The sequence below is a fragment of the Micromonospora tulbaghiae genome (assembly GCF_900091605.1).
GTDB lineage: Bacteria > Actinomycetota > Actinomycetes > Mycobacteriales > Micromonosporaceae > Micromonospora > Micromonospora tulbaghiae.
Window position 1 is genome coordinate 347,414 of sequence record NZ_FMCQ01000003.1, and the last position, 56,869, is coordinate 404,282.

At 73.3% G+C, this 56,869-nt stretch carries 50 protein-coding genes (2 of these 50 cut by a window edge); 34 read left to right on the forward strand and 16 right to left on the reverse strand.

Annotation, left to right across the window (positions count from 1 at the left end; all coding sequences use genetic code 11):
• On the forward strand, positions 1–459 hold the 3' portion of the coding sequence (locus GA0070562_RS10560) for an alpha/beta hydrolase (RefSeq protein WP_091419232.1). Its footprint begins 1,035 nt before the window's first position; the window shows 459 of its 1,494 coding nt (coding positions 1,036–1,494); the start codon falls outside the window, past its left edge; the stop codon is at positions 457–459.
• 10 nt (positions 460–469) lie between these two features.
• On the opposite strand, the gene GA0070562_RS10565 is transcribed toward GA0070562_RS10560, so the two are convergent.
• Positions 470–952, reverse strand: a complete 483-nt coding sequence (locus GA0070562_RS10565) for a DUF6232 family protein (protein ID WP_091419234.1) — start codon at positions 950–952, stop codon at positions 470–472.
• Positions 953–1,011: 59 nt separating this feature from the next.
• Between GA0070562_RS10565 and GA0070562_RS10570 the strand changes: the two genes are divergently transcribed.
• On the forward strand, positions 1,012–1,440 hold the full coding sequence (locus tag GA0070562_RS10570) for a nuclear transport factor 2 family protein (protein WP_091419237.1): 429 nt from the start codon (positions 1,012–1,014) through the stop codon (positions 1,438–1,440).
• Here the strand turns inward: GA0070562_RS10570 and GA0070562_RS10575 are convergent.
• On the reverse strand, positions 1,386–1,949 hold the full coding sequence (locus tag GA0070562_RS10575) for a DUF6232 family protein (RefSeq protein ID WP_091419239.1): 564 nt from the start codon (positions 1,947–1,949) through the stop codon (positions 1,386–1,388). The two genes, GA0070562_RS10570 and GA0070562_RS10575, sit on opposite strands and share 55 nt — an antisense overlap.
• 132 nt (positions 1,950–2,081) lie before the next feature.
• Between GA0070562_RS10575 and GA0070562_RS10580 the strand changes: the two genes are divergently transcribed.
• Together GA0070562_RS10580 and GA0070562_RS10585 are read left to right on the forward strand one after the other, a co-directional pair.
• Positions 2,082–2,855: an enoyl-CoA hydratase/isomerase family protein gene (locus GA0070562_RS10580; protein WP_091419241.1), complete on the forward strand. Its 774-nt coding sequence runs from the start codon at positions 2,082–2,084 to the stop codon at positions 2,853–2,855.
• 70 nt (positions 2,856–2,925) lie between these two features.
• Positions 2,926–4,548, forward strand: a complete 1,623-nt coding sequence (locus tag GA0070562_RS10585; protein WP_091419244.1) for an acetolactate synthase — start codon at positions 2,926–2,928, stop codon at positions 4,546–4,548.
• 54 nt (positions 4,549–4,602) lie between these two features.
• Here GA0070562_RS10585 and GA0070562_RS10590 read toward each other — a convergent pair whose 3' ends face one another.
• Genes GA0070562_RS10590 through GA0070562_RS10600 form a run of 3 tightly spaced genes read right to left on the reverse strand, consistent with a single transcriptional unit; the run spans position 4,603 to position 5,710 of the window.
• Complete coding sequence (locus tag GA0070562_RS10590) at positions 4,603–5,001, reverse strand: PLD nuclease N-terminal domain-containing protein (protein WP_091419247.1); 399 nt, start codon at positions 4,999–5,001, stop codon at positions 4,603–4,605.
• A 26-nt stretch (positions 5,002–5,027) separates the two neighbouring features.
• Positions 5,028–5,327, reverse strand: coding sequence for a DUF202 domain-containing protein (locus GA0070562_RS10595; protein ID WP_091419249.1), 300 nt, complete (start codon positions 5,325–5,327; stop codon positions 5,028–5,030).
• Positions 5,324–5,710: a YidH family protein gene (locus GA0070562_RS10600; RefSeq protein ID WP_091419252.1), complete on the reverse strand. Its 387-nt coding sequence runs from the start codon at positions 5,708–5,710 to the stop codon at positions 5,324–5,326. Before GA0070562_RS10600 ends, GA0070562_RS10595 begins: the two co-directional genes overlap by 4 nt.
• 41 nt (positions 5,711–5,751) lie before the next feature.
• Here GA0070562_RS10600 and GA0070562_RS10605 point away from each other — a divergent pair, with 41 nt between their 5' ends.
• The 4 genes from GA0070562_RS10605 (at position 5,752) to GA0070562_RS10620 (ending at position 8,885) form a co-directional block, all read left to right on the forward strand.
• The gene (locus GA0070562_RS10605) at positions 5,752–6,549 is read left to right on the forward strand and encodes a GNAT family N-acetyltransferase (RefSeq protein WP_091419255.1); all 798 of its coding nucleotides are present in this window, start codon (positions 5,752–5,754) and stop codon (positions 6,547–6,549) included.
• 2 nt (positions 6,550–6,551) lie between these two features.
• Positions 6,552–6,956 (forward strand): hypothetical protein, encoded by a 405-nt coding sequence (locus GA0070562_RS10610; RefSeq protein WP_091419257.1) that lies wholly within the window; start codon positions 6,552–6,554, stop codon positions 6,954–6,956.
• A gap of 177 nt (positions 6,957–7,133) precedes the next feature.
• On the forward strand, positions 7,134–7,913 hold the full coding sequence (locus GA0070562_RS10615) for an electron transfer flavoprotein subunit beta/FixA family protein (RefSeq protein WP_091419259.1): 780 nt from the start codon (positions 7,134–7,136) through the stop codon (positions 7,911–7,913).
• A 12-nt stretch (positions 7,914–7,925) separates the two neighbouring features.
• Positions 7,926–8,885 carry an electron transfer flavoprotein subunit alpha/FixB family protein gene (locus tag GA0070562_RS10620; protein ID WP_013474293.1) on the forward strand — a complete coding sequence of 320 codons (960 nt, stop codon included), beginning with the start codon at positions 7,926–7,928 and terminating at the stop codon, positions 8,883–8,885.
• Positions 8,886–8,982: 97 nt separating this feature from the next.
• Here the strand turns inward: GA0070562_RS10620 and GA0070562_RS10625 are convergent, their stop codons facing one another.
• Both GA0070562_RS10625 and GA0070562_RS10630 read right to left on the reverse strand, forming a co-directional pair.
• A complete protein-coding gene (locus tag GA0070562_RS10625) occupies positions 8,983–9,756 on the reverse strand; it encodes an anti-sigma factor domain-containing protein (protein ID WP_091419262.1) in 774 nt (257 codons plus the stop codon).
• Positions 9,710–10,315, reverse strand: a complete 606-nt coding sequence (locus tag GA0070562_RS10630; RefSeq protein WP_091419265.1) for an RNA polymerase sigma factor — start codon at positions 10,313–10,315, stop codon at positions 9,710–9,712. Before GA0070562_RS10630 ends, GA0070562_RS10625 begins: the two co-directional genes overlap by 47 nt.
• A gap of 240 nt (positions 10,316–10,555) precedes the next feature.
• On the opposite strand from GA0070562_RS10630, the gene GA0070562_RS10635 reads away from it, so the two are divergent.
• From GA0070562_RS10635 to GA0070562_RS10665, 7 genes are all read left to right on the forward strand, one after another.
• A complete protein-coding gene (locus tag GA0070562_RS10635) occupies positions 10,556–11,389 on the forward strand; it encodes a DUF4397 domain-containing protein (RefSeq protein ID WP_091419268.1) in 834 nt (277 codons plus the stop codon).
• Positions 11,386–12,051: a class F sortase gene (locus GA0070562_RS10640; RefSeq protein ID WP_091419271.1), complete on the forward strand. Its 666-nt coding sequence runs from the start codon at positions 11,386–11,388 to the stop codon at positions 12,049–12,051. Before GA0070562_RS10635 ends, GA0070562_RS10640 begins: the two co-directional genes overlap by 4 nt.
• 97 nt (positions 12,052–12,148) lie before the next feature.
• A complete protein-coding gene (locus GA0070562_RS10645) occupies positions 12,149–13,324 on the forward strand; it encodes a cysteine desulfurase family protein (RefSeq protein ID WP_091419274.1) in 1,176 nt (391 codons plus the stop codon).
• Between the two features lie 37 nt (positions 13,325–13,361).
• Positions 13,362–14,438: a tRNA 2-thiouridine(34) synthase MnmA gene (gene mnmA, locus GA0070562_RS10650; RefSeq protein WP_091419277.1), complete on the forward strand. Its 1,077-nt coding sequence runs from the start codon at positions 13,362–13,364 to the stop codon at positions 14,436–14,438.
• Between the two features lie 30 nt (positions 14,439–14,468).
• Positions 14,469–15,473, forward strand: coding sequence for a methionine synthase (locus GA0070562_RS10655; protein WP_091419279.1), 1,005 nt, complete (start codon positions 14,469–14,471; stop codon positions 15,471–15,473).
• 35 nt (positions 15,474–15,508) lie between these two features.
• Positions 15,509–15,877 (forward strand): VOC family protein, encoded by a 369-nt coding sequence (locus GA0070562_RS10660; RefSeq protein ID WP_175438695.1) that lies wholly within the window; start codon positions 15,509–15,511, stop codon positions 15,875–15,877.
• 26 nt (positions 15,878–15,903) lie between these two features.
• Positions 15,904–16,941 (forward strand): ADP-ribosylglycohydrolase family protein, encoded by a 1,038-nt coding sequence (locus tag GA0070562_RS10665; RefSeq protein ID WP_091419285.1) that lies wholly within the window; start codon positions 15,904–15,906, stop codon positions 16,939–16,941.
• Between the two features lie 66 nt (positions 16,942–17,007).
• Here GA0070562_RS10665 and GA0070562_RS10670 read toward each other — a convergent pair whose 3' ends face one another.
• The gene (locus GA0070562_RS10670; RefSeq protein ID WP_091419287.1) at positions 17,008–17,643 is read right to left on the reverse strand and encodes a type II toxin-antitoxin system PemK/MazF family toxin; all 636 of its coding nucleotides are present in this window, start codon (positions 17,641–17,643) and stop codon (positions 17,008–17,010) included.
• Between the two features lie 182 nt (positions 17,644–17,825).
• Here GA0070562_RS10670 and ligA point away from each other — a divergent pair, with 182 nt between their 5' ends.
• The 7 genes from ligA to GA0070562_RS10705 all read left to right on the forward strand — a co-directional run bounded on the left by ligA (position 17,826) and on the right by GA0070562_RS10705 (position 30,041).
• A complete protein-coding gene (gene ligA / locus GA0070562_RS10675) occupies positions 17,826–19,979 on the forward strand; it encodes an NAD-dependent DNA ligase LigA (protein WP_091419290.1) in 2,154 nt (717 codons plus the stop codon).
• 151 nt (positions 19,980–20,130) lie between these two features.
• The gene (locus GA0070562_RS10680) at positions 20,131–22,704 is read left to right on the forward strand and encodes a putative bifunctional diguanylate cyclase/phosphodiesterase (RefSeq protein ID WP_091419292.1); all 2,574 of its coding nucleotides are present in this window, start codon (positions 20,131–20,133) and stop codon (positions 22,702–22,704) included.
• A 105-nt stretch (positions 22,705–22,809) separates the two neighbouring features.
• Positions 22,810–23,115, forward strand: coding sequence for an Asp-tRNA(Asn)/Glu-tRNA(Gln) amidotransferase subunit GatC (gatC, locus tag GA0070562_RS10685; RefSeq protein WP_013284468.1), 306 nt, complete (start codon positions 22,810–22,812; stop codon positions 23,113–23,115).
• Positions 23,112–24,587 (forward strand): Asp-tRNA(Asn)/Glu-tRNA(Gln) amidotransferase subunit GatA, encoded by a 1,476-nt coding sequence (gatA, locus tag GA0070562_RS10690; protein ID WP_091419295.1) that lies wholly within the window; start codon positions 23,112–23,114, stop codon positions 24,585–24,587. Before gatC ends, gatA begins: the two co-directional genes overlap by 4 nt.
• Before the next feature lie 254 nt (positions 24,588–24,841).
• Complete coding sequence (locus GA0070562_RS10695) at positions 24,842–25,996, forward strand: putative Ig domain-containing protein (RefSeq protein ID WP_254663774.1); 1,155 nt, start codon at positions 24,842–24,844, stop codon at positions 25,994–25,996.
• A 97-nt stretch (positions 25,997–26,093) separates the two neighbouring features.
• Positions 26,094–27,587: an Asp-tRNA(Asn)/Glu-tRNA(Gln) amidotransferase subunit GatB gene (gatB, locus tag GA0070562_RS10700; protein WP_091419301.1), complete on the forward strand. Its 1,494-nt coding sequence runs from the start codon at positions 26,094–26,096 to the stop codon at positions 27,585–27,587.
• A 96-nt stretch (positions 27,588–27,683) separates the two neighbouring features.
• The gene (locus tag GA0070562_RS10705) at positions 27,684–30,041 is read left to right on the forward strand and encodes a transketolase-like TK C-terminal-containing protein (RefSeq protein ID WP_091419304.1); all 2,358 of its coding nucleotides are present in this window, start codon (positions 27,684–27,686) and stop codon (positions 30,039–30,041) included.
• A 403-nt stretch (positions 30,042–30,444) separates the two neighbouring features.
• Here GA0070562_RS10705 and GA0070562_RS10710 read toward each other — a convergent pair whose 3' ends face one another.
• The 3 genes from GA0070562_RS10710 to GA0070562_RS10720 all read right to left on the reverse strand — a co-directional run bounded on the left by GA0070562_RS10710 (position 30,445) and on the right by GA0070562_RS10720 (position 35,179).
• Entirely contained in the window at positions 30,445–32,058 is a 1,614-nt protein-coding gene (locus tag GA0070562_RS10710) for a metallophosphoesterase family protein (RefSeq protein WP_091419306.1), read from the reverse strand.
• 53 nt (positions 32,059–32,111) lie between these two features.
• Positions 32,112–33,287, reverse strand: coding sequence for a PQQ-dependent sugar dehydrogenase (locus tag GA0070562_RS10715; RefSeq protein WP_091419309.1), 1,176 nt, complete (start codon positions 33,285–33,287; stop codon positions 32,112–32,114).
• Between the two features lie 86 nt (positions 33,288–33,373).
• Positions 33,374–35,179, reverse strand: a complete 1,806-nt coding sequence (locus tag GA0070562_RS10720) for a SpoIIE family protein phosphatase (RefSeq protein ID WP_091420212.1) — start codon at positions 35,177–35,179, stop codon at positions 33,374–33,376.
• A gap of 145 nt (positions 35,180–35,324) precedes the next feature.
• Between GA0070562_RS10720 and GA0070562_RS10725 the strand changes: the two genes are divergently transcribed.
• Positions 35,325–36,251, forward strand: coding sequence for a 2-hydroxyacid dehydrogenase (locus tag GA0070562_RS10725; protein WP_091419313.1), 927 nt, complete (start codon positions 35,325–35,327; stop codon positions 36,249–36,251).
• Here the strand turns inward: GA0070562_RS10725 and GA0070562_RS10730 are convergent.
• Entirely contained in the window at positions 36,245–36,643 is a 399-nt protein-coding gene (locus GA0070562_RS10730) for a PH domain-containing protein (protein WP_151499656.1), read from the reverse strand. The two genes, GA0070562_RS10725 and GA0070562_RS10730, sit on opposite strands and share 7 nt — an antisense overlap.
• 841 nt (positions 36,644–37,484) lie before the next feature.
• Here GA0070562_RS10730 and GA0070562_RS10735 point away from each other — a divergent pair.
• On the forward strand, positions 37,485–39,680 hold the full coding sequence (locus GA0070562_RS10735) for an EAL domain-containing protein (protein WP_091419318.1): 2,196 nt from the start codon (positions 37,485–37,487) through the stop codon (positions 39,678–39,680).
• Positions 39,681–39,691: 11 nt separating this feature from the next.
• Here the strand turns inward: GA0070562_RS10735 and GA0070562_RS10740 are convergent, their stop codons facing one another.
• Positions 39,692–40,717 (reverse strand): LacI family DNA-binding transcriptional regulator, encoded by a 1,026-nt coding sequence (locus GA0070562_RS10740; RefSeq protein ID WP_091419321.1) that lies wholly within the window; start codon positions 40,715–40,717, stop codon positions 39,692–39,694.
• A gap of 349 nt (positions 40,718–41,066) precedes the next feature.
• Between GA0070562_RS10740 and GA0070562_RS10745 the strand changes: the two genes are divergently transcribed.
• The 6 genes from GA0070562_RS10745 to GA0070562_RS10770 all read left to right on the forward strand — a co-directional run bounded on the left by GA0070562_RS10745 (position 41,067) and on the right by GA0070562_RS10770 (position 48,836).
• A complete protein-coding gene (locus GA0070562_RS10745; protein ID WP_091419323.1) occupies positions 41,067–42,350 on the forward strand; it encodes an ABC transporter substrate-binding protein in 1,284 nt (427 codons plus the stop codon).
• A 70-nt stretch (positions 42,351–42,420) separates the two neighbouring features.
• Positions 42,421–43,428 (forward strand): carbohydrate ABC transporter permease, encoded by a 1,008-nt coding sequence (locus GA0070562_RS10750; RefSeq protein WP_091419325.1) that lies wholly within the window; start codon positions 42,421–42,423, stop codon positions 43,426–43,428.
• Positions 43,425–44,285 (forward strand): carbohydrate ABC transporter permease, encoded by an 861-nt coding sequence (locus GA0070562_RS10755; RefSeq protein WP_091419328.1) that lies wholly within the window; start codon positions 43,425–43,427, stop codon positions 44,283–44,285. Before GA0070562_RS10750 ends, GA0070562_RS10755 begins: the two co-directional genes overlap by 4 nt.
• The gene (locus GA0070562_RS10760; protein ID WP_091419331.1) at positions 44,282–46,729 is read left to right on the forward strand and encodes a glycoside hydrolase family 2 protein; all 2,448 of its coding nucleotides are present in this window, start codon (positions 44,282–44,284) and stop codon (positions 46,727–46,729) included. Before GA0070562_RS10755 ends, GA0070562_RS10760 begins: the two co-directional genes overlap by 4 nt.
• A gap of 77 nt (positions 46,730–46,806) precedes the next feature.
• A complete protein-coding gene (locus tag GA0070562_RS10765) occupies positions 46,807–47,145 on the forward strand; it encodes an ArsR/SmtB family transcription factor (protein ID WP_091419334.1) in 339 nt (112 codons plus the stop codon).
• A complete protein-coding gene (locus tag GA0070562_RS10770) occupies positions 47,142–48,836 on the forward strand; it encodes a SulP family inorganic anion transporter (RefSeq protein ID WP_091419337.1) in 1,695 nt (564 codons plus the stop codon). Before GA0070562_RS10765 ends, GA0070562_RS10770 begins: the two co-directional genes overlap by 4 nt.
• Here the strand turns inward: GA0070562_RS10770 and GA0070562_RS10775 are convergent.
• A complete protein-coding gene (locus tag GA0070562_RS10775) occupies positions 48,833–49,507 on the reverse strand; it encodes a DUF4386 domain-containing protein (protein ID WP_091419340.1) in 675 nt (224 codons plus the stop codon). The genes GA0070562_RS10770 and GA0070562_RS10775 overlap by 4 nt on opposite strands.
• An 86-nt stretch (positions 49,508–49,593) precedes the next feature.
• Here GA0070562_RS10775 and GA0070562_RS10780 point away from each other — a divergent pair, with 86 nt between their 5' ends.
• The 3 genes from GA0070562_RS10780 (at position 49,594) to GA0070562_RS30225 (ending at position 52,269) form a co-directional block, all read left to right on the forward strand.
• Positions 49,594–50,298 carry a TetR/AcrR family transcriptional regulator C-terminal domain-containing protein gene (locus GA0070562_RS10780; protein ID WP_091419343.1) on the forward strand — a complete coding sequence of 235 codons (705 nt, stop codon included), beginning with the start codon at positions 49,594–49,596 and terminating at the stop codon, positions 50,296–50,298.
• A 241-nt stretch (positions 50,299–50,539) separates the two neighbouring features.
• Positions 50,540–51,934 (forward strand): stress response protein, encoded by a 1,395-nt coding sequence (locus tag GA0070562_RS10785; RefSeq protein ID WP_091419345.1) that lies wholly within the window; start codon positions 50,540–50,542, stop codon positions 51,932–51,934.
• 161 nt (positions 51,935–52,095) lie between these two features.
• A complete protein-coding gene (locus GA0070562_RS30225; protein WP_175438697.1) occupies positions 52,096–52,269 on the forward strand; it encodes a hypothetical protein in 174 nt (57 codons plus the stop codon).
• Between the two features lie 94 nt (positions 52,270–52,363).
• On the opposite strand, the gene GA0070562_RS10790 is transcribed toward GA0070562_RS30225, so the two are convergent.
• The gene (locus GA0070562_RS10790; protein WP_225853218.1) at positions 52,364–53,086 is read right to left on the reverse strand and encodes a hypothetical protein; all 723 of its coding nucleotides are present in this window, start codon (positions 53,084–53,086) and stop codon (positions 52,364–52,366) included.
• A gap of 61 nt (positions 53,087–53,147) precedes the next feature.
• Positions 53,148–54,995, reverse strand: coding sequence for a dihydroxy-acid dehydratase (ilvD, locus tag GA0070562_RS10795; protein WP_091419348.1), 1,848 nt, complete (start codon positions 54,993–54,995; stop codon positions 53,148–53,150).
• 110 nt (positions 54,996–55,105) lie between these two features.
• On the opposite strand from ilvD, the gene GA0070562_RS10800 reads away from it, so the two are divergent.
• A protein-coding gene (locus tag GA0070562_RS10800) for a putative bifunctional diguanylate cyclase/phosphodiesterase (protein WP_091419351.1) crosses the window boundary here: on the forward strand, positions 55,106–56,869 show its 5' portion. The gene runs 684 nt beyond the window's last position; the window shows 1,764 of its 2,448 coding nt (coding positions 1–1,764); the start codon lies at positions 55,106–55,108; its stop codon lies beyond the right edge, outside the window.

A 56,869-nucleotide genomic window follows, 5' to 3' on the forward strand; every position in this document is an offset into this window, starting at 1 on the left:
CCCTTCGCGCGAACCACGCGGCCACCGGCGACCGCGAGCGGCGTCCGGCCCGCGGTGGTCGCTGCCGTGCTCCTCGGGTACGCCGTGCTCGCCGTCGCGCTGCCCCTGCACCTCGGGTTCACCTCGACCGTGCCGGTCGGAGCCCGGTGGTGGCTGCTGCCCCTGGTGACGTTCTGCTGCCTGGTCTTCCTGCTCGGCGCCGAGCGGCTCGCGGACGGCCCCGGCGTCCGCTACGCGGCCACCGGCGGGATCGCCGTGCTGGTGCTGGCCGTCGCGGCGGTGCTCGGCCTGGCGCCCGGGTTCGTGCTGCTCGTGGTGCCGCTGTTCGCGGCGCTGGTGGCCTGGCAGGCGGCGTGGGCGCTGGTGCTGCGCCGTCGGGGCGCGCCGTGGTGGCTGGCGCCGTCGGTCGGGGCGGTGCTGCTGGCCTGGCCGATGGCGACCACGCTGCCGCTGGCCTGACCGACGCCGCTCATCGGCGGTCCGTCTGCTGCTCCACGGCACGTTGCACGGCCCGGTAGATCTGCCCGAACCGCAGCGCGTCCGGCGTGCGGACCAGCATCGTCTCCCGGCCGTGGTGCTGCACCCACAGCTCGTGCACCCGGTTGCCGCGCTCGTAGGAGCGGTCCAGCCAGCCGAGCGGCACCTCCAGGAACGGCGTGAGCGCCAGCCCGGCCACCACGAACGCGGCCAGGGTGATCAGGGCGAGCTTCCACTCGCCCCGGTCCTGCGCGGACCAGGCCAGCGAGAGCACGCAGACCACCGCGACCAGTGGCGGCAGCGACAGGAGCAGGACCAGCACCCCGCGTCCCAGTACCCGCCCCCGAACGGCGAGCGTGGTGGTGCCGCGCGCGTGCCAGACGTACGTGACGTCGGCGAGCGCGACGACCTGGCCGCCCGCGTGGATCGCCTCCGAGGTGACCTGTACCGCGTCGTCTCGGTAATAGAGGACCATGAATCAGCCTAACCGCGCGCGTCGATGCCGGCGCGTCCTGCGCCGCTAGGCTGGCGGACATGGCGGACCGGAACGGGGCCGGGATCGGTGACGAGCAGGCGCGCAACGTCGAGGTGGTCAAGCGCTACCTGCGCACCTTCGTCACGAAGGACCTGGCCGAGTTGGCCGAGGTGGTCGACGAGGACGTGGAGGTCTACGGCTCGGGCACTGCGGTACGCGGTCGCCGCTACCCCGAGGCCGCCGTCTCCTCGCCCGGCCTGACCGTGCTCGACCAGGAGATCCGGGAGATCTTCGCGGCCGGGGACCGGGTGGTGGTGTCGATGGCACAGACGTACCGGCGCGACGCGACCGGGGCGACGACTGTGCAGAGCGCCTGCAAGATGTACCGCCTGGCCGGTGGTCGGATCGTGCAGTTCTGGGGCGAGCAGGACACCTACGGCCTGTTGCGCGGGCTCGGCCTGCTGCCGGACGACCCGATCACGTTCTGACGCGCCGCGGAAGGGCCCGGCGCGGTACGACCGGGCCCCGGACGGCCCGGTGCGGACGGCAGGCTCTCCATGGCCCGCTGCACCGCCCGGTAGACCTGGCCGAAGCGCATCGCGTCGCGGGTGTGCAGCAGGCGCACCGGCCGGCCCCGCCATTCGGCCCACATCTCCATCTCCCGGCTGCCCCGGGCGTAGGAGCGGTCCAGGTGTTCGAAGAGGAAGTCCGCGAGCGGCCCGACCGCGAGGCCGACCAGCACCGAGGTCCCGACGACGGCGATGGTGACCACCGCCGAACCCTGGAGCCACACGGCCAGCGCGATGCCCAGCACGGCGGCCACCAGCGGCCCGGCGAGCGCGGCCCCGATCGCGCCGCGTCCGGCGAGCACCCGCCAGGAGCGGTCGCCCCGCCGGTGCCACACGGTGGTCAGCTCGGCCAGCGGGTAGCTGCGCCCGTCCACCCGCACCGCGGTGGAGGTGACCTGGACGGAGCGGTCGTCGTAGTAGGTGATCATGGCCTCACTCCCGGTGGCGGGGCGGCGGCGACTCCGGCGCGGCGACCTGGGAGTCGCCGACACCACACTGTCTACCCCAACGAGGCGAGTCGTAAGGTTGGCACGCGACTTCGACGAGGAAGTGAGGGCAGCGTGGGCGAGTTCGTCAGGCTGGAAGTGAAGGACGGCATCGGCACCATCCGGCTGGAGCGGCCGCCGATGAACGCGCTCAACACGCAGGTGCAGGAGGAGTTGCGCGCCGCCGCGTCGGCGGCCACCGCCGACGCCGAGGTCCGCGCCGTGATCGTGTACGGCGGCGAGAAGGTCTTCGCGGCCGGCGCGGACATCAAGGAGATGGCCGACATGTCCTACGTGGACATGGCGGAGCGCGCTGCCGACCTGTCCAGCGCGCTCGGCGCGATCGCCCGCATCCCCAAGCCGGTCGTCGCCGCGATCACCGGGTACGCGCTCGGCGGCGGGTGCGAGCTGGCGCTGGCCTGCGACTGGCGGATCGTCGCCGAGGACGCCAAGCTCGGCCAGCCGGAGATCAAGCTCGGCATCATCCCGGGCGCCGGCGGCACCCAGCGGCTGGCCCGCCTGGTCGGCCCGGCCCGCGCCAAGGACCTGATCATGACCGGTCGGATGGTCGACGCCGCCGAGGCGCTGCGGATCGGTCTGGCCGACCGCGTGGTCCCGGCCGGCGAGGTCTACGACGCCGCCGTGGCCTACGTGAAGCCGTTCCTGACCGGGCCGGTGCAGGCGCTGCGCGCGGCGAAGGCGGCTGTCGACGGCGGTCTGGACATGGACCTCACCTCCGGCCTGGCCTGGGAGAGCCAGCTCTTCGCGGCGCTGTTCGCCACCGACGACCGGCGCGAGGGCATGGCGGCGTTCGTGGAGAAGCGCAAGCCGGGCTTCACCGGTCGCTGACGCGAGAGCTGTTCACATCCGCGATACCGGCCAGTAGCGTGACCCCGGTCGGTCGACGAAGGGGAATGGCATGACGGAGCGGATCGAGGGCCACGGGGGCGATCTGGCACTCGCGGCACTACGCGCGCACGGCGTACGGGAGATGTTCACGCTGTCCGGCGGGCACGTCTTCCCGCTCTACGACGCCGCGCACAAGGCGGGCTTCCCCCTCTACGACGTGCGGCACGAGCAGTCCGCGGTGTTCGCCGCCGAGGCGGTGGCCAAGCTGCAGCGCCGCCCCGGCCTGGCCGTGCTCACCGCCGGCCCCGGCGTCACCAACGGGATCTCCGGCCTGACCAGCGCGTACTTCAACGCCTCGCCGGTGCTGGTGCTCGGCGGGCGGGCGCCGCAGTTCCGTTGGGGCTCGGGCAGCCTCCAGGAGATGGACCACCTGCCGCTGGTCGCGCCGGTGACCAAGCACGCCGAGACGGTGTTCAGCGCCGACGACATCCCGCGCGCGGTGTCGGCGGCGCTGACCACCGCGCTCACCCCGCACCGCGGCCCGGTGTTCCTGGACTTCCCGCTGGAGGCGGTCTTCTCGGTCGGTGACACCGACCTGCCGGCGGTCACGCCGCCGGCGCCGATCGAGCCGGACCCGGACGAGGTCGCCAAGGCGGCCCGTCTCATCGCGGGCGCGTCCCGGCCGGTGATCATCGCCGGCTCCGACGTGTACGCGGGCGACGCCGTCGAGGCGCTGCGCGCCGCCGCCGAGTCGCTGCGGGTGCCGGTGTTCACCAACGGCATGGGCCGGGGCGCGCTGCCGCCGGAGCACCCGCTCGCCTTCGCCAAGGCCCGCCGGGTCGCGCTCAAGGGCGCCGACGTGGTCGTGGTGATCGGCACCCCGCTGGACTTCCGGCTCTCCTTCGGCGACTTCGGCGACGCCCAGGTGGTGCACGTGGTGGACGCGCCCAGCCAGCGGGCCGGGCACGTGCAGCCGGCCGCCGCGCCGGCCGGTGACCTCCGGCTGATCCTCGGCGGCTTCGCCGACCACAGCGGTGACCGGGCGGACCACGCCGACTGGATCGCCGAGCTGCGTACCGCCGAGGACGCGGCGAAGGCCCGCGACGCCGGGGAGATGGCCGCCGAGACCGACCCGATCCGCCCGGCCCGGATCTACGGCGAGCTGCGCAGGGTGCTCGCCCCGGACGCCATCACCATCGGCGACGGCGGCGACTTCGTGTCGTACGCCGGGCGGTACCTGGAGCCGGCCCAGCCCGGCACCTGGCTCGACCCCGGCCCGTACGGGTGCCTCGGCACCGGCATGGGCTACGCGATGGGCGCCCGGGTCAGCCACCCGGACCGGCAGATCTGTGTGCTGATGGGCGACGGCGCGGCCGGCTTCTCGCTGATGGACGTGGAGTCGCTGGTCCGGCAGAAGCTGCCGGTGGTGATCGTGGTCGGCAACAACGGCATCTGGGGGCTGGAGAAGCACCCGATGCGGGCGATGTACGGCTACGACGTGGCCGCCGACCTCCAGCCCGGCCTGCGCTACGACAAGGTGGTCGAGGCGCTGGGCGGCGGGGGCGAGACGGTGGAGAAGGCCGCCGACCTCGGTCCCGCGCTGGGACGCGCGTTCGACTCGGGCGTGCCGTACCTGGTGAACGTGCTGACCGACCCCGCCGACGCGTACCCCCGGTCGTCGAACCTGGCCTGAACACGGCGCGTGCGGGCCGTCCGCCGGGTGACCGGCGGGCGGCCCGCGGCGCGTTCAGACCTCCGGGCGGTCCCGGTCGTCCGGGCGGCCGCGCAGCTCCTCCTCGCGGCGGCGCAGGTCCTCCTCCCACAGCCGCAGACGTTCCTGGTCCTCGCGGCGGGACCGCTCGTTCAGCGAGGCGAGGAACTCCGGGTCGTCGTCCGGCGCGAGCGGGCGGCGGGCCGGGGCGGCGGGACTGGTGGTGCCGGTGACGCCGACGGTCCCGGCCGGGCGCTCGCGGCCCACCAGGAACCAGGCGATCGAGCCGACCAGCGGGAAGAAGAGAATGATCAGCACCCAGATCATCCGGGGCAGCGCCTTGACCTTCTCCTCGTCGGCGGAGAGGCAGCTGATCAGCGCGCACACGGCGAGGACGATCTGGACCAGGAAGAGCAGCACGTAGAGGCGGGCCATGCCTCATGATGGCTCACCGCCGCACGTCAGTGCACCCCGCCGAGCACGTGCGCCACACCGAGCACTGCAAGTCCGGCCGCACCGAGCGCGGTCAGCGGCACCGACCAGCGGTCGAACCGCCGCGGTCCCGCGCCGGTGGCCCGGTGCCACGTCACCACCAGTACGGCGAGCCAGACCAGGAGCGCCGCCCCGGTCAGCAGCGCGTCGAGGACGCGGCCGGTGAACGCCTGCCGGAGCTGCAGCAGCAGCACGGCGGTGAGCGTGAGCAGCGTCCGCCGCCAGGCCAGCCGCGTGCGCTCGGGTTGCAGGCCGGGATCGCGGGTCACCCCGCGCCGCCCAGCAGCACGGCAGCCACCAGCAGCAGCGCGCCGATCGCGACGATCAGCGCCAGCACGGCCGGGAAGCGGGACGCGGGCAACTCCTCGTCCAGCCGCATGGCCCGTTCGGTGCGCGCCCAGTGGTCGACCGCCCGGATCGATACGGCCGCCCCGAGCAGCAGCAGCGCGATCGCGAGTGCCTCGCGCAGGTGGGCCAGGCGCAGCGGCGGGAGGAACTGCGCGGCGGCCAGCCCGCCCGCCACCAGCGCGAGCCCTGTTCGCAGCCAGGCCAGGAACGTCCGTTCGTTCGCCAGCGAGAAGCGGTAGTCCGGCGGGGTGCCGACCGAACGCAGCTCACGCGGGTCGAACCAGCTCTTGATCGACTCCCACACGCTGCCGATTATCCGCTTTGCCCCGCGCCTAGCCTGGGAGGATGACCGATCTTGACGCGCGGAGCCTGCGCGACGCCTACGACAGCCAGCTTCGTCCGGAGTTGCCCGATCCGGCGCCCGCCGGCGTGACGGTGGAGCGCGACGGTCCGCTGTTCCGCGTGCTCGGCCTGGACCACCGCGGTTTCCTCACCTACCGGACGCTCGACGGCCTGGCCGGCGCCGAACTGGACGCGCTGATCGCCCGGCAGGTCGAGTTCTTCCGGGCCCGGGGCGAGTCGGTCGAGTGGAAGCTCGCCGGTCACGACGAGCCGGCCGACCTGGGCGACCGGCTGCGCGCCGCCGGCTTCGTACCGGAGGACCAGGAGACAGTCGTGGTCGGCCCGGTCGCGCCGCTCGCCGCCGCCGTCCCGGTGCGCCCCGAGGGGGTACGCCTGCGCGAGGTCACCGGCCGGGCCGACCTGGAACGGATCGCGGCGATGGAGGAGGAGGTCTGGCACGACGACCGCAGCCACCTGGTGATCGGCCTGCTCCGGGAGATCGAGGCGGACCCGCAGTCGATCACGATCGTGGTGGCCGAGGCGGGGGAGACGGTGGTCAGCGCGGGTTGGATCCGCTACCAGCGCGGCACCGGCTTCGCCAGCCTCTGGGGCGGCTCGACGCTGCCGCAGTGGCGAAAGAAGGGCATCTACCGGGCGCTCGTGGCGTACCGGGCGCGGCTGGCGCAGCAGCGCGGCAAGACGCTGCTCCAGGTGGACTGCTCGCCGGACAGCCGGCCCATCCTGGAGCGGCTCGGGCTCGTTGCGGTCACCACCTCCACGCCGTACGTCTACACTCCGTGATCATGGAACGGTTGACGGCGGACGAGCGGCTCACCCTGAAGACCGGCGCGTTCGGCGCCGTGTTCCTGGTCTCCAACGCCGTGCCGGGGGTGCTGGCCATGGTGCGCGAGAGCTTCGCCGCCTCCGGCGCGCTCGCCGAGGTGGGGGGCGTGGTCAAGGAGGCGCTGACCACCGGGCCGCTGCCGCAGCTCCCCCGGGACTCGGCCATGGAGATCGAGTCGGTGGTGCTGCCCGCGCTGGGCCGGTCGGTGGAGATCCTGCGCGCCAAGTCGCCGGACGACGTCGAGACGTACCGGTCGGTGGTGCTGGCCGCGGCGGAGCGGGTCGCACAGGCGCACCGGGGGATCGAGCCGGCCGAGGCGGCGGCGATCGAGAAGATCAGGCAGGCGCTGGCCGAGTCGGCGTGACGGTGGTGAGTTGCGTCACTCCGGCCCGCCGGGGTGGCCATGCTACTTGCGGGTAACATTGCGCTCGTGGGGAAGTGCACAGCTGCCCGCGGTTGACCCACGTTGCGTCACGCGGGAGGCTGCGCCCGTGACCGGGCGAGTGATCGCTACACCAAACAGGAGGGTCGTCGAAGCGCGATGAACATCGTCGTACTCGTCAAGCAGGTGCCCGATTCGGGCGCGGACCGCAACCTGCGTTCTGACGACAACACCGTCGACCGCGGTTCGGCGAACAACGTCATCAACGAGATGGACGAGTACGCCATCGAGGAGGCGTTGAAGATCAAGGAGGCGCACGGCGGCGAGGTCACCATCCTGACCATGGGTCCGGACCGGGCGACCGAGTCGATCCGCAAGGCGCTCTCCATGGGCCCGGACAAGGCCGTCCACGTGGTCGACGACGCCCTGCACGGCTCCTGCGCGGTGGCCACCTCGAAGGTGCTCGCCGCCGCCCTCGGTCAGCTCAACGCCGACCTGGTCATCTGCGGCGCCGAGTCGACCGACGGCCGGGTCCAGGTCATGCCGCACATGATCGCCGAGCGGCTGGGCGTGGCCGCCCTGACCGGCGCGCGCAAGCTCACCGTCGACGGTGCCGACCTGACCGTCGAGCGGCAGACCGAGGAGGGCTACGAGGTGGTCACCGCCTCCACCCCGGCCGTGGTCTCCGTCTGGGACACCATCAACGAGCCGCGCTACCCGTCCTTCAAGGGCATCATGGCCGCCAAGAAGAAGCCGGTGCAGACGCTCTCCCTGGGCGACCTGGGCGTGGCCCCGGCCGAGGTGGGCTTCGACGGCGCCACCAGCGCCGTGGTCGAGCACTCCAAGCGCCCGCCGCGCTCCGGCGGCGAGAAGATCACCGACGAGGGCGAGGGCGGCGTGAAGCTGGTCGAGTTCCTCGCCACCGAGAAGTTCGTGTGAGAGGTCACTGACATGTCTGAGGTTCTCGTCGTCGTCGAAGCCACCAAGGAATTCGGCGTCAAGAAGGTCACCCTGGAGATGCTCACCCTCGCCCGCGAGCTGGGCACCCCGAGCGCTGTCGTCCTCGGTGGCGCCGGCGCCGCCGAGGCGCTGAGCGCCAAGCTCGGCGAGTACGGCGCGGAGAAGATCTACGCCGCCGAGGGCGAGGAGATCGACGGCTACCTGGTGGCCCCCAAGGCGACCGTGGTCGCAGAGTTGGTCAAGCGCGTCCAGCCGGCCGCCGTGCTGCTCGCCTCCTCCCAGGAGGGCAAGGAGATCGCCGCCCGCCTGGCGGTCAAGCTGGACAACGGCATCCTGACCGACGTGGTCGGCCTGGCCGCCGACGGCACCGCCACCCAGGTCGCGTTCGCCGGCTCCACCATCGTCAAGTCCAAGGTCACCAAGGGCCTGCCGCTGGTCACCGTCCGGCCGAACTCGCTGAACCCGGCCCCGGCCGCGGCCACCCCGGCCGTCGAGCAGCTCACCGTGTCGGTCACCGACGCGGACAAGCTGGCCAAGGTCGTCGAGCGGGTCGCCGAGCAGAAGGGCTCCCGCCCCGAGCTGACCGAGGCGTCGGTCGTCGTCTCCGGCGGTCGCGGTGTCGGCAACGCCGACAACTTCAAGCTGGTCGAGGAGATGGCCGACCTGCTCGGCGGCGCGGTCGGCGCGTCCCGCGCGGCCGTCGACTCCGGTTACTACCCGCACCAGTTCCAGGTCGGCCAGACCGGCAAGACCGTCTCCCCGCAGCTCTACGTCGCGCTGGGCATCTCCGGCGCGATCCAGCACCGGGCCGGCATGCAGACCTCGAAGACCATCGTCGCGGTGAACAAGGACGCCGAGGCGCCGATCTTCGAGCTGGCCGACTACGGCGTGGTCGGCGACCTGTTCAAGGTCGTCCCGCAGGCCGCCGAGGAGATCCGCAAGCGCAAGTGAGTGTCGCGTGAAAAAGGCCGCCGCCCGGTGCACCGGGCGGCGGCCTTTCTTCGCAGGGAGCTGATCGGCGGGCCGGGGAGCTGAGCCGGCCCGCCGATCAGCCCGTCAGGGTGCCCCTCAGGAGGCTGTCACCGGAGTGATCGGGCTTGTTGTCGTACTGCTCCGCGCTGATGTCCACCACGGTGTAGGTACGCAGGTCGACGTTCGGGGGGATCGGCAGGAGCGCGTCCCCTGATCCGTTGCTCAGCGTGCCCACGGAGAACATCTCCATCGTGTTCGGATCGATCAGCCAGACCTCGTAGTACCCCGGAACGGTCGGGAGATTCGTCACGTGCAGATGCAATCGGTGGTCGCCGAGGACCCGGGCGTCGCCGGAGGCATCCTTCGGCGTCGAACCGAACGCGGCGAGCGGCGCGCTGGCCACCACCGGTGGCTCGGGGTCCGTCTGCTCGCCGCCGCCGACACCGAGCACCGCGGCGGTGCCGGCCACGCCGATCACCGCGGCGGCGGTGGCGGTGACCGCCGTCGTCGCCCACCCCGGCCAGCGCCGGCTCCGCCGCGGACGACGAGTCACGACGGGTACGGCGGCCGGCTCCACCGGATCGGCCGGGCGCGGCAGGCGCCGCTCGGTCAGCGCCGGCAGCTCCTCGGCGGCCCGGATCTCGGCCATGATGCCCTGCCAGATGTGCTCCGGCGGGTCGGGCAGGTCGGCGAGGCCCTGGGTGCCCGCGCCGAGCCCGGCGACGTGCTGGAGCGTCTCCATCTCCTCCCGGCAGTGGTCGCAGGTGTCCAGATGGGTGGCCTCGCCGTCAGCCGCCTCGCTCTCACCGAGCGCCAGAAAGACCAGCCGGTCGTGGTCCAGGTGCTGCACCGTCCACCTCCCATCTGCGTTTCAGGCTCTGCATGCCGCGTCTGATGTGACTCTTGACGGTGCCGAGCGGCACTCCGGTCACCGCCGCGATCTGCTGGTGTGTCAGGTCGTCGTAGAACGCCAGCTCGAGCATCCGGCGTTGTTCGTCGGGGAGCCGGGCCAGCTCGTCGGCGACCACCAGCCGGTCGACCACGGTGTCCGGGTCGGGGCCGGTGGAGACCGGCTCCGGCAGTTGCCGCACCGTCTCGACCACCCGGGTCTCCCGGGCCGCGGCCCGGATCCGGTCGACCACCTTGCGCCGCCCGATCCCGAGCAGCCAGCCGACCAGTGAGCCTTTCGCCGGGTCGAACGTCTCCCGGCCGAGCCAGGCGGCGACGAACGTCGCCTGGGTCACGTCCTCGGCGTCGCTGCGGTTCACGAGCGTCGTGGTGGCCAGGTGCAGCACCGCTCGGCCGAACCGGTCGTACGCCTCTCGCAGGGCCGCCTCGTCGCCGTCGCGGAACCGGGTGGCGAGGTCGTCCTCGCCCGGCGGTTCGGGGCCCTGCCTGGCCGCCGTCACCGGGCGGCTCGCCTTCCGTGGGGCATACCCGACTGTAACTCCCACAGCCCTCGCCCCACTCTCCCGGCGTGTCCGTCACGACCCTCGTCACCTCTCCTTCGTCGCCGGAGGGTCCGGCGGATGCGCCCGGAGACAGGAAAAAGAAATCGGATCCGGGCGCATCCGGGGGCGACGGAGCCGGCGTAACCCGTTCTGCAAGCCAGGCCTGACGAATCAGCATCAACCACCAGGAGGCAGACAATGCAGTACGCGATGTTCCGTCGGGTCGCCGCGGGCGGCGCGGTGGCCGCCCTCACCTTCGCCGGCGTCGGCGCCGCCACCATGAGCCCGGCCTACGCCGCCTCGTCGAAGGTCTCCGTGGTCCACGGCATCCCGGACACCCCGGTTGACGTGTACGTCAACGGCGAGAAGACGCTGAACAACTTCAAGCCCGGCGACGTCGCCGGCCCGCTCACCCTGCCCGAGGGGGAGTACGACATCGCCCTGACCAAGCCCGGCGAGGCGATCGACAAGGCGATCCTGAAGGTGGACGACGCCGCGGTGCCGGGCGGGGCGAACATCAGCCTCGCCGCACACCTGAGCGCCGACGGCGAGCCGCAGATCACCCCGTTCGTCAACGACGTGTCCAAGGTGGGCGCCGGCAAGGCCCGGCTGATCGTCCGGCACACCGCCGCCGCCCCGGCCGTCGACGTGCGGGCCGGCGGCAAGCCGGTCTTCGAGAACCTGACCAACCCGAAGGAGGCCAAGGCGGACGTGGCCGCCGGCTCGGTGAAGGCGGACGTGGTGCTCGCCGGCACCGACACCGTCGCCATCGGCCCGGCCGACCTCAACCTGAAGGAGGGCACCGCCACCATCGTCTACGCGATCGGCTCGGCCGAGGCGAAGAACCTGAACGTGGTCGCCCAGACCATCAACGGCCTGCACTCGGCGCCGGGCGGCGTGCCCAGCGGCACCGGCGGCCAGGCCGGCACCGGCGTGGACACCTGGTGGTACGTGCTGGCCGGGGCCGGCGTGCTGCTCCTGGTCGGCGGCGGGGCGCGGGTGGCGGCAACCGCCCGGGCCGGTCGCCGGTGACGGTGCGCAACCGCGGGGCGCTGGCGGCGATTGCCGCCGGCGCCGCCGCGCTCACCCTGGCGACAGTGGTGGCGTGCGGATCCGGGCCCGCCGAAAACGTCGGCGGCGACGAGGTGACGGCGCTGGCGAGTCCCACGCCCACGCCCGCGCCCTCGGCGACCGGCGGCGGCTCGGTCCCGGTGAACCCGGGCACGCTGCCGGCCGGCAGCGAGATCGTGCCGCCGGTGAAGCTGAGCATCCCGCCGATCCGGGTCACCGCCACCGTCGACCCGGTGGGCGTCAACGAGCGCACCGACGAGTTCGAGGTGCCGCCCAGCGTGGACCAGGTCGGCTGGTACCGATACGGCCCGGGCCTGGAGGCCGGCGCCGGCTCGGTGGTGATCGCCGGGCACGTGGACAGCGCCGAGCAGGGCAAGGGGGCGTTCTTCCGGCTGCGTGAGCTGGGCCAGGGGGACAAGCTCACCGCCACCGGCTCGGACGGTCGCGAGCGCTCCTACCGGGTGGTGGCCCGGGAGGAGTACCGGAAGTCGAAGATCCCGCTGGAGCGGTACTTCGCACGCGACGGCAAACCCCGCCTCACGCTGATCACCTGTGGCGGGCCGTTCGACGCGAAGACCCGCAGCTACCGGGACAACATCGTGATCACGGCCGTTCCCGCGTGATCATGGCGTTCCCGCATGAGCGGGCCGGACCGCCCCGGGTGGGACGGGGCGGTCCGGCCCCCGGCACCGGGTACGCAGGCCGTTAGGCTGAACCGTGATGGCATACCTTGATCACGCGGCGACGACCCCGATGCTGGACGAGGCACTCGAGGCGTACGTCGCTGTCGCCCGCGAGGTCGGCAACGCCTCGTCGCTGCACGCGGCGGGTCGCCGGGCGCGGCGACGGGTGGAGGAGTCCCGGGAGCGGGTGGCCGCCGCGCTCGGCGCCCGCCCCTCCGAGGTGATCTTCACCGGCGGCGGCACGGAGAGCGACAACCTCGCCGTGAAGGGCGTCTTCTGGGCCCGTCGCGCCGCCCGCGCCGACCGGTTCCGGGTGGTCTCCAGCGCGGTCGAGCACCACGCCGTACTGGACGCGGTGGACTGGCTGGTCGAGCACGAGGGCGCGCAGGCCGGCTGGCTTCCGGTCGACGCGGCCGGGCGGCTCGATCCGGCGCGACTGCGCGCCGAGCTGGCCGAGCACGGCGAGCACGTCGCGGTGGTCACCGCCATGTGGGCGAACAACGAGGTGGGCACCGTCCAGCCGGTGGCCGAGCTGGCCGCCGTCGCCGCCGAGCACGGGGTGCCGTTCCACACCGACGCCATCCAGGCGGTCGGGCAGGTGCCCGTCGACTTCGCCGCCAGCGGCGTGTCGGCGCTCACCGTGACCGGGCACAAGCTCGGCGGCCCGGCCGGTGTGGGCGCGCTGCTGCTGGGCCGCGACGTGGCTGCCACCCCACTGCTGCACGGCGGCGGCCAGGAGCGCGACGTACGCTCCGGGACGCTCGACACCGCGGGCATCGTCGCGTTCGCGGTCGCCGTCGAGAGCGCGGTCAAGGGCCAGCAGGAGTACGCCGCCCGCGTCGCCGCGCTCCGCGACGAGCTGGTCGAGCGGGTCCGGCAGGCCGTCCCCGAGGTGATCTTCAACGGCGACCCGGCCGACCGGCTCCCCGGCAACGCGCACTTCTCCTTCCCCGGCTGCGAGGGGGACGCGCTGCTGCTGCTCCTGGACGCCCAGGGCATCGCCTGCTCGACCGGGTCGGCCTGCTCGGCCGGAGTGGCCCAGCCCTCGCACGTGCTGCTGGCGATGGGCGCCGACGACGACCGGGCCCGTTCCTCGCTGCGCTTCACGCTCGGGCACACGAGCACCGACGCGGACGTGGACGCGCTGATCGCCGCGCTGCCGGGCGCGGTGGAGCGGGCCCGCCGCGCGGCCGCCCTACGTACGCCCCGCTGACCCGGATACCCTCGGTGAGGACGAGGGGGGTGGGCCGGTGAGGGTTCTGGCGGCGATGTCGGGCGGAGTGGACTCCGCCGTCGCGGCGGCACGGGCGGTGGAGGCCGGGCACGACGTGACGGGCGTGCACCTGGCCCTGGCCCGTAACCCGCAGACGTACCGCACCGGCGCCCGGGGCTGCTGCACTCTGGAGGACTCCCGGGACGCCCGGCGCGCCGCCGACGTGCTCGGCATCCCGTTCTACGTGTGGGACATGGCCGACCGGTTCCACGACGACGTGGTGGACGACTTCGTCGCCGAGTACGCCGCCGGGCGTACCCCGAATCCCTGCCTGCGCTGCAACGAGAAGATCAAGTTCGCGGCGGTGCTGGACCGGGCCGTGGCCCTGGGCTTCGACGCGGTGGTGACCGGCCACCACGCCCGGCTCGGCGCCGACGGCCTGCTGCGGCGCAGCGTCGACGCGGCCAAGGACCAGTCGTACGTGCTGGCGGTGCTGACCCGCGCGCAGCTCGACCGGTCGATCTTCCCGCTGGGCTACTCGACGAAGGCCGAGGTGCGCGCGGAGGCCGCCCGGCGCGGCCTCGCGGTGGCCGACAAGCCGGACTCGCACGACATCTGCTTCATCGCCGACGGCGACACCCGCGGCTTCCTGGCCGAGCGGCTCGGCGAGGCCCCGGGCCAGGTGGTGGACGCGCTCACCGGCGCGGTGGTGGGCAGCCACAGCGGCGCCTACCAGTACACCGTCGGGCAGCGGCGCGGCCTGCACCTGGACCGTCCGGCGCCGGACGGCCGGCCCCGCTACGTCCTGTCCATCACCCCGACCACGAACACCGTGACGGTCGGCCCGGCCGAGGCGCTGGAGGTCTCCGACGTGCGCGCCACCCGCCCGGTGTGGACCGGCGGGCCACGCCCGGACGGACCGGTCGAGTGTGACGTGCAGCTCCGGGCACACGGCGACGTGGTGCCGGCCGCCGTCGAGGTCGACGCCGACGGACTGCGCGCGTCGCTGCGCCGCCCGGTCCGGGGTGTCGCCGCCGGCCAGGCGATCGTGGCCTACCGGCCGGACCCGGCCGGCGACGTGGTCCTCGGCTCCGCCACCATCACCGCCGCCTGACCGCGGACCGGCAGCGGATAGGCTGCGGCCGTGACTGAGCAGGCATGGCCCTGGCCCATCGGCGCGGCGACCGGCATCGGGTCGCTGCCCGGCACCGACATCGCCGAGGCGCAGCGGATCGTGCTCGGCGAGCTGCCCGCCCTGCCGCACCTGCCCGAGCTGCCCGCCCGGGGCCCGGGCGCGGACCTCGTCGGCCGTACCGCCGGCCTGCTCGTCGAACTGCCGGTCGAGCTGTACGCGGCCCGCTGGCGGATCGCCCCGCGCCCCGGCCGCGACCTGCGCCGCGCCCGCGACCTGATGGAACGCGACCTCGACCAGCTCGCCGAGCAGGCCGAGGAGTACGCCGGGCCGGTCAAGGTCCAGGCCGCCGGCCCGTTCACCCTCGCCGCCGCGCTGGAGCTGCCGATCGGCGGACGGATGCTGCGCGACCCGGGCGCGGTACGCGACCTCGCCGGCTCGCTCGGCGAAGGGTTGCGCCGGCACGTCGAGGCGGTGACCCGGCGGCTGCCCCGCGCCTCGGTGCTGCTCCAGCTCGACGAGCCGTCCCTGCCGGCGGTGCTGGCCGGCCGGGTGCCCACCGAGAGCGGCTTCGGCACCTACCGTCCGGTGGAGACCGAGGTGGCGCGGGCACTGCTGCACGACGTGATCGAGGCGACCGGCGTCCCGGCGCTCGTGCACTGCTGCGCGCCGGACGCGCCGCTGGAGCTGATCCGGTCCGCCGGGGCGGTGGGCGTCGCGCTCGACCTGTCGCTCGTCACCGACCTCGACCCGCTCGGCGAGGCGATCGACGCCGGGTTCGGGCTGCTGGCCGGCGCCGCGCCGACGCTGCCGCCGCCGTCCGGCCGGGCGCCGACGTCGGCCGAGGTCGCCGACCGGGTCCGGCGCGTCTGGGACCAGCTCGGCTTCCCCCGTCGCCGGCTGGCCGAACAGGTGGTGGTCACCCCCGCGTGCGGCCTGGCCGGCGCCACCCCGGCGTACGCCCGCGCGGTGCTCACCGCCTGCCGCGACGCGGGCCGGCGGCTCGCCGAGGACTGACGTTTCCGTCGCACCCGTCGGGCACGATGACCGGCATGATTGGACGACTGCGTTCCACAGTGATCGACTGCCCCGACCCGCACGCGCTCGCCGCCTTCTACTCCGAGCTGCTCGGGCTGCCCCTGGTGGAGGAGGACTCCGACGGCGACGAGTGGGTGGTGCTCGGCGGCCCACCCGGGCACCAGCCGCGGGTGGCCTTCCAGCGGGCGCCCGGCCTGCGCGCCCCCGACTGGCCCGACCCGGCCCGGCCGCAGCAGTTCCACCTCGACGTGACCGTCGACGACATCGAGGCGGCCGAGAAGGCGGCGCTGGCGCTGGGCGCACGGCGGCTGCCGGGTGAGGGGGAGGGCTTCCGGGTCTACGCCGACCCGGTCGGTCACCCGTTCTGCCTCTGCTGGGACTGATCTTCCGCGACTTGCGCGGCGGAGGCATGATCGCCACCGTGACCGCCTCCACCGCCACCGGCCGCGCCGCCGGTTCGCTGTTCGGCCTGGCCTACGGCGACGCCCTGGGCAAGCCGACCGAGTTCCTCACCGTCACCGAGATCGTCCGGCGCTACGGCCCGGCCGGTCCGCGTGAGCTGACCGGCGACCCGGCCCTGGTCACCGACGACACCCAGATGGCGCTGGCCGTGGCGTGGGCGCTGCACGACGCGCCCGCGTACACGGCCGGGGCGGTGGAGCCGCTGCTGCGGCAGCGTTTCGTCGACTGGTCGGTCAGCCCGGAGAACAACCGCGCCCCCGGCATGACGTGCCTGCGGGCCTGCGCCGAGCTGGCCCTGGGTGCCCGCTGGCAGGAGGCCACGGTCGCCGGCTCGAAGGGCTGCGGCGCGAACATGCGGGTCACCCCGGTCGGGCTGCTCGACGTCGACCTGGACACGATGGCCGGGCTGGCCCAGCTCCAGGCCGGTCTGACCCACGGCCACCCGACCGGTCTGGCGGCCAGTGAGCTGACCGCGTACGCGATCCGGCTGCTGCGCGACGGCGCGGCGCTGCCGGAGCTGCCCGGCCTGCTCACCGAGCGGGCCCGGGAGCAGCGCACCGTCTACCGGGACGACTGGCTCGGTGACCTGTGGCAGCGGCCCGGAGAGAGCGGCGCGGCCGAGTTCGCCGCCCGTGGCTGGGACGACTGCCTGCGCGTGCTCGGCCGGCTGGAGGCGGCGCTGGCCCGCCCGGACGACGGCGGCGACCCGTGCCGGTTCACCGGCGAGGGGTGGATCGCCGAGGAGGCGCTCGCCACTGCGCTGCTCTGCGCGCTGCGCCACACCGACGACCCGGTCGGAGCGCTGGCCCGGGGCGCCACCACGGCCGGTGACTCGGACTCCATCGCCGCGCTGGCCGGCGCGTTCGTCGGCGCCGCGTACGGCATGGCCGCCTGGCCCGCCGGGTGGGCCGACCGGATCGAGTACGCCGGTCAGCTCACCGCGCTCGCCGCCGCCTTCGACGGAGGGGCCCAGCCCGCGCGCTGAGGTCCGGACAGCAGCACCGCCTCCGGCTCGCGGGGTGGGCGGAACCGGGTGCCGGCTGCGGAGGGCTCAGCCGGTGAGGTGGTCGAGGCGGCGGATGCCGCGCCACAGGGCCGGGTCACAGGTGCCGGCCCGGTCGGCGAACGCGCCCAGCGGCACCGGGATCGGCTCGCTGACGTCCAGGTAGCTGTCGTGGTCGGCGTCCGGATCCCAGTCCCGCGTCGGGATCGGCAGGTGGTCGTCCCGGTCCGACTTGTCCTGGCTGGTGATCTTCAGCACCTCGGCGTCCCGGCCGTCGACCCGCAGCACCAGACAGGGGCGCACCTTCGAACCGGTTCCGTCGGCGTAGGGCACGTCGGCCCACCAGATCTCCCCGGGCCGGGGCTCGTCCCGGTCGGTCCGGGCGCCCCGCGGCCTCGGCGGCCCGCCGACGCGCTCACCTCGCGACCCGCCGCCGGCCCGGTCACCGCGGCGCCCGCCACCGGGCCGGTCGTCGCCACGTCCGCCGCCGGGCCGGTCGGTGCCGGTCCGGTCGCCGCCCGGTCCGCTGCTCCGGCTGCCACGGCCGGTGCCCGGCCGCCGTCCACCGGCCCGGTCGCGCGTGCCGGCGGCGCGTTCGGCCGACCGGCGCCGCCACTCGTTCCACAGCCAGCCGGCCGCGACGCAGGCCACGATCACCAGCGCCCAGATCACCCCGTCGCGCATCCGTCGCCCGCCTTCCGACCGTTGTCGCCCAGCACCGCCGACGTGATCGTCGCACGGCCGGGCGCCAGCCGCCCGGGTGGCGCGACGGGCACGGTTCGCCCTGCTCGGCGCGGGTGGCCGGACGACTGTCACCCCCGACCGCTACGGTTCTCGGGTAGTACGAACACGGGAGGTCGACAGCGGTGTCCGAAGGCGGCGGCGTGTCCGAAGAAGCGGTTCCCCCAGCGGCCGACGCGGCCCAGGACGCGGCGGCGGGTGCCGAGCCGACCCCGGCGGCCCGGGAGCGGCACGCCACACTCAGCCAGGAGCTGACCGAGCACCAGTACCGGTACTACGTGCTCGACGCGCCGAGCATCACCGACGCGGAGTTCGACAGGCAGCTGCGGGAGCTGGAGGCGCTGGAGGCCGAATACCCGGCGCTGCGCACCCCCGACTCGCCGACCCAGCGGGTCGGCGGCACCTTCTCCACCGACTTCACGCCGGTCGCGCACGCCGAGCGGATGCTCTCGCTCGACAACGCCTTCGCCGACGAGGAGCTGGCCGCCTGGTCCGAGCGGGTCGAGCGCGACGCGGGCGGCCCGGTGCCCTACCTGTGCGAGCTGAAGGTCGACGGGCTCGCCATCAACCTGACCTACGAGAAGGGCCGGCTGGTGCGCGCCGCCACCCGGGGCGACGGCCGCACCGGCGAGGACGTCACCGCCAACGTGCGCAGCATCAAGGGCGTGCCGGCCCGGCTGACCCCGGCCGACGACTTCCCCGACGTGCCGGATCTGATCGAGGTGCGCGGCGAGATCTACTTCCCGGTGGCCGCGTTCGCCGACCTGAACGCGAGCCTGGTCGAGCAGGGCAAGGCGCCCTTCGCCAACCCGCGCAACGCCGCGGCCGGCAGCCTGCGGCAGAAGGACCCCCGGGTGACCGCCTCCCGCCCGCTGCGCCTGGTGGTGCACGGCATCGGCGCGCGTACCGGGTTCCGGCCGACCGCCCAGTCCGAGTCGTACGCCGCGCTCAAGGCGTGGGGGCTGCCCACCAGCGACCGGTGGCGGGTGGTGGACGACCTGGCCGGGGTCGCGGAATACATCGCCTACTACGGCAAGCACCGGCACGACGTCGAGCACGAGATCGACGGTGTGGTGGTCAAGGTCGACCCGGTCTCCATCCAGGGCCGCCTCGGCTCGACCAGCCGGGCGCCCCGCTGGGCGATCGCCTTCAAATACCCGCCGGAGGAGGTCAACACCAAGCTGCTCGACATCGACGTCAACGTCGGGCGCACCGGCCGGGTCACCCCGTTCGCCGTCCTCGAACCGGTCCGGGTGGCCGGTTCCACAGTCGCGCTGGCGACGCTGCACAACGCCCGCGAGGTCGAGCGCAAGGGTGTGCTCATCGGCGACACGGTGGTGCTGCGCAAGGCCGGCGACGTGATCCCCGAGGTGCTCGGCCCGGTGGTCGAGCTCCGCCCGGCCGACGCCCGCCCGTTCGTCATGCCGACCACCTGCCCGGCCTGCGGCACGCCGCTCGCGCCGGCCAAGGAGAGCGACGTCGACATCCGCTGCCCCAACGGGCGGGCCTGTCCCGGTCAGATCCGTGAGCGCGTCTTCTACCTGGCCAGTCGCAAGGTGCTCGACATCGAGGTGCTCGGCGAGAAGGGCGCGGCGGCGCTGCTGGACGCGCAGATCATCACGAACGAGGGCGACCTGTTCCAGCTCGACGCCGAGCAGTTGAGCCGGTCGCCGTTCTTCGTCAACAAGGACGGCAGCCTGGGCAGCAACGCCACCAAGCTGCTCGACAACCTCGCCGAGGCCAAGGAACGCGACCTGTGGCGGGTGCTGGTGGCGCTGTCCATCCGGCACGTCGGCCCGACCGCCGCCCAGGCGCTCGCCCGGCACTTCCGCTCGGTCGCCGCGATCGAGGCCGCAGGCGAGGAGGAGCTGTCCTCGGTGGACGGCGTCGGCCCGACCATCGCGGCGAGCGTCAAGGAGTGGTTCGCCGTCGACTGGCACCGCGACGTGGTGCGCAAGTGGGCCGAGGCGGGCGTACGGATGGCCGAGGAGGCCGCCGACGAGGGGCCGCGACCGCTCGACGGCGTCACTGTGGTGGTCACCGGCACGCTCAGCGGGTTCAGCCGCGACCAGGCGGCCGAGGCGATCCAGGCCCGGGGCGGCAAGGTGACCGGCTCGGTCTCCAAGAAGACGGGTTTCGTGGTGGTCGGCGACAATCCCGGCTCCAAGGCCGACAAGGCCGCCACCCTGAAGCTGCCGATCCTCGACGAGGACGGATTCCGCGTCCTGCTGGACTCCGGCCCGGAGGCGGCCCGCGCGGTGGCCCGGGTGGAGGACTGACAGGCTGGTCACAGCTTCCGTCCGGCGGATACCAAGTTAATTACGACTACGACCGATTCGTGACTGTCGTGTCGGGGAAATCGCCTCGGAGGGCGTTTCATTGGCGTACGACGCGTGACGGCGCGCGCCAGGACGTTCCCCGGGAGGTGCGATGGAGACCGGCGACCCGCGCAACTCCGTCCCGCCTGGGCGGAGCGGGCCGTTCTTCGGCTTCGTCGGCGCGATCGGCGTGGTCGCCCTGGCGGTCTCGGCCGGGCCGCTCGTCGCGCTCGCCGACAGGTGGAGTGAGCTGCCGGCCGCGTTCTGGACCATGGCGGCGCTCGCCGTCGCCTGCGACGCCCGCCCGTTCGTCCCGCCCGGCCGGCGGCAGACGTCGGCGGTGTTCCCGTCGACCTGCTTCACCTTCGCCATCCTGCTCGGCTGGGGCTTCGGCCCGGCCGTCGCGGTGCAGGCCGTGGCGGTCGCGGTCAGCGGCTGGCGGCTCGGGTACGCCCCCTGGCGCACCGGCTTCAACGCGGCGCAGTACGCGTGCGCGCTCGCCGCCGCGTACGCGGCCACCCGGCTCGGCCCGGGTGAACTGTTCGACGGCGGCCGGCTGCACTGGACCGACGTGGCGGCGGTGGGCGGCGCGACGGTCGCCTGGTTCGTGGTCAACTACGGGCTGGTCAGCTCGGCGGTCCGGTTGCGCTTCGGCGACCGCTGGTGGCCCAGCGTCCGCAGCGGCCTGGCCTACGAGCTGCTCGCCACCGGTTCGCTGCTGCTGCTGGCGCCGGTGCTGGTGGCCGCCGCCCGGGCCAGCGCGGCGCTGATCCCGCTGGTGCTGGTGCCGCTGTTCGCGGTCTACCGGATGGCCCGGCTCTCCGCCGAACGGGAACAGCTCGCCGACGTGGACCCGCTCACCGGGCTGCCCAACCGCAAGGCGCTGCTGACCGAGGTGGCCGAGCAGGTGCACCTGCACGGCGACCGGGCCGCCCGGGGCGCGCCGGACGCGCACCTGGCGCTGCTGCTGCTCGACCTCGACCGGTTCAAGCACGTCAACGACGCGCTCGGGCACGCGGTGGGTGACCGCCTGCTGGTCGAGGTGAGCGCCCGGCTGATGGGCGCTGTGGACGGCGGTGACATGGTGGCGCGGCTCGGCGGCGACGAGTTCGCCATCGTCGTACCCCGGCTCACCGACATCGACCAGGCCCGCGAGCGGGCCGACCGGGTGGTCGCCGCGCTCGCCGAGCCGGTGCCGCTCGACGGCCTGCCGCTGGACGTGGGCGGCGCCATCGGCATCGCGCTCTACCCCGACCACGGCGAGGACTTCGCCACCCTGATGCGTCACGCCGACGTGGCCATGTACGACGCGAAGCACCGCAACGACACGGTGGCGGTCTACGCGCCGGAGTCCGACCACAACTCGGCCGAGCGGCTGAGCCTGCTGGCCGACCTGCGCCGGGTGCTGGAATCGGGCCCGTCCGCCTCGGCCGGGGAGACGGTGGGCGTACGCGGGGGTGACGGCGCGACGCTGGAGGCGGCGCTGCCAGGCGTGCGCCCGGCCCGGGCCGAGCGGCCGTCGCGCAACCAGCGCCCGGCGCGCGACGGAGGCCGGGGCGGCGGGCGCGCGGGCGGGGGACGGTCCGGCGACGGGTCGAACCGGTGGCTGCGGCGCCGCCGGGAGCACGCGCAGGAACAGCACGGGGACGACCTGATCGAGCGCATCCTCACCGGCGCCGACCCGATCCGCCGCCGGGCCGCCCCCGGTGGCGCCGCCGGGCCGGTGGTGGCGCCGCTCGTGGTCGGCGGCGGGGAAGCCGCGCCGGATCGTGCCGACGCGACCGGCGCCGCGCACGATGCGCAGGTCGCCGTCAGCACCGGTGCGCCGGGCGTCATCGGGCCGACCGCCGACGGCAGCGCGGCCGCCGAGCCCGAGGACCAGTCCGGACACCCGGGCGAGATCACCATGTACTACCAGCCGCAGATCGCCATCGCCACCGGCGAGGTGGTGGGCGTCGAGGCGCTGCTGCGCTGGCGGCATCCGCGCCGGGGCATGGTCGACCCGGGCGAGCTGATCCAGGTCGCCGAGCAGAGCGCGGTGATGCGGCTGCTCACCCGCCGCGTGGTGGACGACGTGGTGGAGCAGCTCGCCAAGTGGTCGGCGGCCGGGCTCACGTTGCGTGCCGCGCTCAACGTCAGTGTCCGTGACCTGCACACCGGGGAGATCGCCGACCAGATCGCCGACCGGCTGACCCGGTACGGCGTGCCGCCGGAGCGCCTCCAGGTGGAGATCACCGAGGGCGCGCTGATGGCCGACCCGCGGCGGGTGCTCGCCAGCATCACCCAGCTGCACCGGATCGGCGTCGGCATCGCGCTCGACGACTTCGGCACCGGCTACTCGTCGCTGCAACACCTGCGCCGGCTCCCGCTGTCCGAGGTGAAGGTGGACAGGTCGTTCGTCCTCGGGATGGCCGAGGACCCGGACGACGCGGCGATCGTCCGCTCGATGATCGAACTGGCCGGCGCGCTCGGGCTGCGGGTGGTGGCCGAGGGCGTGGAGGACGAGCGCACCTGGCGGATGCTGCACGCCGCCGGGTGCGACGTGGCGCAGGGCTGGTTCCACGCCCGGCCGATGCCCGCCGAGGATCTGGTGGCCTGGCTGTCCCGCTACCGTCCGGTGCGCCCGGCGGAGGCGGGGAGCCGCAGCGGTCCGGCGCCGGAGGGGGAGTCGAAGGCGTCGTCGTGACGGCGGGACAATAGACTCGCTCCGGTCACCGCGCGTCATCGAGCACGCCCGTACGCGCGGCCGGCCCACCGCAGACGTCTCAGGACAGCCACGAAGGGGGCACTGATGGCCGCCATCTCCCGCGAGGAGGTCGCGCACCTCGCGCGACTGTCGCGGCTCGCCGTCACGGAGGAGGAACTGGACACCTTCGCCGGCCAGCTGGATGTGATCCTCCAGTCGGTCGCGCAGGTCGGCGAGGTCGCCGCGGCGGACATCCCGCCGACGTCCCACTCCGTGCCGCTGACGAACGTGCTCCGCGAGGACGTGGTGCGGCCGGGCCTGACCCCGCAGGAGGCGCTGTCGGGCGCCCCCGACGCCGAGGAGCAGCGGTTCCGCGTCCCGCGGATCCTGGACGAGGATGTGGCCTCATGACCGACCTGAGCAAGCTGACCGCCGTTGAGATCGCCGGACTGGTGGCGAGCGGCGAGACCTCCGCGGTCGAGGTCACCCAGGCCCACCTGGACCGCATCGGCGCCGTCGACGACCGGGTGCACGCGTTCCTGCACGTCGACACCGAGGGGGCGCTGACGGCCGCGCGTGCCGTGGACGAGCGTCGCGCCGCCGGTGAGGAGCTGGGCCCGCTCGCCGGTGTGCCGGTCGCGGTGAAGGACGTCCTCACCACGAAGGGCGTGCCGACCACTGTCGGGTCGAAGATCCTGGAGGGCTGGCGCCCGCCGTACGACTCGACCATCGTCGAGCGGCTGCGCGCCGCCGGCACGGTGATGCTCGGCAAGACGAACATGGACGAGTTCGCGATGGGCTCCTCCACCGAGTACTCGGCGTACGGGCCGACCCGCAACCCGTGGGACCTGGAGCGGATCCCGGGCGGCTCCGGCGGTGGCAGCGCGGCGGCGCTGGCCGCGTACGAGGCGCCGCTGTCGATCGGCTCGGACACCGGCGGCTCGATCCGCCAGCCCGGCGCGGTCACCGGCACCGTCGGCGCGAAGCCCACCTACGGCGGCACCTCCCGCTACGGCCTGGTCGCGTTCTCCTCGTCGCTGGACACGCCCGGCCCGTGCGCGCGTACCGTGCTCGACGCCGCGTTGCTGCACGAGGTGATCGGCGGTCACGACCCGCGCGACTCCACCTCGATCCCGGCCCCGGTGCCGGACGTGGTGGCCGCGGCGCGGCGCGGCGCGACCGGCGACCTGACCGGCGTGAAACTCGGCGTGGTCACCGAGTTCACCGGTGAGGGCGCGGAGCCGGGCGTGATGGCCGCGTTCCGCGAGTCGGTCGAGGCGCTGGCGAAGCTGGGCGCCGAGATCGTCGAGATCTCCTGCCCGCACTTCAAGTACGCGCTGCCGGCCTACTACCTGATCGCGCCGAGCGAGTGCTCCTCCAACCTGGCCCGGTTCGACGGCGTCCGGTTCGGCCTACGGGTCGGCGACGACGGCAACCGGTCGCTGGAGGAGGTCATGTCGCTGACCCGCGAGGCCGGCTTCGGCCCCGAGGTCAAGCGGCGCATCATGATCGGCACGTACGCGCTCTCGTCGGGTTACTACGACGCCTACTACGGCCAGGCGCAGAAGGTCCGCACGCTGATCACGCGGGACTTCACCAGCGCGTTCGAGCAGGTCGACGCGCTGATCTCGCCGACCACGCCGTTCGTGGCGTTCCCGATCGGGTCGCGCACCGCCGACCCGTACCAGATGTACCTGGCCGACCTGTTCACCATCCCGACGAACCTGTACGGCGGCCCGGCCATCTCGGTGCCGTGCGGCCTGTCCGACGGGCTCCCGGTCGGCTTCCAGATCATGGCGCCGACCATGGCCGACGACCGGATGTACCGGGTCGCCGCCGCGCTGGAGAGCGCCGTCGGCACGCTCACCCCGCCGACGCTCTGAACCCGCCGGTACGGAGGAGGGTCGCCCGCCTCCGTACCGGGAGACGTCCCGCGCCCGGTGCGGTCACCACGACCGCGCCGGGCGCGGCTGTCGTCGCGGCGACACGGTGATCACCGATCAGTGGATTGCCCGGGGTGACTGGCACTGGTCGAATAAACTGCGAGTCTGCTGGATCGACTGGACTGTGGCCCGCTGGCGGACGCGAGCGGTTCCGACCGAGAGCTGGATGTGCGATGGGGACACTTCGCCCGGTCATGGCCCTGACGCTGGTTGCCGCATTGCTGCTGGGCGCCGCGCAACCCGCCGCCGCGCAACCGGCCACCGCCGCCACCGAGACCGTCACCATCACCTCGGGCAAGCCCCGGTCGGTCATGGACATCGGGCAGGTCTACGCGATCCACACCGTCGAGGCGACCGGTGGCTCCGGGCCGTACCGGTTGTCGGTGGCCTCGGGCGCTCTGCCGCCGGGCATGCTCGTGGTGGGGAACTCGCTCGGGGGCGCCCCCACGACGCCTGGCACGTACACGTTCACGCTGCGGATGACCGACCAGAACGACCTCTTCGACGAGCAGACGGCGACCATCGAGGCACGCGAACCGAAGGTCGTCATCACGTCGGGCAAGCCCCGGTCACCCATGTACCTCGGGCGGGTGTACGCGATCCACACCGTCGAGGCGACCGGTGGCTCCGGGCCGTACCGGTTGTCGGTGGCCTCGGGCGCTCTGCCGCCGGGCATGCTCGTGGTGGGGACGTCGCTCGGGGGCGCGCCGACCACCCCCGGCACGTACACGTTCACGCTACGGATGACCGACAAGAACGACCGCTTCGACGAGCAGAACGCCACAGTCGTCGTCGCCGCGGCGGCGACCGCGTTCACCTCCGGCGAACCGTCAGCCGCCACCGTCGGCAAGCCGTACTCGTTCCGGTTCACCGCCGACGGTGACTCGGACATCGCGTTCGCCCTGGCCGCCGGGGCCCTGCCGGACGGCCTGACCCTCGACGAGAAGGGCCGGCTCAGCGGCACCCCCGGCAGCGCCGGCACGTTCACCTTCACCGTCGCGGCGAAGGGGTACAGCACCAGCGCCACGAAGCAGGTGTCGCTGACCGTCGCCGCCCCGGCCCCGAGCACCCCCACGGCGACCCCGGCCGACCCGACGGCCACGCCCACCCCGGCAGACCCGACGGCCACGCCGACGCCGAGCGATCCGGCCGGCACGCCGTCGGAGAGCAGCACCGCGGCGCCCCAGCCGACGCCCTCGCCGTCGAAGGTGAGTGGCGCGTGGCTGCCGATCACCGGACCGGGTTCGCCGCTCGTACTGCTGCTGTTGAGCGTCGTGGCCTTCTCCGTCGGCGGCATCCTGCTCGTGCTGGCCTACAACCGTCGGCGGAGCTTCACCACGCCCGAGTGACGCCCGGCCGAGGCCGGGTAGGCGGAGCGGTAGGCTTGGCGGCGTTGTGTCCGGATGCCGCCGTGGGCCGGCTACCGCCTGCAAAGCTGGAGTTCTCATGACCACGACGCTGCCCGCGTACGACGAGGTCGTCGCGCGCTTCGAACCGGTGATCGGCCTGGAGACCCACGTCGAACTGGGCACGAACACCAAGATGTGGTGCGGCTGCCCGACCGACTTCGGCGGCGAGCCGAACACCCGGGTCTGCCCGGTCTGCCTCGGCCTGCCCGGCTCGCTGCCGGTGGCGAACAAGGCCGCCATCGAGGCGACCATCCGGATCGGGCTGGCGCTGAACTGCTCGATCGCCGAATGGTGCCGGTTCGCCCGGAAGAACTACTTCTACCCGGACATGCCGAAGAACTTCCAGATCAGCCAGTACGACGAGCCGCTGTGCTTCGACGGCTACCTGGACGTCGAGGTCAACGGCGAGATGGTGCGCATCGGCATCGAGCGGGTGCACCTGGAGGAGGACACCGGCAAGACGCTGCACGTCGGCGGCGCCACCGGCCGCATCCACGGCGCCACCGAGTCGCTCGTCGACTACAACCGGGCCGGCATCCCGCTCGTCGAGATCGTCACCAAGCCCATCCCCGGCACCGGCGCGCTCGCGCCCGAGGTCGCCCGCGCGTACGTCGCCGAGCTGCGTGACGTGATCCGCTCGCTCGGCGTCTCCGACGTGCGGATGGAGGAGGGCTCGCTGCGCTGCGACGTCAACACGTCGCTGAACCGGCCGGGTGAGGAGTGGGGCACCCGCACCGAGACGAAGAACGTCAACTCGCTGCGCTCGGTCGAGCGGGCGGTCCGCTCGGAGATGCTGCGCCAGGCGTCGGTGCTGGAGGCGGGCGGCCGGATCACCCAGGAGACCCGGCACTTCCACGAGGACACCGGCGACACCACGTCGGGCCGGTCCAAGGAGACCGCCACCGACTACCGGTACTTCCCGGAGCCGGACCTGGTGCCGCTGGCCCCGGACACCGCGTGGGTGGCCGAGCTGAAGGCCGCCCTGCCGGAGCTGCCGCGGCTGCGCCGCAAGCGGATCCAGCAGGACTGGGGCCTGTCCGACCTCGACATGCAGTCGGTGGTCAACGCCGGCGCGGTCGAGCTGATCGAGGCGACTGTGGCCGCGGGCGCCACCCCGGCCGCCGCCCGCAAGTGGTGGCTGGGCGAGCTGTCCCGCCGCGCCAACGAGACCGGCGTGGAGCTGGCCGACGTGGGCGCGACCCCGGCCCAGGTCGCCGAGCTCCAGGGTCTTGTCGACGCCGGCAAGCTCAACGACAAGCTGGCCCGTACCGTGCTGGAGGGCGTGGTGGCCGGCGAGGGCTCGCCGACCGAGATCATGACCAACCGCAACCTGGAGGTCGTGTCGGACACCGGCGCGCTCACCGCCGCCGTGGACGAGGCGATCGCCGCCAACCCGGACGTCGCCGACAAGATCCGCAGCGGCAAGGTCGCGGCGGCCGGCGCGCTCGTCGGCGCGGTCATGAAGACCACCCGCGGCCAGGCGGACGCGAAGACCGTCCGCGAGCTGATCCTGGCGCGGCTCGGCGCCTGACCCGGTCGTGTGGGCCCTTTCCCGGCAGGGGAGGGGCCCTTCGTCCGCTCCTCACCCCGCAGAGGGCGTCAACGGCGACGCCCGGATGGAGTCACCGTGAACCAGCACGACCTCGACGTCCTCGACGAGATCCAGCGCCGGGTGCTCTGGCTCGCCACCCGCATCGTCGACGCGGCCAACCACGACCGCGACACCGGTGACGGGGTCAAGGTCGGCGGCCACCAGGCGTCCAGCGCCTCCCTGGTCACCGCGATGACCGCGCTCTGGTTCCACCACCTGGACGCCGAGGACCGGGTCGCGGTGAAGCCGCACGCCTCGCCGGTGTTCCACGCGATCCAGTACCTGCTCGGCAACCTCGACAAGTCGTACCTGCCGAAGCTGCGGGCGCGCGGCGGGCTCCAGTCGTACCCCTCGCGCACCAAGGACCCGGACGAGGTGGACTTCTCCACCGGCTCGGTCGGCCTGGGCGCCGCCGCGCCGCTGTTCGCCGCCGTCACCCGCCGCTACGTCGACGCGCACTTCGGCCCGCGCCCGCACTCCCGGTTCGTCGCCATTCTCGGCGACGCCGAGCTGGACGAGGGCAACATCTGGGAGGCGGTCGCCGACCCGGCCACCACCGGGCTGGGCAACGTGATGTGGCTCGTCGACTTCAACCGCCAGTCGCTGGACCGGGTCGTACCGGGCATCCGGATCAACCAGTGGCGCGGCCAGTTCGAGGCCGGCGGCTGGCACGTCGTGGAGGTCAAGTACGGCCGCAAGCTCGCCGAGGCGTACGCCCGGCCGGGCGGCGAGGCGCTGCGCGACTGGATCGACCGGATGCCGAACGAGCAGTACCAGTCGCTGTTCGGGCTGACCGGGCCGGCGCTGCGCAAGCAGTTCCTGGACGGCGCGCCGGCCGAGGTGGCCGCCATCGTCGCCGACATCGGCGACGACGAGCTGGGCCCGCTCGTCACCGACCTGGGCGGGCACGACGCGCAGGCCATGCTCGACGCGTACGCCCAGTGCGACGCGGTCACCGACCGGCCCAGCGTGGTCTTCGCGTACACCGTGAAGGGCTGGGGCCTGCCGATCGCCGGCAACCCGCGCAACCACTCGGCGCTGCTCACCACCGAACAGGTCGACGTGCTGCGCGCCGCGCAGGGCCTCACCGCCGAGACCGAGTGGGACCGCCTCGACCCGGCGTCCCCGGCCGGCATCCGGGCCGGCGAACGCCGGGAGGCGCTGTCCCGCCCGCCGCGCGAGCGGGCGCTGGGCGTCACCGTTCCGGAGACCACGCGGGTACGCGCGAACAAGCCGGTCTCCACCCAGGAGGTCTTCGGCCGGGTGCTCGTCGACCTGGCCCGCGATCCGCAGGTGGCGCCCTACCTGGTGACCACCGCGCCGGACGTGGCGACCTCGACCAACCTGGCCGGATTCATCAACAAGACGGGGGTCTTCGCCCCGACCGAGCAGCGTTCCTGGACCGAGGACCGGATGCTGCGGTGGACCGAGAGCCCCGCCGGGCAGCACATCGAACTGGGCATCTCGGAGATGAACCTGTTCCTGCTGCTGGGCCAGCTCGGCCTGTCGTGGGACCTGTCCGGCCAGCCGCTGCTGCCGATCGGAACCGTCTACGACCCGTTCGTGCTGCGCGGTCTCGACGCGTTCCTCTACGGCACGTACTCCGGTTCCCGGTTCGTGGTGGCCGGCACCCCGTCGGGCATCACGCTGGCCCCCGAGGGCGGGGCACACCAGTCCACGATCACCGCCTCGGTCGGCCTGGAGCTGCCAGGGGTGACGTTCCTGGAGCCCGCGTACGCCGGCAGCCTCGACTGGCTGCTCTGCGACGCGCTCGGGCAGATCGCCGGCGGGTCCGCGCCCGCAGCGACCGCCGCGCCGGCCGAGGACGGGGCGTACTACTTCCGCCTCAGCACCCGGCCGATCGACCAGGCGCCGTTCGAGGCGGCCCGGGCGCGACTCGGGGACGCCGTGCTGCGGCGGCAGGTGGTGGCCGGCGCGTACCGGCTCGTCGACGCGCACCAGGCGTACCCCGATCTGGCTGATGCCCCGGTCGTGCAGCTCGCCGCCTCCGGCGCGGTGCTGCCGGAGGTGCTCGCGGCCGCCGCGGAGCTGGCGGAGGAGGGCGTGGCCGCGCACGTGGTCGACGTGACCAGCCTGGACCGGCTCTACCGCGCGTGGCAGCGGACGCTGCGTCAGGGCGTGCGGACCGCGACCGTGCCGAGCGTGCCCGGCGCGCTGCGGTCGGCGTTCGCCGACCGGGTGCCGGTGGTCACCGTGCACGACGCGGCCTCGCACGCGATGGCGTGGCTCGGCTCGGCGGTCGGCGCCCCGGCGGTGCCGCTCGGCGTGGACGAGTTCGGCCAGTCCGGCAGCGTCCGGGAGCTGTACGAGCTGCACGACCTGCTGCCCGGCAGCATCGTCAACGCCGCGCTGGCCGCGATCGCGCTGCGCTGAGGCTTCTCCGTTGCGCTGAGCGCATCGTGTCAAGGGGCCGCCGCGGTCCGCGTCTCGGTCGAGCCTAGGCAGTGTTCCTCACGGAACGTCACCGCCGATCCGGTTGCGGGGAGTAACCGCCTCTCGCAGCCGAAGGGGTTGCCTCGCGGCCCCTTTGCTCTGCAGCCATATCCGCAGCACCCCTTCTGAGCTGGGGTGGAGCGGTCCGCGTCGCTGCTCTGCAGCCACCCATGCGGTTACTCTCGGTGTCTGCTGCGCCGATGGGTGCAGAGCAAAGGCCGCGGCGGGGCATCCCGGTGCCCGACAGTTTCATGACGCCGAGTGACCGGGTGCCTCGCGTGGCAAGGGGCCGGGCGTGAGGGACCGCGAGAAGCAGGGAAGAACGGGAGCAGGCGCGGGACGGTCAGCTGGTGGGTGTGGGGCTCAGGGTCGTCGTACCTGGCGACGGCGACTCCGAAGGGCCGCGGGTCGGGGTCGGGGTGACCGGCACCTGGTCGCCCTTGGCCGGGTCGCGGATGACGTGCCGCTCCAGGTTGACCTGCGACTGCCCGGTGCCGCCCACGGTGATCTCGTCGTACGCCTGGAGCAGCTTCTGCTGGTCGAAGTAGAGCACCGTCATGGTCAGCGGGGTCGGCTTCTCGCCCTCCAGGCCCCGCAGCCCGGCCCCGCCGGTCGAGCCCTGCACCATCAGCGTGGTCGGCTGTTTGCCCTCGACCTGCGGCAGCTTCGACACCTGCCGGGAGTGGGTGTGCCCGGAGAGCACCAGCGGGCAGGTGCCGGAGAGCGGACCCGCCGAGGCGGGGTCGTGGATGAGCGCGATGTCCACCTTGCGCGGCGACTTCTCGATCGTGGCGGCCAGCTGTTCACCGGCGCCGATCACCTGGTCGGCGACGGCCGAGGTGAGACCGCTGCCGGCCGGTGAGGTCTCCTTGTCCGGGGTGAAGCGGGGATCGCCGATGCCGGCGATGGTCAGGCCGCCGACCGTCGTGACCGAGTTGTTCAGCACGATCGCGTTCGGCTGCTGCGCCACGGCGGCGGCGGTGCGCGGCGAGTCGTGGTTGCCGCGGATGAACACGTACGGCTTCTTGAGCAGGCCGATCGAGCCGACGAACGACGCCTCCGGCTCGCTGCCCCAGTCGGTCATGTCGCCGGTGTCGACCACCACGTCGATGCCGAACTGCTCGACCACGGTACGGATCAGCTGCCACCCGGTCGGGTTGAGGTGGATGTCCGACACGTGCAGCACCCGGGTGGTGCCGGGCGACGGTTGCACCACGGGCAGGGCGGAGACGGTGGTGTAGAGCTTGCTGACGTTGCCGACCAGCCGCTGGAGCTGCTCGGCGTACTTGGTGTAGTCGTTCGCGATCCGCCGCGCGTCACCGACGATCGCCGGCGCGTTGACCAGCAGGCCCTCGTACCGGGGCTCCTCGATGGCCTGCGGGCGTAGGGTGCTGGCGGCGGTCCCGAGGCTGCCAGCCGTGATGACGAGCGCCATGCCGCCGGCCCACGCGGTACGCCGGACGTCCCGGAAGACGAGCGCCGCCAGGATCAGCGTGGCCAGCACCACCGAGGCGAGCGTACGCAGCCCGAGCCGCATCACGCCGTCGCGGACGTCCTGGACCGCCGACTGGCTGGCCCGGCTGATGCTGGCCGGGTCGTCGATGAGCGCCTCGGTGCGCCCCTGGTCGAGCGAACCCACCTCGACGGTCAGGTACGCCGGGCCGTCGTGGCTGTCCAGCAGCAGCGCGCCCAGCGGCGGGATGTCGACGGTCGTGCCGCCGGACAGCGACGGGCTGAGCTTCAGCTCGGCCCGGAACGGGCCGATGTCGGTGCCGACGTGGCCGCCCGCGTACGTGCCGACGACGATGCCGCCGAGCGTGACCGCGAGCAGAGCCAGGACGACACCCAGCCGGCGCAGCCGGTGACCGGGACGCCAGGCCGCCCAGCGGCGGGCGCGCCCGCGCTCCGGAGACGTCTCGTCCCCGGTGCGGTGCTGTTCGTTCTCGTGCCCGTCCATGCTGAGATCCTGACCTGCCCCTTGAGCGATCTTGACAAACCCGGTGGGCTGGATCAGCTCCGGCCGGCGCCCCCGTCGGCGAAGACGAGTCGCAGGATGCGGTCGTCCTCGGCGGTGGGCGTACCCCGCCCGTCGCGGTTCGAGGTGCTCACCCAGAGCGAGCCGTCCGGCGCCGCCGCGACGGCCCGTAGCCGACCGTACCGGCCGGTGAGCAGGTCGCGGGGCTGACCGAGGACGGTGCCGTTGCCCGCCAGCTCCACCAGCCAGAGCCGCTGGCCACGCAGGCAGGCGGCGACGAGCAGACGGTCCGCCGCCGCCAGGCCGGAACAGGAGGCGTCACCGGTGGGCCACTGCGTGATCGGGTTCACGTAGCGCTTGTCGTCGCCGCGCCCCTCCACCCGGGGCCACCCGTAGTTGCCGCCCTTGTTGATCTGGTTGATCTCGTCCCAGGTGTTCTGGCCGAACTCCACCGCGTACATCTTCTTGTCCGGCGTCCAGGCGAAGCCCTGGACGTTGCGGTGACCCGTCGACCAGACCGGCGACCCGGCGGTGGGGTTGCCCGGCGCCGGTTTGCCGTCCGGGGTGATCCGCAGGATCTTGCCGCCGAGGCTCTTGGCGTCCTGGGCGTTCTCGGTGCGCCCCGCGTCCCCGGTGCTGGCGTAGAGGTGGCCGTCCGGGCCGAAGCCCAGCCCGCCGCCGTTGTGCGTGCCCGACTTCGGGATGCCGGTCAGGATCGGCTCCGGCGCCTGCCCGAGCTGCATCTTCGCGATCCGGTTGTCGTCCTCGGCCGTGTAGTAGACGAAGACCGTGCGGTCCCGGGCGTACGCGGGGGAGACCGCGATGCCCAGCAGGCCGCCCTCCCCGCCGGCGGCCACGTCCGGCACGGTCTGTACCGGCCGGACGGCCAGCCCGTCCGGGCCCGACTCCGGGCCGACCTGGAGGATCCGTCCCTTGTCCCGCTCGGTCACCAGCGCCCCGCCGTCGGGCAGGAACGCGATGGCCCACGGCACCTCCAGCCCCTTGGCCAGCACGGTGGCCACCACCTGCTGGCCGGCCCCGCCGGGACTCGCGGTGCCGGACGGTGTCGGCAGGTTGGGCGGTGCGCCGGCCGGGTCCGGCTCGGGCTCGCCGAGGGCGCAACCGGCGGTGGCCAGCAGCAGCGCCGCACAGGACACCGCCAGCGCCGTCCGGAGGCGGAGGACACGGGGGTACGCAAGACGCGGGCTCACCCGCCCAACCCTAGCCGGGCGGACCGGCGAACCGGGCGCGTCGCGCGCACGCCTGCCCGCGTCCGGCCGTTCGGGGGAGTGCCGGTTCAGCCGGCCCGCAGCGCGAGCAGAGCGACGTCGTCCTCCCACTGGTGCGCGGCGGCGAGCAGCCGGTCGCAGAGCAGGTCCAGCGGTACGCCCGGCCCGCCGGCCCGGAGGTGGGCGAGCAGGTCGGCCTGCCCCTCGTCGATCGGCTGGTCCCGGCGCTCGATCAGCCCGTCGGTGTGCAGCAGCAGCGTGTCGCCGGGGGCGAGGGTCAGCGTCCGGCCGGTGCGCCGGGGCGGCCGGGCCAGGCCGAGCAGCGGCCCGCGACCGTCCGCCACCGAGACCGTGCCGTCGGCGCGTACCAGCAACGGCGGCGGATGCCCCGCGTTGCACCAGGAGACGCGCAACGCGCCGTCGGCCGGGCGGATCCGGGCCAGCACGGCGGTGGCGACAGTGGGCACCCGCAGCCCGCCCATGGCCCGGTCGAGGTGGGCCACCAGATCCTCCACCGGGTCGTTACGCCCGTACGCGTTTCCGCGCACCAGGTTGCGCAACTGACCCATGGTGGCCGCCGCCTCGATGTCGTGCCCGGCGACGTCGCCGATCGCGGCGATCAACTCGCCGTCGGGCTGGACGAAGGCGTCGTACCAGTCGCCGCCCACCTCCACCCGGTCGGCGGCCGGCAGGTAGCGGGCGGCCAGCTCGATCCCCGGCACGGCCGGCAGGGCGGGCAGCATGCTGTGCTGGAGCACCTCGGCGACGTGGCGCTGCTCGCCGTAGAGGCGGCTGTTGCCGACCGCCTGTCCGGCGCGTACCCCGATGTCCTGCGCGGTGCGCAGGTCGCTCGCGTCGAAACCGCGCCGCCCCTGGCGGTTGACCAGCGTGACGGCCCCGATCACCCGGTCCCCGGCGGCGGTGATCGGCACGGTCAGGTGGGAACCCACGCCGAGCCGGTCGGCGAGCGGCACCAGGTCCGGATGCGTGGTGCCGCGCGCCACGTCGTCCAGGCCGGCCACTGCGCGCACCGCCGGCCGCCCGGTACGCAGCACCGACCGGATCTGCGACTCCCCGCTGAGCCCGGTGGTCAGCAGCTCGGCGAAGCGGGCCAGGTCGGCCTCGCGCTCGGCGTCCCGGTGTACGCCGGTGACGGTGCGCGGCCGGCCGGCCGGGTCGACGAGCGTGATCAGGCACCAGTCGGCGAGCAGCGGCACCATCGCGTGCCCGAGCCGGTCGACGGCCGTGGTCACGTCGAGTGTGCCCCCGAGCGTCTCGCTCATCCCGGCCAGCATGGCGAGCCGGCCGTGCGCCTCCTCCGCGCGGCGGCGGGCCTGCTCGGCGCCGCGGAGCGCGATGCGCAGCCGCAACTCCGAGGAGCACGCGGCGGCCAGGTCGGCGAGCGTCCGCAGCTGCTCCTTGGTCCAGGCCCGGGGCTTGCTGTCGATCGCGCACAGCGAGCCGAGCACCCGCCCGTCCAGGTCGGTCAGCGGCATGCCCGCGTACGCGACCACGCCCAGGTCCTCGATGGCCAGGTTGAGGCGTACCCGGGGGTAGAGGCGGGCGTCGGGCAGCACCAGCGGCATCTCGATGTCGACGACGTGCTGGCAGAACGAGTGGCTCAGCGGCGTCTCCCGGCGTGCCGCCCACGGCTCCGGCAGGCCGGTCGCTCCGGGGAAGAACTGACGCTCGGCGTCCACCAGGGAGACGAGTGCGACGGGTACGTCCAGCAGGTCGCCGACCAGCCGCGCGAACCTGTCGAACGCCTCGTCCGGTACGGCGTCGAGCCGCGTCTCGTCGAGTGAGCGCAACCGGTCGGGATCGGCGAGCGCCGGAATCGGCACGGACACCCGTCCCCGGCCGTGCTCGCTCATCGCCATCGCCCCCCGGGAACCGGGAACGCCCGGCCGACGTTCCGTCCTCGGTTATACCCCGCTGGGGCGCCACTCCATTCCCGGCGCGGTGTTCGTCACGGGTCACGCCGCGCCGGCCGGTCCGGGGCCGATATCGTCGGCGGTCGTGAAGGTATGGATCCCGCATTCGGAGGGCCGCCGGCTGCTCGGCGAGCTGCCGCCCGGCGTCACCGTGGAGCTGCTGGACGACCCGCGTCGGCTCCCGTCGTCCCCGTCCGGGGTGCGGTTCTGGGTGCCACCGTTCCTGTCCGGCCCGGACGCCGGAGCGCTCCTGGCCGAGCTGCCCGACGTCGAGGTGGTGCAACTGCTCTCCGCCGGGGCGGACGCCTGGGTGGGACGGATCCCCGACGGCGTGACGCTCTGTGACGCCCGGGGCGTGCACGACTCGCCCACCGCCGAATGGGTGGTCGCCGCGATCCTCTCCTCGCTGCGCGGGTTCGCGCCGCTGGCCCGCGCCCAGGCGCGGCGCGAGTGGGCGTACGACGAGGTGGCGCCCACCGACGAGCTGGCCGGCAAGCGGGTGCTGATCGTCGGCGCCGGCTCGATCGGCACCGCGGTACGCGACCGGCTCGCCCCGTTCGAGGTGAGCTTCACGCTCGTGGCCCGTACGCCGCGCCCCGACCAGGGCGTGCACGGGGTCGACGAGCTGCCCGCGCTGCTGCCGGAGGCGGACGTGGTGGTGCTGCTGGTGCCGCTGACCGAGCAGACTCGGGGCATGGTCGACGAACGTTTCCTCGCCGCGATGCCGGACGGCGCGTTGCTCGTCAACGCGGCCCGAGGGCCGGTGGCCCGCACCTCGGCGCTGGTCGCCGAGCTGACCTCGGGCCGCCTGCGCGCGGCGATGGACGTCACCGACCCGGAACCACTGCCCGCCGACCATCCCCTGTGGGAGTTGCCGAACGTGCTGCTCACCCCGCACGTCGCCGGCTCGGTACGCGGGCTGCTGCCCCGCGCCTACCGCCTGGTGGGCGAGCAGTTGCGCCGGTACGCGGCCGGGGAGGAGCTGACGAACCGGGTGGTCGACGGCTACTGATCGCCGGTTTGCTGATCGTTGCCGGCGTCCGGTAGCTCCTGGCCGGTGACGGCGACCAGCCGGGGCAGTTCGGTGGCGCGTACCGCCGGCAGCACCACGACCTCGCCGTCGTCGAGCCGGGCGACCGCCCTTCCCTTGGGGTCACCGGCGAGTTCGGCGACCCGGTTCCACGGCACCCGGCGCTGCCCGACGAGCGCCCGCAGCCGCAGCTCCCGGGCGTCGGCGTCGGTGCCGGCCCGCCACGCCCAGACCGCGGCGGCGAGCGGCACGAGCAGCACCCAGAGCAGCCACCAGCGGGCGGAGGCCAGGGGCAGCGCGCCGATGAAGGCGACGATCGCGGCGACCAGGATGGCCTGGTTGTGACGGAAACGGACGGTATCGGCGCGGCTCACCCCCCGATGATCCCATCCGGCCAGTCCACGCCACCCCCCGGGCGTCCGCACCCCCGGGTCGGACCACCCGAGCGCGCCCGCCCTCCCGCGCCCGGCCACTCCGCCGCAGCCCTCCCCGCCCTCCCCGCGTCCGCGTCGTGCCCGCCGACGATCTTGGTACGGATTCGCCCCTTGCGGGGCGGTCCGGTACCAAGATCTCGCTCGAGTTGGAGATCTTGGAAGCGTTGGGCCCCTCTGGGGGCCGTTTCCTTCCAAGATCTCGGGCAGAGAGGCCGACGCGGGACGCGATGCGTCGATCTCGAGGGTGAGCCGTGCCGTGGAGACTGCTGGTGTGACGGATGTCACTGTGGCGGTGACGTCACCGGGCGCTTCCGGGATCGTTTCTAGGCGTGGCCGCAGCGGTCCCCGCCGATGCGTCCTCTTGGAGATCTTGGAAGCGTTGGGCCCCTCTGGGGGCCGTTTCCTTCCAAGATCTCGGGCAGAGAGGCCGACGCGGGACGCGATGCGTCGATCTCGAGGGTGAGCCGTGCCGTGGAGACTGCTGGTGTGACGGATGTCACTGTGGCGGTGACGTCACCGGGCGCTTCCGGGATCGTTTCTAGGCGTGGCCGCAGCGGTCCCCGCCGATGCGTCCTCGCCCGCCCCGACCCCGCACGTCGCCCCGACCCCGCACGTCGCCCCGACCCCGCACGTCGCCCCGACCCCGCACGTCGCCCCGACCCCGCACGTCGTACCGCGCACCGCAACCGCACCGCCCCCGTGCCCCCTCACGAAGGCGACCGCCGTGCCCGTCCCCCCTCCCGCCGTTCCCCGTCGGCGATCGATCCTGCCCGATGTCGCCGTGTCGCTCACCGGCGCGGCCTTCCTCCTCGCCGGCGTCGCCGGTGCCCTGCCCGGCCCGGCCGCCGCCGCGCTCGCCGTCGCCGGAGGCTTCGCCCTCGCCTGCGTCCGGCTCGCCTGGCTGGCCGGAGCCGCCACACCGACCCACATGCCCGCAGCCAACGGGCGGCGGGCGCGCCGGGCCGCCCTGTCCCGCCGGGTCGCCGCCATCCTCGACAGCGCCGTCCTGGTCGCCGGGCTCACCGTCGCGGTGCTGCCACTGAGCGACGCCGCCCACCGGCTGCCGATCGCGCTCGCCGGGCTGTGCCTCACCGGGGCGCTGCACGTGACGGCCCTGCTGCGCCTACCCGGCCGCTCCCGGCTGTCCGGCCCGGAGCTGGTGCGCCGTACCGTCGACGTGCTCGCGCTCGGCGTCAGCCTGGTCTTCGCGGGCTGGATGCTGCTGCCGGACGGCCCGGTCCCGGCCGTCGCCGGGGTCGCCGCGGCGGGCGGCGCCGCGGTGCTCGCCGTGCTCGCGGTGGCGGCCGCCGCCGAACGCCGCCGCCGGCCGGGTGCCGCGCGCTGCCACGCCGGCGCGGCCCTGACGCTCGGCGGGCTGACACTGCTCGTGGTGTTGCTGGCCTACGGTGCGCCGGACCGGGCGCTGCCGCTCGTCGCGGCGCCGCTGGTGGTCGGGGCGCTGCTCACCGCCGCAGGCGCCCGGCGTACCTCGGGCGGCGAACGGCCGGGCCTGGAGGTGGCGCCGGCCGCCTGGCCCCGCCTCACCGCGCCGGCCGGGATCGCCGCGCTGGCCGCCGGGATCCACCTGGGTACGGCGGGGCAGTTCAGCACCGGCGCGATGGCCCTGGGTCTGACCGTCATTCCGCCGATCATGGTGGGTGAGCTGCTCGCCGCCGCCGACCAGCGCCGCCGGGTGCAACGGCTCGCGGCCCGTGAGGCGTGGTTGCGGCGCCGGCTCGGACCGGACGGTCGGACAATCGACCCGGTGCCGCTGACGCGCGCGGATCTGATCCGGGCGATGGCGGAACGCAGTGGTGGCGCGCTGCTCGTCGTTGACCTGCACGGAATGGGGGGCGCTGTGCCGGAGGGACCGGTGCTCACCGAGGCCGCGCGCCGGCTGCGGGCGGGCTCCGAGACACACGATCTGGTCGCCCGGCTCGGCGACACCGAGTACGCGGTCCTCACCGATGCCGGGCCGGTGCTCGCGTACGCGCTCGGCCTGCGGCTGCTGGCGGCGTTGGGCGAGCCGTATCCCCGGCCCGGCGGCGTCGCCCGGCTGGGGGTGAGCGTCGGGCTGGCCGAGACCAGCGGCGGCGATCCGGAGGACGTGCTGCGGCAGGCGGACCTGGCCCGCCGCCGGGCGGTGCAGCTCGGCCGGGACCGGGTCGAGTGGTACGACGCCTACCTGGAGGAGCAACTGGTCCGGCGCCTGGATCTGGAGCGGGAGCTGCCCGGCGCGGTGGCGCGCGGCGAGCTGGACCTGGTCTACCAGCCGGTGGTGGCGCTCGCCGACCGGATGCCTGTAGGTACGGAGGCGTTGCTGCGCTGGCGCAGCCCGGCGCTGGGCACCGTGCTCCCGGCCGAGTTGCTGCCGGTGGCGGCCGACCTCGACCTGACCGGCGAGATCGGGCGGTGGGTGCTGGACCGGGCCTGCCGGCAGGCCGCCGCGTGGTCGGAGGGCGGCCGTGAGCTGTGGATGGCGGTCAACGTGACGCCGCGCGAGCTGGCCGCGCCGGACTTCGTGGCGCGTACCGCGACCGCGCTGGCCGCGTACGACGTGGCGCCGGAACGGCTGGTGGTGGAGGTGGCCGAGCCGGTGGTGGGCGCGGAGCCCTCCACCGTGGTGGCCCGGCTGGCCGGTCTGCGGTCGATCGGCGTGCGGATCGCGCTCGACGACTTCCGGGCCGAGCACGCCTCGCTCGCGCAGCTCCGCCGGCTGCCGATCGACCTGCTCAAGGTGGGGCCGCACCTGGTCGGCCCGGGCGGGGACGGGCAGCGTCCGCTGATCGACGTGGTGGCGAACCTGGCCGACCGGCTCGGCGTGGAGCTGGTGGTCGAGGAGCTGGAGTCGGAGGGGCAGGTGGCGGGCGCGCGGCGGGCCGGCTGCCGGTACGGCCAGGGCTTCGCGCTGGCCCGCCCGGCGACCGCCGAGCGGGTCGAGGCGTGGTTCGAGGAGTACCCGTCCACGGCTCGGTGAGCTGAACCGGTTCAGCGGGCCGTCGTACGAGGTGGGGCGGTGCTGCCGCGCGGCGTCAGGTGCGCCGTCTCGTCCTGCACGACGGCGGCTGGTTCGCCCGCGATCACGGCCAGGAGCTGCCGGGCGGCGTGCGCGCCGTACGCCGGGATGTCCCGGCCCAGTGCGGTCAGCGGCGGGTGCACCAGGCGGCAGAGCGGTGAGTCGTCCCAGGCCACGATGGACAGGTCGCCGGGTACGGTCAGGCCCATCTCCTGGGCCACGGACAGCCCGGCGATCGCCATCACGTCGTTGTCGTAGATCACCGCGGTGGGGCGGCCGGCGGAGCTGAGCAGCCGGCGGGTGGCCCGCGCGCCCTCCTCGCCGGTGTAGTCGGACCAGACGGTCGTGGCCTCGTCCAGCCCGAGCCGCCGGCACACGCCGGTGAACGCCTCGGTGCGGATCTCGGTGTGCAGCAGCGAGGGCAGCCCGCCGACCCGGGCGATGCGCCGGTGGCCGAGCGCGACCAGGTACTCCACGGTCTCGACCAGGGCCGCCGCGTCGTCGGACCAGACGCTCGCCAGGCCGCCGGTGTGTCCGGGCCCGCCGATCACCACCGCGGGTAGTTGCAGTTCCTCCAGCGCCGGCACCCGCCGGTCGTCGGTGCGCAGGTCGCACACGAGCACGCCGTCCACCCGGCGTTCGGCCCACCACCGCCGGTAGACCGCGATCTCGGCCTCCTGGTCGCTGACCACCTGGAGCGTCAGCGCGTACGAGCGGGCCGACAGTTCGGCCTCGACGCCGCTGATCAGCTCCATGAAGAACGGCTCGATGCCGAGTATCCGCGCGGGGCGGCACAGCGCCAGCCCGACGGCCTTGGCGGTGGCGCCGGACAGCGCGCGGGCGGCGCTGCTCGGACGGAACCCGATCTCGGCGGCGATGGCGAGGATCCGTTGCCGGGTCGCCTCGGAGACGCCGGGCTGCCCGTTGAGGGCGTACGACACCGCGCCCTTGGAGACCCCGGCGCGCCGGGCGACGTCGGCGATGGTCGGCCGCTTCACCGGAGCGTTCCTCCACTGTGTCCGGCCCTCGCGGGCGTTCTCGGTCGCCGGATCACCGGCGTCTGGTGACGCTACTGCACGCCGCGCCGGGCCCGGGTGTCACCGGCCGCGTCGATGGACGACATCCGGCGGCGGTCGCTTGTGCGGTTCAGCTTAGATCGCGGGCCCGTCGGCGGCCGTCGCGAGCGGCCCGGAACGCGGTCGTGAGCGGCGGCGAGGTTACCGGGCGGGCACATCAGTAACCGACCGTTGACAGTCATGAATGGGAACCGTACGGTGGCGTCACTTATCCGGTTCAGTCAACGTCTCTCGATATTCGGGAGCGTTCCCATTCGGCGCGGAGGATGAGATGAGACGGTCCTGGACGCACCTGGCGCGCGTGGTCGCCGTCGGTGCCGTCAGCCTGGTCATGGTCGCCGCCTGCAGCGGCAGGAGCACCACCGGCGGCTCGGACTCGGCCGGCGGGCAGGTCACGCTGAAAATCAACTTCTGGGGTGACTTCGGCCTCCAGGACCTGAAGGCCAGGTACGAGGCCGAGCACCCGAACGTCAAGATCCAGCTCAACTCCGGCGAGTACAACGCCCAGCACGAGGACCTGCAGAAGAAGCTGGTCGCGGGCAACGGAGCGCCGGACATCGCGGCGATCGACGAGGGCTTCATGGTCCAGTTCCGCAGCCAGTCCGACAAGTTCGTCAACCTGCTCGACAAGGGCGCCGGCTCGTACGAGAGCAAGTACCTGCCCTGGAAGTGGAAGCAGTCGCTGTCGGCGGACGGCAAGACGCAGATCGGCCTCGGCACCGACGTCGGCGGCCTGGCCATGTGCTACCGCACCGACCTGTTCAAGGCCGCCGGCCTGCCCACCGGACGCGACCAGGTGTCCGCACTCTGGCCCACCTGGGACAGGTTCATCGAGGTCGGCCAGCAGTACACCGCCACGACCAGGAAGAAGTTCATCGACGCCGGCACCAACCTGTTCAACCCGATCCTCGGCCAGCAGCCGGTCGGGTTCTACGACGAGCAGGACCAGCTCCGGATGGAGCAGGGCCCGAAGGTGGCGTTCGACTACACGGTCAAGGCCGTCGGCGCCGGGCTCTCGGCCAACCTGGTCAGCTTCCAGGCCGACTGGGACAAGGGCTTCACCAGCGGCGCGTTCGCGGTGCTCGCCTGCCCGGCCTGGATGCTCGGCCACATCAAGGACACCGCGCCCGGCACCCAGGGCAAGTGGGACATCGCCGCGGTACCCGGTGGCGGCGGCAACTGGGGCGGCTCCTTCCTGACCCTGCCCAAGCAGGGCAAGAACGTCGACGAGGCGTACAAGCTGCTGACCTGGCTGGTCGCGCCGGAACAGCAGATCGAGATCTTCAAGAAGGTCGGCAACCTGCCGTCGCAGCCGGCGCTGTACGCCGACCCGGCCATCGCCGACTTCAAGAACCCGTTCTTCAACGACGCCCCGGTCGGCCAGATCTTCCCCAAGATGGCGCAGGGCCTCACCCCGCAGTACCTGGGCCGCAGGAACGGCCCGACCCGGGTGGCGGTGGAGAACGTGATCCGGCGGGTGGAGAACAAGTCGCTCAAGTCCGACGCCGCCTGGTCCGAGGCGGTCAAGGAGGCCGAGAAGGCCGCCAAGTCCTGACGTGTCAGCGGTGACGGGGCGGCCCGGTCCGCCCCGTCACCGTCCGATCTCCCGGCCCTGGAGCGAACCGATGTCCAGCACCCGTGCCGCGCCGCCCGACCGTCCACCCGCGCGCAGGCGCGGCCGTACCGGAGCAGCCGACCGGCGGATGACCTGGCGCGACCGGCTGTACCGCTTCGACATGCGGTACGTGCCGTACCTGATGATCGCGCCGTTCTTCCTGCTCTTCGTGGTGTTCGGGCTGTTCCCGCTGCTGTTCAACGCGGTCGTGTCGCTGCGCAACTACCGGCTGGACGACCCGACGCTGCCGTACTGGGCCGGCGCCGAGAACTTCAGCCGCCTGATCGCCGACGAGGACTTCTGGAACGCCCTGGCCAACACGTTCGGCATCTTCCTGCTCTCCACCGTCCCGCAACTGCTGCTCGCGCTGCTGGTCGCGTCGCTGCTCAACCGCAAGCTGCGGGCGCAGACGTGGTGGCGGGTGGGCGTGCTGCTGCCGTACGTGACACCGATCGTGGCCTCGACGATGGTGTTCAGCGTCTTCTTCTCCCGCGACTTCGGCATGGCCAACTGGGCGCTGGGTCTGCTCGGCATCGGCGGCGCGGACGATCCGATCGACTGGCGGGCGGACAAGCTGCACGCCTGGATCGCCATCGCCACCATGGTCAACTGGAAGTGGATCGGTTACAACGCGCTGCTCTACCTGGCCGCCATGCAGTCCATCCCGCGTGACGTCTACGAGGCCGCGGCGATCGACGGCGCCGGGCCGTGGAAGCAGCTCTGGCGGATCACCGTGCCGATGATCCAGCCGGTGGTCCTGTTCACAGTCATCCTGTCGACCATCGGCGGGTTGCAGCTGTTCACCGAGCCGATGCTGTTCGACCCGAACGCGCAGGCCGCCACCGGCGGGCCGGACGGCGAGTGGCAGACCATCGCCCAGCTCATCTACAAGGTCGGCTGGAAGGACCTCAACCTGGGGTACGCGGCCGCGATGTCCTGGGCGCTGTTCCTGATCATCCTGATCGTGGCCGGCCTCAACTACCTGCTGACCAACCGACTCTCCGGAGGGCGCCGGTGACGACGCGACGTGTGGTGGCCCGCGCGCCACAGGACACCCCGGCCGGGCTCTGGACCTACCTGCTCCTCGCGGTGAGCATGCTGTTCGCCGCGTTCCCGCTCTACTGGATGTTCGTCATCGCCACCAGCGACGACGAGGCGCTGGCGAAGCTGCCACCAGCCGTCGTACCGGGCGACCGGTTCCTCACGAACGTCGACGAGGTCTTCTCCCTCCAGGACGTCTACTTCGCCGCCTCCCTCGTCAACAGCGTCATCGTCTCCGTGGTCGTGACCGCCTCGGTGCTGTTCTTCTGCTCGCTGGCCGGGTTCGCCTTCGCCAAGCTGCGCTTCCGGGGCAGCCGCGCGCTGATGCTGTTCGTGGTGCTCACGCTCACCGTCCCCAACCAGCTCGGCATCGTCGCGCTGTACATCGTGATGGGCAAGCTCGGCTGGAACGGCACGCTGCTCGCGGTCATCGCGCCCGGCCTGGTCACCGCGTTCGGCGTGTTCTACATGCGGCAGTTCATCGTGAACACCGTCCCGGACGAGCTGATCGAGTCGGCCCGGGTCGACGGCGCCACGACCATGCGGGTGTACGCCACGATCGTGCTGCCCGCGATCCGCCCGGCCCTGGCGGTGCTCGGGCTGCTCACGTTCGTGGCCACCTGGAACGACTTCCAGTGGCCGCTGATCACGCTCAGCGGCACCGACTACCCGACGTCGATGGTGGCGGTCTCCGACCTGGCCAGCGGCAACTACGTGATCTACCGGCGGGTGCTCGCGGGCGCGTTCATCGCCACCGTCCCCCTGCTGGTCATGCTGTTCATCGGTGGACGTCAGATCGTCCGCGGAATCATGGAAGGCGCGGTGAAGTCGTGAGCCGTCGAACGCTGCTGCACGAGGGGTGGACGCTGCGGGCCGAGGCCGGTCCGGCGGTGCCGCCGGAGATCGCCGGGGTGGCGGTGCCGGCGACAGTGCCCGGATGCGTGCACACCGATCTGCTCGCGGCGGGCCTCATCCCCGACCCGTACCTGGACGACAACGAGAACCGCCTCACCTGGATCGGCCGCACCGACTGGCTCTACGAGACCACGTTCGACCGGCAGCCCGGCGACGACGACCGGGTCGACCTGGTCTGCGCCGGGCTGGACACGGTCGCCACGATCACGCTCAACGGCGTCGAGATCGGCCGCACCGAGAACCAGCACCGCTCGTACCGCTTCGACGTCCGCGCGCTGCTGCGCCCGGACACCAACACAGTGGCCGTACGCTTCGACTCCCCGTACCGGTACGCCGAGGCGCATCGGGACCGGCTCGGTGACCGGCCCAACGCGTACCCGGAGCCGTTCCACTTCATCCGCAAGACCGCCTGCAACTTCGGCTGGGACTGGGGACCGACACTCGTCACCGCCGGCATCTGGCAGGAGATCGGCCTGCACGCCTGGTCCACCGCCCGGCTCGCCTCGGTCCGGCCGCTGGTCACGGTGGTCGACGGCACCGGCCGGGTGGAACTGCGCGCCGAGGTCGAGCGGGCCGGCGACGAGCCGCTGACCGTACGCGCCGCCGTCGCCGGGGTCATCGCCGAGGCCGCCGTACCGGCGGGGAAGCGGACCGCCGTCGTGACGCTCACCGTCGCGGATCCCGCGCTGTGGTGGCCGATCGGATACGGCGACCAGCCGCTGTACGACCTCGACGTGAGCCTGCACGGCGCCGACGGCCGGGAGCTGGACGCCGCGTCCCGGCGGATCGGGTTCCGCTCGGTACGGCTGGACACCACGCCCGACGCCCACGGCACCCCGTTCACGCTGCACGTCAACGACGTGCCGGTGTTCGTCAAGGGCGTCAACTGGATCCCCGACGACGCGTTCGGAAACCGGGTCACCCGGGAGCGCCTGGCGCAGCGGTTCGCCCAGGCGGCCGGCGCGAACGTCAACCTGCTGCGCGTCTGGGGCGGCGGCCGGTACGAGTCGGACGACTTCTACCGGCTCGCCGACGAGATCGGGTTGCTGGTGCAGCAGGACTTCCTGTTCGCCTGCGCGGCGTACCCGGAGGAGGAGCCGTTCCGCACCGAGGTCGAGGCGGAGGCCCGGGAGCAGGTGACGCGGCTGGCCGGGCACCCCTCGCTGGTGCTGTGGACCGGCAACAACGAGAACATCTGGGGCTGGCACGACTGGGACTGGCAGGAACCCCTGGCCGGGCGCACCTGGGGACGCGGCTACTACCTGGAGCTGCTCCCCGCGATCGTCGGCGAGCTGGACCCCACGGTCCCGTACTGGCCGGGTAGCCCCTGGTCCGGCAGCGAGGACGTCCACCCCAACGACCCGGCGCACGGCACCACGCACATCTGGGACGTGTGGAACACCGACGACTACACCCGCTACCGGGACTACGTGCCCCGGTTCGTGGCCGAGTTCGGCTACCAGGCGCCGCCCGCGTACGCGACGCTGCGCCGGGCCCTCTCCGACGACCCGCTCGCGCACGACTCGCCGGGTATGGCCCACCACCAGAAGGCGGCCGACGGGGACCGCAAGCTCCGGCGCGGGCTGGACGCGCACCTGCCGCCGCCCGCCGACTTCGACGACTGGCACTACCTGACCCAGCTCAACCAGGCCCGCGCCATCCAGCTCGGCGTGGAGCACTTCCGCTCGCACCGGCCGGTCTGCACGGGCACCGTCGTGTGGCAGCTCAACGACTGCTGGCCGGTCACGTCCTGGTCGGCGATCGACGGCGACGGGCGTCGCAAACCCCTGTGGTACGCGCTGCGCCGCGCCTACGCCGACCGGCTGCTCACCGTGCAGCCGCGTGACGGCGGGCTGGCGCTGGTGGCGGTGAACGACACCGCCGACGCGTGGAGCGGGCCGGCCACCGTCACCCGGCTGACGGTCACCGGGGAGCCGAGGGCGAAGACCTCGGTCGACCTCGACGTCCCCGCGTACTCCTCGGTGGTGCTGGCGCTGCCGGCGGAGCTGGCGCGGCCGGACGACGGCCGTGCCGAACTGCTGGTCGCGGACGCCGGGGACGCCGCGGAGCGCGCGCTGTGGTTCTTCGCCGAGGACCGCGACGTGCGGTGGCCGGCGGCGCAGTGGGACGCGACCGCCGAGCCGGCCGACGGCGGCCTGCGGGTCCGGGTGACCGCGCGGACCGTGCTGCGCGACCTGACGCTGTTCCCGGACCGCCTCGATCCGGCCGCGCAGGTGGACCGGGCGCTGGTGACGCTGCTGCCGGGAGAGAGCGCGACGTTCACCGTGCACGCGCCCGGCCCGCTCGACGCCGACGCGCTCACCCGCCGCCCGGTGCTGCGCTGCGTCAACGACCTGCGCTGAGGCGGCCACCTCCATCTCCATCGATTTGAAGATTTCTGCAAGTGCTAAAGTCTTCAGAGTCGTCGGAGGGGTGGGTCATGTCGGTGCCGCTGTACCAGGCCAAGGCGGAGCTGTTCCGCACCCTCGGGCACCCGGTGCGCATCCGGGTGCTCGAGCTGCTCCAGGACGGGCCGTTGCCGGTCCGCGACCTGCTCGCCGCCATCGACGTGGAGGCGTCCAACCTCTCCCAGCAGCTCGCCGTGCTGCGCCGCGCCGGCATGGTCACCTCGTACCGGGACGGCCCCCTGGTCATGTACGCGCTCAGCACCCCCGACGTGGCCGACCTGCTCGCCGCCGGGCGGCGCATCCTCGGCGCGGTCCTCACCGACCGGGACGCCCTGCTGGACGAACTGCGGGCCTCGGGGACGGACCGGTGAGCGCGGCGGCTGCCGCTCGCGCCGGTGACGTCGTACGGCGGGCGGGCCGGCTGTTCGGCGGGCTGCTGCCCGGCCGGGCCGACTGGGCGGCCGCGCGCCGCTCGCCCCGGCGCGACCTGCTCGCCGGACTCACCGTCGCGGTGGTGGCGCTGCCGCTGGCACTCGCCTTCGGCGTCACCTCCGGGCTCGGCGCGCAGGCCGGCCTGGTCACCGCCGTCGTCGCCGGGGCAGTCGCGGCGGTTTTCGGCGGCTCGAACCTCCAGGTCTCCGGTCCCACCGGGGCCATGACTGTCGTGCTGGTGCCGGTGGTGCAGCAGTTCGGCGCCGGTGGTGTGCTGATGGTCGGCGCGCTGGCCGGGCTGATCCTGATCGCGCTCGCCCTGGCCCGCCTCGGCCGGTACGTCCGCTACCTGCCGGCCCCGGTCATCGAGGGCTTCACCGCCGGCATCGCCGTGGTTATCGCGCTGCAACAGGTGCCGGCCGCGCTCGGCGTCACCGGCGCGCACGGCGAGAAGGTGTGGGCGGTCGCAGCCGACGCGGTCGCCCGGTTCGCCGCGCACCCCCGGCCCGCCGCGATCGCCGTGGCGCTCGGCGTGGCGGCGCTGATGCTGCTCGGCGGCCGGTGGCGCCCCGCCGTGCCGTTCTCCCTGGTCGGGGTGGCCGCCGCGACGCTCCTCGCCGAGCTGGCTCCGATCGACCTGGCCCGGATCGGCGAGCTGCCGCAAGGGCTGCCCGCGCCGTCGCTGGACTTCGTGGACCTCGGCGCGCTGGGCGTACTGCTGCCGAGCGCCCTCGCCGTGGCCGCGCTCGCCGCCCTGGAGAGCCTGCTCTCCGCCACGGTGGCGGACGGCATGACCGTCGGCGAGCGGCACGACCCGGACCGGGAACTGTTCGGTCAGGGCCTGGCCAACCTCGCCTCCCCGGTCTTCGGCGGCATCCCGGCGACCGCCGCCATCGCCCGTACGGCGGTGAACGTGCGCGCCGGGGCGTCCTCGAAGTTGGCCGCGCTCACCCACGCGGTAGCCCTCGCCGCGATCGTGCTCGCCGCCGCCCCGCTGGTCGGCCGCATCCCGCTGGCCGCACTGGCCGGGGTGCTGCTCGCCACCACGGTCCGGATGGTGGAGGCGGCCTCCCTGCTGGCGCTCATGCGGGCCACCCGGGCCGACGCGGTGGTGCTGGTGCTGACGTTCGCCGTCACTGTCATCTGGGACCTGGTTACCGCCGTGGTCGTCGGGCTCGCCGTGGCTGTCGTCCTGGCGCTGCGCGCGGTGGCCCGCAGCGCCAAGCTGGAACAGGTGCCGCTGGACACCGGCGAGCACAGCGCCGAGGAGCACGCGCTGCTCGCCGAGCACATCGTCGCGTACCGGCTGGACGGGCCGCTCTTCTTCGCCGCCGCGCACACGTTCCTGCTGGAGCTGGCCGAGGTGGCCGACGTGCGGGTGGTGATCCTGCGGATGTCCCGCGTCTCCACCATCGACGCCACCGGCGCGCAGGTGCTCGGCGACTCCATCGTCCGGCTGCGGGCTCGGGGGATCACCGTGCTGCTCTCCGGCATCACCCCGGGCCACGACCAGGTGCTCAGCACGCTCGGCGTCGCCGACGAGCTGCGCCGCGAGGGCCTGGTGTTCCCGGACACCCCGGCCGCCATCCGGTACGCCCGGGGTGTCGCCCTCGCCGCGAGCCCCGCCTAGGCTGCGGTCCCTTCGAGTGCCCGCCTGCGCACGCCGAAGACGATCAGGTAGCCGAGGATCCACACCTCGCCCACGGTGGCCGGCACCACCAGCAGGTCACCGGCGATGCCGGCGCCGGGGGCGAGGTACGCGACGAACGTCATGAGCACGTAGCCGACGCCGCCGGCGACGAGGATCCAGCCGAGAGCGCGGGGCAGCCAGCCCGACCGGAGCACGCACCAGCCCATCGGCACCAGCCAGAGGCCGAAGAAGAGGCCGCCCACCTCCCACAGGTTTCCGCTGACCAGGTAGAGCAACTGGACGGTGTCGGCGTCGCCCGGCCCGCCGGTCGCCACCCCCAGGGCTGTCGCGAGGACGGCGGCGCTGCCGAGGATCGCGACGGCGTTGACGAGCCCGAAGGCGGCGATGCTGCCCGCGGCAGTGCCGTCGACAGTGCGGAACAGGCGGTAGAACCAGACGGCGGTGAGCGTCTGGCTGAGGACGACCAACAGTTCGAGCGCGATGCCGGCGCGTGCCAGCGACTCGTGGGCCACCAGGTTGGCGAGCGTCGTGCCCGCGTCGTCGGCGTCGAAGATCATGGGGCGGACGGTGAGGAACCCCAGAGCGCCGGTGACGGCGAGCCCGAGGTAGAACAGCCCGGTCACGCGGGCGGTACGGATCAACTGGTGCATGGCGGCTCCTCGGGGGTGATCGACGTGCTGTGGCTGAGCTTGCCTTACGTCGTAAGGCCAACCATACGTTGTAAGGTCAAGGGGAGATGGGGAGCCGGATGGAAGCGAGGAAACCTCGGGAGCCGCTGAGCCGCGAGCGAGCCCTCGCCAGCGCGATCGCCCTTGTCGACGCCGAGGGGATGGTGGCGCTCACGATGCGCCGGCTCGCCGCCGAACTCGGCGTCGAGGCCATGTCGCTCTACCACCACCTGCCCGGCAAGGCCGGGCTGCTCGACGGCCTCGTGGACGCCGTCGCCGCGGAGATCACCTCAGCCGCCGAGCAGGCCGAGGCGGACGCGCCCGGCGTCGACTGGCGAACCCGGCTGCGACTGCGCTTCCTCGCCGCGCGCACGGTCATGCTGCGGCACCCGTGGGCCCCGGCGCTGCTCAGCTCCCGCCCGACCGTCCCCGCCGGGGTGTACGCCTACTACGACGGGATCCTCGCCACCCTCGTCGACGGCGGCTTCTCGTACCGGATCGCCCACCGGGCGCTGCACGCCTTCGGCAGCCTGGCGCTCGGCTTCGCGCAGGAGGTGTTCCGGCCGGACGCGGGCGGGGAGGCGGACGCGGAGGCCGCGGAGGCCGCGATGGTGGCGCTGGCCGAACGACTGCCGCACCTGGCCGCGATGGTCGCCGCCGAGACCCACGACGCGACGGATCCGACGCTCGGGTGGTGCGACAGCCAGACCGAGTTCGAGTTCACCCTCGACCTGCTCTTCGACGGCCTGGAACGACACCGGTCCAGCGCCTGAACCCCGTTGGGGCAGCACCGGGAAGGGCTGCGCCATTCGCAGTCAGGTATCGGACTTGAGAGCCGACGAAAGCCGAACTGATGACATGGCCTATCCGTCCGGCATTCGGTTTCGACCGGGACGGATCGCTCGACATCCGACTGGTCAGCTCTTTCCGGTCGTACGCGCCAATTGTCGCGCCGCTTTCCGGCCGGGCTCGCGAGTAACTTCTCGTACCACCGCATTCACGAGGAGTCACTTTATGTCTGAGGAAACCTGGCTCGCGGCCCGCCTGATTCCCACTTCCGGGATCAACGGCGCGGACGAGCAGGAACGCCGGGCGACATCCGCCCTGCTGGCGGTGATGAGCGCGGTCCGGGAGTTCGGACGTGTCCTGACCCAGTCCGTCGGCGCACCGGCCGGAGTGGTGCAGACCTTCATCGAGGTTCCCTTCAAACTCGGAAATCAGCAGCTCTTCCCGGACGGTCTCATCCGCGTCACCAGGGGGCAGCGCCAGTGGACCGCACTCCTGGAGGTGAAGACCGGCAGCAACCCGCTGCGGTCCGAGCAGTTGGAGGCCTATCTGGACATCGCACGGGAACAGGGATTCGACGCCCTCATCACGATCTCCAACGAGATAGCCCCCGTCCCGGGCCAGCACCCGACGACCGTCGATCGGCGAAAACTACGCAAGGTCGCCCTGTACCACCTGCCCTGGACGGAGATCCTCACCCAGGCGGTGATCCAGAAGGAGTACCGCGGCGTCGCAGACCCGGATCAGGCATGGGTTCTGGGCGAGCTGATCCGATACCTCGAACACCCGCGCTCGGGCGCTCTTGAGTTCAGCGACATGGGGCCGGCGTGGGTGCAGGTTCGGGATGGGGTGTCGGCCGGGACACTACGGACGGGCGACGGTGCGGCAGCGCAGGTCGCCGGACGCTTCGACGCCCTGATCCGTTACGCATGCCTCCGACTCGGTCGACAGCTCGGCACCGACGTGACTCCCGCGCTGAGCCGCCGCGACCTCGCCGATCCGGCCGCGCGCACCCAGTCGCTCGCCAACCAACTCGCCAGTGCCGGCACCCTGACCGGCAGCATCCGGATCCCGGGTGCGGTCGGCCACCTTCACGTCACGGCCGACCTGCGGGCAGGGCAGATCGTCTGCCATGTCGATGTCGACGCCCCACGGTCTGGCCGACCGACCACGCGGGTGAACTGGCTGGTCCGTCAACTGAAGGACGCCCCGGACACAGTCCGGATCGAGGCATTCGCCATGCACGCCCGAGGCGGCGGCGCCACGGATCTCCTCCGCCAGGTCCGCGCCGAGCCGACGACGCTCATCAGCGATCCCACGCGCGAACTGCGGGCATTCCGCATCGCCCAGAGCACGGCCGCGGGAACCAAGCGTGGCAGCGGCCGTGGTGCCTTCATCGACTCCGTGCTGCACGCCGTCGACGGCTTCTACGAGCAGATCATCCAGAACCTCAAGCCGTGGATGCCCGCGCCGCCCCGGTTGCGTACGCCGGAGGACGTGATCCCCGTACAGCCGGTCGCCTCCAGCCTCGTCTCCACCGCCATCTCCTCCCAGGACAGCCCCGAGTTCGACACCCAGGGAACGCCCGGCGGATCTGGTTCCTCGGACAGCTCCGGCGAGTGATGCCGCCGATCCGCCCGTAGTGGGGGCGGCCGGCTGGACCCCGGCCCGGCCGGGCCTGCTCGACGACTTGAAGAATGTTCGGCCCTGACGGACAGTCGCGGCGTCGCTCGACGGCCCGCGGCCGAGCGGTTCGGGCGGCGCCGGGCGGGTACCAGCACGGCATGACTGATCCGGTTGAGCTTTCCGAACTGCACGCCGGAGGCGCCGACCCCGACGACGTCACCCCGGACGAGCCGCACGCGGACCTGGACGGCACCGACGAGAACTCACCGGCGGAGTTCGGCCTGCCGACAGACGGCACCGCCCCGGCCGGGGAGGACCCGGCCCAGTCCTGACGCGCCGCTGCGCCGTGAGTGGAACGTCATGGGTGTCTACGGCACCGTTTGACACCCATGATGTTCCACCCGACGGTTGTGAGGGCCGAGAGCGCTAGTTGGGCAGGGCGGCGAGACCGGCCAGCAGTTCCCACCGCTCGGCCTCGGTGAGCACCGCGTACGCCGGTTCGTCGCGGCGGTCGGTGTCCGCCTCGATCGCCGTGCGTTCCGGGCCGTCCGGCAGCGCGCGGATCTCGTCGGCGGTCAGCCCGGCGGCCCGCCACGCGGCCCGGTGCGCGTCCGCGCGGTGGTGGCGCAGCGAGCCCAGCCGGGTGACGAGCAGCAGCGCCGGGGAGGCGCCCTCCGGCTCGTACGGCGGGGACATCGCCCGGAACGCCGGCCCGCCGGTGGCCTGCGCGTGCGTCAGCACCCGGCCGACCAGGTCGGCGAGGCGGGGCACGACGCTCAGACCGGGCAGCGCGTCGGGCAGCATGGTCCACAGTTCCTCGGCGGCCTCGCCGGTGGCCCGCTGGGCGAACAGTGTCAGCTCGCGGCCGAGGTCGGTGAGGTGCCAGGCGCCCTCGGCGTCCCGGACGACGATGCCCTGCTCCAGCTCCTCGTCCATGCTTCCGGAGGTGTAGATCAGGCCGTCGGCCAGCGCCTCGGCCGGGATCGGCCGGGCCAGCACACCGGAGAAGAAGCTGTTCTCCGCGCCGAGTGTGCAGCCCCGCTCGGCGTAGAACGCCTCCATCCGGGCGCGGGCTCCCCAGCGGGCACCCACGTAGACCCGGTCGATCGCCGGCCTTACGAGTCGCGCGTAGCTCACCGTCGTCTCCACGCCGCCGGACCCTACCGGCGGCGGGCGACGCGCGGGGCCCCGTAGCAGGGCCCCGCGCTGCTCACTCCGGGACGCGGCGGTAGGCGCCGTCGCTGGCCGAGGTCGCCATCGACGCGTACGCGCGCAGCGCCGCCGACACCGGACGCTGCCGGTCGACCGGGGTGTACGGGCGGTCCCGCTTCTCCTCGGCCACCCGGCGTGCCTCCAGCTCGTCGGCGGGCACGTTCAGCTCGATCGACCGGCCCGGGATGTCGATGACGATCTCGTCGCCGTCTCGCACCAGCGCGATCAGCCCGCCGGAGGCAGCCTCCGGGGAGACGTGCCCGATGGACAGGCCGGAGGTGCCGCCGGAGAACCGGCCATCGGTCAGCAGTGCGCAGGAACGGCCCAGCCCGCGGCCCTTGAGGAACGAGGTGGGGTAGAGCATCTCCTGCATGCCGGGACCGCCCTTCGGGCCCTCGTACCGGATCACCACCACGTCCCCGGCGACGATCTCCTTGGCGAGGATCGCGGTCACCGCGTCGTCCTGCGACTCGTAGACCTTGGCCGGGCCGCGGAACGTCAGGCACTCCTCGGGCACGCCGGCGGTCTTCACCACGCAGCCGGCCGGCGCGAGGTTGCCGTGCAGGATGGCCAGGCCGCCGTCCGCGCTGTACGCGTTCTCCCGGTCCCGGATGCAGCCGCCGGCCGCGTCGGTGTCCAGCGACGACCAGCGGTTGGTGGTGGAGAACGGCTCGGTGGTGCGCACCCCGCCCGGCGCGGCGTGGAACAGCTCGACCGCCTCCCGCGTGGCCGAGCCGCTCCGGACGTCCCAGTCGGCCAGCCACTTGTCGAGGCTGGGGGAGTGCACCGCGCGCACGTCGCGGTGCAGCAGCCCGGCGCGGTCCAGTTCACCGAGGATGGCCGGGATGCCGCCGGCCCGGTGCACGTCCTCCATGTGGTAGTTCGGCGAGTTCGGGGCGACCTTGGCCAGGCACGGCACCCGGCGCGAGATCGCGTCGATGTCGGCGACGCCGAAGTCCAGCTCCGCCTCGCGGGCGGCGGCGAGCAGGTGCAGCACGGTGTTCGTGGAGCCGCCCATCGCCACGTCGAGGGCGACCGCGTTCTCGAACGCCTCCCGGCCGGCGATCGAGCGCGGCAGCACCGAGGCGTCGTCGTTGGCGTACCACTGCTTGGCGATCTCGACGACGGTGCGCCCGGCCTCGACGAACAGCGACCGCCGCGCGGCGTGGGTGGCGAGCGTCGACCCGTTGCCGGGCAGCGCCAGGCCGATGGCCTCGGTGAGGCAGTTCATCGAGTTGGCGGTGAACATGCCGGAGCAGGAGCCGCAGGTCGGGCACGCGGAGCGCTCGATCTCGCCGAGCTGGTCGTCGGTGACCGCCTCGTTCGAGGAGGCGATCATGGCGTCGATCAGGTCGATCTTGGAGTGCACGACGCCCTCGATCGCCACCGTCTTGCCGGCCTCCATCGGGCCGCCGGAGACGAAGACGGTCGGGATGTTGAGCCGCAGCGCGGCCAGCAGCATGCCCGGGGTGATCTTGTCGCAGTTGGAGATGCAGACCAGGGCGTCCGCGCAGTGCGCGTTGACCATGTACTCCACCGCGTCGGCGATCAGCTCCCGGCTGGGCAGGGAGTAGAGCATGCCGCCGTGGCCCATGGCGATGCCGTCGTCCACGGCGATCGTGTTGAACTCCCGGCCGACGCCGCCGGCCTCGGCCACCGCGTCGGCGACCAGGCCACCGAGGTCCTTGAGGTGGACGTGACCGGGTACGAACTGGGTGAAACTGTTCGCGATGGCGACGATCGGCTTGCCGAAGTCGTCGTCGGTCATCCCGGTGGCCCGCCACAGGGCACGGGCGCCGGCCATCGTCCGACCGTGGGTGGAGGTCCTCGACCGCAGCTCAGGCATGACAACCAGTCTGACACCATCCGCGCGGCGATCCTCCGGCCCGCACCCTGTGTCCCAACAGTTGCACACCCGGTGCCCCACGGGAGGCGCTCATCCGGCAGAGTTGACGCGTGCAGTCGTCCCCGGGGATGGTCACCGTCGCGGTGTTGAGCGGGATCGCCGCGGCCGGTGCCGCAGTGCTGCTCGCCGCGTCGGTGCGGCGCCGCACCGGCCCCCGCCGGCCGGCCCACCTGCTGCTCGCGGTCGCCGCCGGTGCCGCCCTGTTCAGCCTCCTGGTCGGTCTCGGCGGACTGCTGGCAGCCGGCGACCACTGGGCGCACCGGCAGGGCCAGCGGACCGGGTGGGCGGTCCTCGTCTCCGTCGGTACGACGCTCGCGGCGCTCGGCCTCGGCGCCGCCGTCCTGCGGCTGCCCGGCGCCGCCGCGACCCGGGCCGCCACCGCCCGGCTGCTGCTCGACGGCCTGATCATGGGCAGCGCGCTCTGGTTCGTCGGCTGGGTGGCGTTCAGCGAGCCGACCCGGCTGCTCGGCGACGCCACCCCGGTCGCCTGCCTGCCGATCGTGCTGGCCACCGTCAGCGCGGCGCTCACCACCGGGCTCACGATGATCGTCGTGCTGCGGGTCGCGCCGCCGCGCGGGTGGCTGACGCTGCTCGCCGCCGGCGCGATAGCGGTGACGGCCGGCGGGCTGGCCGTGTCCGCCGGGCTCTGCCAGGCCGGCCCGGGCATGGTGGTCACCGGCGCGGTGCTGACCGCCGCCGGTCTGCTGGCCACCGCCGTGGCCGGGCGCCGGGCCGACCTGACGCAGCTCGACGTCGACTTCATCCGCCGCGACGGCGAGTACGCCTTCGTGCCGATGTTCGCCATGGCGGCATCCGCGATGTACCACCTGGTGCAGGGCGGCGGGTTCGACGGGTACGCCATCGTGGCCGGCACCGTCGAGGGGTTCGCCCTGGTGACCCGGCAGTACCTGGCCCTCAACGACGTGCGCGGCTACGCCGTCCGGCTCGCCGAGCGGGAGGCGCACTTCCGCGAGCTGGCGCACACCGACCCGCTGACCGGGCTGGCGAACCGGCGCGGACTGCTGCGTGCCCTGCACCGCAGTGCCGAGGCGGGCGTGCCGTGCGTGCTGCTCGGGCTCGACCTCGACGGCTTCAAGAACGTCAACGACATGCGCGGGCACGACGTCGGCGACGCGGTGCTGGTCGAGGTGGGGCGGCGGCTGCGGGGCAACCTGCGCCCGGGTGACCTGGCCGCCCGGCTCGGCGGCGACGAGTTCGCGGTGCTGATGCACGGGGCGGCCGACCCCGGTCCGGTCGCCGACCGCCTGCTCGGGGTGCTCGGCCGGCCGTACGAGCAGGGGGACGGGCCGGTCTTCCTGTCGGTGAGCATCGGAGTGGCCGCCGGGCACGGTGAACAGGACGTCGAGCTGCTGCTGCGCTACGCCGACCTGGCGCTGCGGTACGCCAAGCAGCGGGGCAAGAACCGCATCGAGCGCTACGACGCCACGTACGACCAGTTGCTGAGCCGGCGTACCCGGATGGAGCACGAGCTGCGCGGCGCGATCGAGCGGGACGAGCTGCGGCTGGTCTTCCAGCCGGTGGCCTCGCTGCCGTCGGTGCGGCCGGTCGGCGCGGAGGCGCTGCTGCGCTGGCGGCACCCGGAGCTGGGCAACGTCCGGCCGGACGAGTTCATCCCGCTCGCCGAGGAGTGCGGGATGATCGCCAAGCTCGGCGCGTGGGTGCTGCACCAGGCCTGCTACCAGCTCTCCCGCTGGCTGGCCGACGGGCACGACGTCTGGGTGTCGGTGAACGTCTCGCCGCGAGAGCTGCACGCTCCGGAGTACGTGGTCCAGGTCGCCGACGCGCTGCGCGCG

Excerpts from the sequence above, each read along its gene's own strand:
- GA0070562_RS10565 (WP_091419234.1), bottom strand. The coding sequence starts at position 952 with ATGGTCCTCTATTACCGAGACGACGCGGTACAGGTCACCTCGGAGGCG.
- GA0070562_RS10570 (WP_091419237.1), top strand. The coding sequence starts at position 1,012 with ATGGCGGACCGGAACGGGGCCGGGATCGGTGACGAGCAGGCGCGCAAC.
- GA0070562_RS10575 (WP_091419239.1), bottom strand. The coding sequence starts at position 1,949 with ATGATCACCTACTACGACGACCGCTCCGTCCAGGTCACCTCCACCGCG.
- GA0070562_RS10585 (WP_091419244.1), top strand. The coding sequence starts at position 2,926 with ATGACGGAGCGGATCGAGGGCCACGGGGGCGATCTGGCACTCGCGGCA.
- GA0070562_RS10590 (WP_091419247.1), bottom strand. The coding sequence starts at position 5,001 with ATGGCCCGCCTCTACGTGCTGCTCTTCCTGGTCCAGATCGTCCTCGCC.
- GA0070562_RS10605 (WP_091419255.1), top strand. The coding sequence starts at position 5,752 with ATGACCGATCTTGACGCGCGGAGCCTGCGCGACGCCTACGACAGCCAG.
- GA0070562_RS10610 (WP_091419257.1), top strand. The coding sequence starts at position 6,552 with ATGGAACGGTTGACGGCGGACGAGCGGCTCACCCTGAAGACCGGCGCG.
- GA0070562_RS10615 (WP_091419259.1), top strand. The coding sequence starts at position 7,134 with ATGAACATCGTCGTACTCGTCAAGCAGGTGCCCGATTCGGGCGCGGAC.
- GA0070562_RS10620 (WP_013474293.1), top strand. The coding sequence starts at position 7,926 with ATGTCTGAGGTTCTCGTCGTCGTCGAAGCCACCAAGGAATTCGGCGTC.
- GA0070562_RS10635 (WP_091419268.1), top strand. The coding sequence starts at position 10,556 with ATGCAGTACGCGATGTTCCGTCGGGTCGCCGCGGGCGGCGCGGTGGCC.
- GA0070562_RS10645 (WP_091419274.1), top strand. The coding sequence starts at position 12,149 with ATGGCATACCTTGATCACGCGGCGACGACCCCGATGCTGGACGAGGCA.
- GA0070562_RS10660 (WP_175438695.1), top strand. The coding sequence starts at position 15,509 with ATGATTGGACGACTGCGTTCCACAGTGATCGACTGCCCCGACCCGCAC.
- GA0070562_RS10665 (WP_091419285.1), top strand. The coding sequence starts at position 15,904 with ATGATCGCCACCGTGACCGCCTCCACCGCCACCGGCCGCGCCGCCGGT.
- GA0070562_RS10670 (WP_091419287.1), bottom strand. The coding sequence starts at position 17,643 with ATGCGCGACGGGGTGATCTGGGCGCTGGTGATCGTGGCCTGCGTCGCG.
- GA0070562_RS10680 (WP_091419292.1), top strand. The coding sequence starts at position 20,131 with ATGGAGACCGGCGACCCGCGCAACTCCGTCCCGCCTGGGCGGAGCGGG.
- gatC (WP_013284468.1), top strand. The coding sequence starts at position 22,810 with ATGGCCGCCATCTCCCGCGAGGAGGTCGCGCACCTCGCGCGACTGTCG.
- gatA (WP_091419295.1), top strand. The coding sequence starts at position 23,112 with ATGACCGACCTGAGCAAGCTGACCGCCGTTGAGATCGCCGGACTGGTG.
- GA0070562_RS10695 (WP_254663774.1), top strand. The coding sequence starts at position 24,842 with ATGGCCCTGACGCTGGTTGCCGCATTGCTGCTGGGCGCCGCGCAACCC.
- gatB (WP_091419301.1), top strand. The coding sequence starts at position 26,094 with ATGACCACGACGCTGCCCGCGTACGACGAGGTCGTCGCGCGCTTCGAA.
- GA0070562_RS10710 (WP_091419306.1), bottom strand. The coding sequence starts at position 32,058 with ATGGACGGGCACGAGAACGAACAGCACCGCACCGGGGACGAGACGTCT.
- GA0070562_RS10720 (WP_091420212.1), bottom strand. The coding sequence starts at position 35,179 with ATGAGCGAGCACGGCCGGGGACGGGTGTCCGTGCCGATTCCGGCGCTC.
- GA0070562_RS10745 (WP_091419323.1), top strand. The coding sequence starts at position 41,067 with ATGAGACGGTCCTGGACGCACCTGGCGCGCGTGGTCGCCGTCGGTGCC.
- GA0070562_RS10750 (WP_091419325.1), top strand. The coding sequence starts at position 42,421 with ATGTCCAGCACCCGTGCCGCGCCGCCCGACCGTCCACCCGCGCGCAGG.
- GA0070562_RS10765 (WP_091419334.1), top strand. The coding sequence starts at position 46,807 with ATGTCGGTGCCGCTGTACCAGGCCAAGGCGGAGCTGTTCCGCACCCTC.
- GA0070562_RS10775 (WP_091419340.1), bottom strand. The coding sequence starts at position 49,507 with ATGCACCAGTTGATCCGTACCGCCCGCGTGACCGGGCTGTTCTACCTC.
- GA0070562_RS10780 (WP_091419343.1), top strand. The coding sequence starts at position 49,594 with ATGGGGAGCCGGATGGAAGCGAGGAAACCTCGGGAGCCGCTGAGCCGC.
- GA0070562_RS10785 (WP_091419345.1), top strand. The coding sequence starts at position 50,540 with ATGTCTGAGGAAACCTGGCTCGCGGCCCGCCTGATTCCCACTTCCGGG.
- GA0070562_RS30225 (WP_175438697.1), top strand. The coding sequence starts at position 52,096 with ATGACTGATCCGGTTGAGCTTTCCGAACTGCACGCCGGAGGCGCCGAC.
- ilvD (WP_091419348.1), bottom strand. The coding sequence starts at position 54,995 with ATGCCTGAGCTGCGGTCGAGGACCTCCACCCACGGTCGGACGATGGCC.